Origin of the sequence: Pseudoalteromonas sp. SR41-8 (assembly GCF_014163915.1) — a bacterium.
GTDB lineage: Bacteria > Pseudomonadota > Gammaproteobacteria > Enterobacterales > Alteromonadaceae > Pseudoalteromonas > Pseudoalteromonas rhizosphaerae.
Genome location: NZ_JACJEE010000026.1, coordinates 1 through 57,671 on the forward strand (window position 1 = coordinate 1; position 57,671 = coordinate 57,671).

Below are 57,671 nucleotides of genomic sequence, written 5' to 3' on the forward strand. Positions count from 1 at the left end.
ACCTAGCACCTAGCACCTAGCACCTAGCACCTAGCACCTAGCACCGATTATTTAGTCAAATAATCCAGCACCACTTGATGATGGTCTTTGGTTTTAAATTTATCGAAAAAGTGCTTTATTGTTCCGTCTTGGCCGATCAAGAAGCTTAAACGGTGAATACCGTCGTACTCTTTACCCATAAACTTTTTGTAGCCCCATACGCCGAATGCTTCTGCAATCGCGTGATCTTCGTCTGAAAGTAGGTCAAAGTTTAATTCTTTTTTGGTTTCAAAGTTCTTTAATTTTTTTACCGGATCAGGGCTGATACCAACCACGCGGGTATTTAGCTGTGCTAACACGGCTTTTTCATCACGTAAGTTTTCAGCTTGCACGGTGCAACCAGGTGTTGATGCTTTTGGATAAAAGTACACTAATACTTGCTGCTCTTTTAATAGCTCTGCAAGGACGATTGTTTCGTCATCTTGATTTTGTAGGCTAAAAGCGGGTGCTTTGTCACCGGCTTGTAATGGATTAATTGTGTTCATGCTTTGCTCCTTAGCGAATGCGTCGAAATATGTAATCTACGTTTAGAGTACGCGACAGATCTTCAAATTGGACTTTAAACGTATCAATGTCAACCTCAACAGGAATGTTAAACTCCAGTTCACAGCGCATTTTTGTATCTTTTTCTTCGTCATAGGTATCTGACTTTAAAGAACAAATACTAATGTGGTTGTCGGCAAAAAAGCGGGTAACTTTACTTAACGTGCCTGGTGTGTCGATACCTGTATATTCGAGGGTGTAGCCGGCACAAAATTCACTTTGAGTATGACTGGCTGTCCGCTTCATCATAGTGAGTAAGCCCAGCTCCATGCCTTTGAGGGGCAGGGTGTGTTCAATGCGGCTGATTGCCGACATATCACCTGATAACAGCATAATAAATGTAAATTCATTGCCTAAGATGGCAATGCGACTATCAATAATATTACAGTGACAGTCACTGACTAATTGGGTTAATTCACTGACAATACCAGGGCGATCATCGCCAATAGCAGTTAAAACGATCTGATGATTTGAAAAAGCAGTCATGAATTCAAGTACCTAGGTTATATTATTAATAACAATCAGAGTAAGCTGAGCCGGCAATTACCACCACACGGCGGCGAAGTTTAACACAAAACAATCGCTAAACTACAGGCCGAGATAATTAAGCTGTTATTAAAGCACGGTGTTTCTTGTTTTTAGTGGCATGGGAAAGTACCATAGTTAAAATTTTGCATATAGACTGGCTTACATTTACGTTTAGCCGTGCCCTAAAGTAACGGGGTTTGCATAAAAACAAGATACGTAAAGTTAATATTGGCTTTACACTGAACCAAATCGGCATAACCCACTCATATATTTGTTAAAACAATTAAGGGTATGCTAAGGAGAATTATCTGTGCAGTATTGGATCCCAAAAGCGCTTGCTGTAAGCGTATTGGTTAGCTTGTCAGGATGTGGTGTGTTCACTGACGAAGCGCATCAAAAACGTAATTACCGTGCCAGTGAGCCGGTACAAGTGCCAGGACAATTGGCTCAGCCAGCTTTAGACCCCATTTATAAAATGGATGTGGCAGAATATAATAATGATCCGGATTCAACAAACTATCGTCCCCCAGCACAAGTATTAACTGTGGCAAAAGGCAGTTGGGTTGAAGAAGGTGATAAACAAGCACGCGTTTATTTTGATAAAAACGATGGTATTGCAAATTTAGATGAGTTTATTTGGGATTCAGTACACGCTGTGTTAACTGAGCATCAAACAAAGGCAATCAAACAAGATAAGTCATTAGGTTCGATTGAAACTGACTGGTATGCGATTATCAAACCCGAGGAAGGTTGGTTGTGGAATAGCGATACCGCTGTATCTGAGCAACGTTTTATTTTTACTATTGAAGAGAAGTCACATCAGCGTACTGCTTCGTTAAGCGCTAAGCTAGCGGAATACAATAGTAAAGATGTGCCATTGACGCCAATTTTGCAACAGCAACTAGAAGTGCGTGCACTAAATCAAGTTGTGGCTGAATTTGATTATCGTTATCGTCAACTTGAAGTTGAAATTCGCAAACAACAAGGCATTATTTCGTTGGAAATGGGCTTTGACAATAAAGGTAATGCGGCGCTGGTAACGGAACAGGATTACTCATTAATATTTGATCGTTTCTCAGGGTTCCTTGAGCGCTTGTCGTTTACGATTGTTGAAATTGACCAAGATCGTGGTTTGATCACAGCTGATTACAACAAACCTGAATCAAGTGTTTGGGATTCAATTTGGGGTGAAGAGCTTGCTGAATTACCGATTGAAAATGGCCAATATCAAATTTTAGTCAGTCGCACCAAAGAAGGTGGTACTAGCTTAACGTGGATGGACGATGAAGGCACAACGTTAGAGCCTGGTACGATGAATGACTTACAACAAGCGTTAGAAAGTGCTTTGCGTCAACGCGGTATTAAAATTTAATAATAAATAATAATAACACCACAAAAAGAGCTTTTGCTCTTTTTGTGGTTTTTACAGGTTGAAAACAATGTCTAATCTAACTTCCTCTCACCCGCAGTTTGACTTTAAGATATGGTTTAATTTTTTAGTTCCGTCTCTGATTGGGGTTCTCTTATTCATGACTCCAGTGCCAATGGACGGGGCAATGACTATTCCTATCGCTGTTATGGCAAAAGCGGTGCAAGCTCATATTACATCGTATGCCGATACGTTGATTACATTAATTATTTGTACTACAGGTGTTTTATCATTGATATTCAAGGTTTTTAAGCCTGCGGTATTAATGAAATCTACTATTTTAAAGCATCTTTTTGATGTGCATTGGCTTTGGCTAGTGATCCGTTTATTTGGTATGGCGTTTATTATCTTAACGGTTTTAAGCATTAATAATCCGGATTTTAAATCGACATTACCAGAGTTTTTAATTCCGCTTTTCGATGGTATTACATCAGGAAGTACCGGTGGCTTAGTGCTAAAAGATTTATTACCAGTGCTATTTTCGGTGTTTATTTTAGCGGGCTTATTACTGCCTTTATTGTTAAATTTTGGTTTGCTGGAGCTAGTAGGCACGTTATTAACTAGAGTAATGCGCCCGTTATTTGGCGTGCCAGGACGAAGTGCTGTTGATTGTGCAACCTCTTGGTTAGGCGATGGCAGTGTGGGTATTTTAATGACCGCGCGCCAATATGAAGAAAAGCATTACACTCAGCGTGAAGCTGCGATTATCGGTACTACATTCTCTGCGGTATCAATTACGTTTTGTTTGGTGGTATTAGGCCAAGTAGGACTAGAAAAATTATTTGCCCCATTTTATTTAACGGTTTGTTTAGCGGGAGTTGTTGCTGCGCTGATCGTGCCACGCATACCGCCATTGAGCTTTAAGAAAGATATATATATTGATGGTAGTCAGCCTGATCAGCACAAAGAGCGCGTGCCGCATGGCAAAAATGTGTTTAAACATGCCCTACATGTCGCGCTGCACAAAGCTAAAAACTCACCGGGCTTTGCAGGTACAATGAAAGAAGGCATTCACAACGCATTGGATATGGTGTTTGCAGTATTACCTGTAGTGATGGCTGTGGGCACATTCGCATTAATTATTGCTGAATATACGCCGATATTTGCTTATTTAGGTAAACCGTTCATCCCATTTTTAGAGTTATTACAAATACCAGAAGCAGAAGCTGCCGCGCAAACGATCATGGTTGGCTTTGCGGATATGTTTATTCCATCAATCTTAGCTGCTGGCACGATTGAAAGTGATGTTACTCGCTTTATTATTGCGGCAATGAGTGTAACCCAGTTAATTTACATGTCAGAAGTGGGCGCGCTTTTATTGGGTAGTAAAATCCCGGTAAATATATTTGAATTGTTTGTAATATTTATTCTCAGAACCTTGATCACGTTACCCGTTATTGCTCTGATGGCACATTGGTTGGTTGGCTGATTCTGCCTGTTTTTTATTTGCAAGAAGCCCTGATTAATCAGGGCTTTTTTATGGTTGTTTTAAAGTGGTTTATCAATCAATAAAATTGCTTGAGCGGCGGGCAGGGGTTTGGCTTTTAAGAAGCCTTGGCCAAAATCACATTGAGTTTTTTGCAATATGGCGAGTTGCTCTTGCGTTTCAATTCCTTCGGCTACAACATCTAACTTAAGTGATGATGCCAATGACAAAATGGCATCAACTAATGGCGTGGCGGTGTCTTTAAGACGGTCAATAAAGCTCTTATCAATTTTTAGCACATGAATTGGCAGTTGGTGTAAGTAACCCAAAGAAGAGTATCCGGTGCCAAAATCATCTAAACATAACTTTACTTTTAATGGCGCTAACCCTTCAATTATCTTGGTTGCTAATTCTAAGTTTTCGATCAAACCTGATTCGGTGATCTCTAAACATAAGGAGCCTAATGCTAGCTCATATTTATTATAAATAGCATGAATTTGCGAGATAAAGTCTACACTTGCAAAGTGTCGTGAGGAAACATTCACCGTCACACGCAAGAAACGTTTACCTTGTTGTTGCCAAGCAGCTATTTGTTTTCCTGCCAGATCTAATAAATGCAGGTCGAGATTAATTATTTGCCCAGTGTTTTCTGCTATTGAAATAAAATCATTAGGTGAAACAAAGCCTTTGCGTGGGTGGTGCCAACGAACGAGTGCTTCAAAACCTACAACGTTACATTGCTGTATAGCAAAGATCGGCTGATAATATAACTCAAATTCATGATGCTCAATGCCATGTTGTAGATCATTTTCTATATCTGCGTGACTTTTAAGCTTTTTACGCATGGTGTTATTAAAAAATCTGACTTGGCCACGGCCTGTTGATTTAGCTTCGTACATTGCAGCATCTGCATGCTGTAATAACTGATAGGCTTTATCATTTTCGTTTTCGCAAAATGCAACGCCAATACTAGTAGAAGCTTGCAGTAAATGGCCATCAATATTAAGTGGTTTAGCGAGTACTTTTTTAATCCGCTTTAATGCATCATTAACTTGGTTTTTATGAGTGATGTTTTCCATAAAAATAGCAAACTCGTCACCACCGAGTCGTGCGAATGTATCGGTATTTCGAATTGTGCCTTTAATTAACTTACAAATGGCGATTAAAAAGTGATCGCCCACTTCATGCCCTAAAGAGTCATTGATGCTTTTGAAGCGGTCGAAATCTAGATACAGCAACGCATGATATCGCCCTTTGGGTGTTCGAGTTAGCCGTAAGATGCCGTGCTTAATGCGGTCAATCAGTAAAGAGCGATTAGCAAGCCCAGTTAATTCATCATGCAAAGCGCGATGTTCAAGTGCTTGGCGAGATAGTTGTCTGTCGATAGCCATACTAATTTGGCGGCTGACATACGTCAGTAGAGCGAGGTCATGATCATTATAATGGTGAGTTTTATCGTAACTTTGTACTACGATCACACCACTTATATGTTCGCTTACTTTAAATGGAACACCAAGCCAAGATTCTGACTGGCGGCCTACCATTTTAAAATGGCCATCATTTATATGTTGTTGATATTCTTTTTTATTTAATAGTAATGGCTGTTCGGAATTTAAAAGGTAATAGGATGCGGTATGTTTTAGTTGCTCTTTTGATATTTTTTTATGAGCATTTGAACGTACTCCTTCCTCGACAATGTAAACAATATCGAGAATATCGATATTTTTGTTGTATAGCCCTACCAAAAAGTTATCAGCGCGTAGCAAGTTGGTCATAATGCCATGCAATGCTTCTAAAAAAGTATCTAAGTCATTGGCTTGATAGGTTAAATTTGCTATTTGTAAGAGCGTTCCTTCTAGCTTTTGTGCAGCATTTAATTTACTCACCGTTTGTTGCAAGTTCTCAACAGTATTGACCTGATTTATTTTGGCACTGAGTAAATGCGCAACGGTGGTTAAAATTTCAAGATGGGCATCACTAAAATAGTTACGTACCGGGTGCTCGCAGTCTATAACTCCTAAAACCTGCTGCTTATAAACTAATGGTACACATAGTTCAGACATTGCAGGGCGTACATCTGCGATATAACGGCTATCAGTACTGACATCACCAATGATAACAGCGCGACTTGTAGAAGCAACATAACCAGTAATGCCTTGATTAAATGCGATAGTTTTTCGTTCTACGGCATAGTTACTATCTGCAGGTGACACTCCCATTGATGCGACTTCATGTAAGGTTGTAGCACTTTCATCGGCAATATAAATAACACAATCGACAAAGCCTAACCGCTTAACTACTTCAGTGGTCACGTAGTCGAATAATTCATCGAGTTTATCTAACTGTAATAAGCTTGAAGAAAACTGATTAATAATACTCAGTTGCTCGGTTTTTGCATCAAGCGCTGAAGATAAGTCTACTTTATTCTGCATATGCCACGCGTGAATATACCGTTTTGTGTCATTGATATACTTATAGATTAACGGAATGTTAACGTTTAGACAAAGAATAAATAAAATTAACGAGGTATGTTTGTAAAGGTAAACGCACGCCAAACGATTGATGAACCAGTGTTTTCATTCTATCTGTTGATAAAAAGCATCAGGAAAAACCGCAATAAAATCTTTACTCAGATAGGGCATATGCATATGATCAACTAAATTCAGCCGAGGAAACAAGTAATGACAAAGCAAGCCTTCGACACTCAGTCAACGTTAACTATCACTCGTCCAGATGACTGGCATGTTCATTTACGTGATGGGGATCAACTAAAAGATACAGTGCGTGATATTAGCCGCTATATGGGACGCGCTATTATTATGCCAAACTTAGTTCCTCCGGCAACCTGTACTGAAACTGCTTTAGCGTATCGCGACCGTATTATGGCGGCCGGGCCACAAGGAAATTTTGAGCCATTAATGGTGCTTTATCTAACAGATAATACGAGCGCGGATGAGATTAAAAAAGCACATGCAACTGGTAAAATTGTTGCTGCTAAAGTGTATCCAGCAGGTGCGACAACAAATTCTGATTCTGGTGTAACATCAATTAAAAAGATTTACCCAGCATTAAAAGCCATGCAAGAAGTCGGTATGTTATTGCTGATCCATGGTGAAGTGACAGATTCATCGATTGATATATTTGATCGTGAAAAAGTATTCTTAGAAACTATTTTAGTGGATGTTGTACAAGACTTCCCAGATTTAAAAATTGTGCTTGAACACATCACCACTAAAGATGCCGTTGATTTTGTAAATAATGCCTCTGATAATGTGGCTGCAACCATTACTGCACATCATTTATTGTATAACCGTAATCATATGTTAGCGGGAGGGATCCGCCCACATTACTACTGTTTACCAATATTAAAGCGTAATACACACCAACAAGCACTTATTAGTGCTGCGATCAGTGGCAGTGCTAAGTTTTTCTTAGGTACAGATTCGGCGCCGCATTATAAAGATAAAAAAGAAGCCGCATGTGGATGTGCCGGTGCATACACCGCTCATGCTGCACTTGAGTTATACGCTGAAGCATTTGAGGAGGCCGGAGCGCTTGATAAGCTTGAAGGCTTTGCAAGTCATTTTGGTCCAGACTTTTATGGTTTAGCACGTAATGCAGATACTGTTACCCTTATAAAGCAACCATGGACAGTGCCAGCAAGTTACCCATTAGGAAATGATCACGTGGTGCCAATTAAAGCCGAAAGTACAATTGATTGGCTGATCAAATAACCATAGAGTAAGTAAAGCACAGCTGAGAAAGGTGTGCTTTTTGTATTAAAATTAATCACTTGAACAGTTTTATTGAGTTGATGTTAAAAGCATTAAAATAATTCTGAATTAATAGAGCTAAAACAATTATATTGTGTTAACCTTAACTTGCTTTGAGTTTTTGCGTATTGAATTTTTTGGTTAATGTGCGGCGTGTAAGGTTTCCGGTTAATGGTTATTACTTCTTCCTGTACTTTATCCCAGCGATTTATTGGGCATTCACTCAGGGAGGATATAGCCAATCTGGCTGAATTTTAATTATTGACTTACAGGAAAATTTGGTATGTCAAACACGGTTACTGGTAAAGTTAAGTTCTTCAACGAAGCTAAAGGTTTCGGTTTTATTGAACAAGAAAATGGTCCTGACGTATTCGTACATTTCAGCGCTATTACAGGCTCAGGTTTTCGCACTCTAAGCGAAGGCCAACAAGTGTCTTTCGGCATCAAGCAAGGCCAAAAAGGCCCTGAAGCTGAGAACGTAGAATTAGCATAATTTTTATTATGTGAACCTAGGTTCAACTTGGTGAAACAGGACTCTGTTTCACCATAATTTCCCCCTCATCAAATTCTTTTTTAAAATAAACTTTCTACCGCTACTTTTTAAATTCAATAAATATACACTAAATTCTGAATGCTATTTCACTAGACCAAATGCTGCTCAATACAAGCGGTGTACATCCTTGCGTCCCTCAATAAACTTTTTATACCAACTGTATACAGTTAGTCAGCTACTCAACACCAATAACGATGATGTTTTTAATTAATACCAATCGACTTAAATATTTAACCATTCTAGCGAGCTAAATAAAGCGCTAACTGCGTTATAATTTTTTCAAGTAGAACAACTACATGTCAAAAGTTACGCCTTGTTATCACTGTATTTATATGTCGCTATAAATGGTCAGTAACTTAACACGATTGGTATAAATTAGTATTTAATTAGATAATGCTATTTTACCTCTGATTGTTCATAGACAAGTTTGGCACGGTTAGTAATCGGTATAAAAGAAATTGGGTATATAGCGTTATTATTTCGAATATATTGGTAACATTTACAGTGCGCCTTTAAGTCTTGTAGATAAAAAACAAATATAACTTCTGTTTGTAAAATTGCGGCTACGTTTTCTTTTAAAGGTCGGGTGCTTGTTTTTTGTACGAAACACCTAGGTTATTGCTGCATAAAAAGGCTTTTTTACTGAATGATTACGCTTATTCGAAATTATTATGAACTTTTTTTAACCCTGCTTGATTACACATAAAATGTTACATTAATGTTTTCTCTTTCATTAAGGGAGGTAAAACTGTTGTTAGTAAGCGGCTTTCATCCTATATGAAAATCCACCTCTGTTACATTTATGTTAATCCTTTGTTTTTTGTGTTTTAGTTTGCAATGATTGAATTAATTTATTTATGGTTAATTCCAAACATCAAGTTGACAGCGTGCATTGCATTTAGCATTATTGGAGGGTTGATATCTATTAAAAGATATCAGGGTTGTCTCCTTCGGGAGGTAATTAAATTATAAAAGTAACATTACTTAATTGGTTGGGAACTATGTCTGTTAAAATCAGAAAGAGTCTTGTAGCAACTGCGTTGGTTGGCGCTTTTGCATTCGCAAGCAGCAATGTGATTGCAGATCCTTTGAATGACGTGCAAAAAGCAGGTCTACAAATTCAAACGGCTGCGGTTAAGTCTCAAACTAAAATTGACAATGTATATGGTCAAACTCAAGAGCTATTAGCTGAGTACCGTAGCGTTGTTGATGAATCTGAGCTATTAAAAGTATACAACGATCACGTTGCCCGTTTGGTCGCTGACCAAAACGCGTCAATTGAATCGTTTGACCGTCAAATCGCTACGATCGACAACACAAAACAAAACGTTGTGCCTTTGATGTATCGCATGATCGATACGCTCGAGCAATTCATCAAAGCGGACGTTCCGTTTAACAGTGACAATCGTTTGGCGCGTGTTGAAAGATTACGTGAAACAATGGTTTCTTCTTCTGTTACTACTTCAGAGAAGTTCCGTCAAGTGTTAGAAGCGTACACTATCGAAGCTGCATATAGCTCTTTAGTAGCTGCTTCACAAGGTACTTTAGAAGTTGATGGCAAGAGCATTAACGTTGATTTCGGCCAACTTGGTCGTATCACTTACGTTGCTCAATCGTTTGACTTAAAGCACGCATGGGTATGGGATAACAATACTAAACAGTGGAAAGAATTAGGTGATGAATACCTAAAACCTGTTAAAGAAGTTATTCGTATGGCGCGTAAGCAAGCGACATTAGAACTTGTTAAACTACCAATCTTTGGCGCGGAGTAATCAATAATGAAGAAACTATTTAAAGGTTTTGCTGTTGCAGCAGTACTATCTGTTTCTGCAGGTACCGCGCTTAATGCACATGCAAATACCACTGCTTTAGATAAAATTCTTGAGCAAGTAAAGCAAGAGCGTATATCTGAAGGCAAAATCAATAAGCAACGTGAGCAAGAATTCTTATCAGATCGTGCTGATAAGCAAGCGTTACTTAATAAAGCAAAAAGCCAATTAGCTGCTGAAAAAGCTCGTGGCGATCGTTTAACTAAAGAATATGCACAAAACGAAAATACTTTAGCTGAGAAAGAGGCTGCTCTTCAAAGCGCACAAGGTACGTTGGGTGAAATGTTTGGTGTTGTACGTCGTGCTGCGCAAGATGCAATTGGTTCAATCGAAGCATCACTTGTTTCTGCTGAAAAACCTGGCCGTGCTGAAATCTTACGTTCATTAGCTGCTGCTAAAGAACTACCAACAGTTCGTGAACTTGAAGAGCTTTGGATTTCACTACAAACTGAAATGACTGAGTCAGCTAAAGTTTCAACATTCGAAACTGAAGTTGCAGGTCTTGACGGTAACGCGACAGTTAAGAAAGTAACACGTATCGGTAACTTCAACTTAGTAACAGACGATGGCTACTTAATCTATTCGCCTGAAACTAAATCAATTCAGCCTTTAGGTAAACAGCCTGATGGTTACATCCTTGCTGGTATTAAAGACTTAGAAAATACGTCTTCTGATAACTATGCTGGTGTATACGTGGATCCGACTCGTGGTGCTATCTTACGTATCAATACACAAAAAGCGACACTTGATGAATACTTCCACCAAGGTGGCGTAGTTGGTTACATCATTACTGCGTTATTAGGTTTAGGTATCTTAATCACACTAGTACGCTTTATTGACCTTACACTTACTCGTAGTAAGATTAATAGCCAGCTTAAAAACGTGTCTACACCGAATACAAATAACCCACTGGGTCGTATTCTTAAAGTGTATCATGACAATAAATCGCAAGATGTTGAAAACCTTGAGCTTAAACTTGATGAAGCGATTCTTCGTGAAACGCCACGCATTGAAGCTGGTATCAATATCATTAAAATCCTTGCTGCAATCGCCCCGTTACTTGGTCTACTAGGTACGGTAATCGGTATGATCTTAACGTTCCAAACAATCACATTGTTCGGTACAGGTGATCCGAAGATCATGGCAGGTAACATCTCTCTAGCACTTGTAACTACTGCGCTAGGTCTAATTGCTGCACTACCACTTATTCTTCTTCACGCTGTTGTTGCGGGTCGTAGTAAGTCGGTATTACACATCCTTGATGAGCAAAGCGCAGGTATTATTGCTACTCACGCGGAGAAGGAGAAAGCCTAATGCTAGTCCTGATGGAGATCTGGGAATCTATCAGGGATTTTGTTGGCACAGGCGGCCAGGTTTTATACGTGGTCGCGATAGCACTCTTTCTTATGTGGGTTTTAATGATTGAGCGCTATTGGTTCTTACTTGCAGAATTTCCTCGTTTATCGTCGGAAATTGTAGCAAAGTGGGATGCCCGCCAAGACACTACGTCTTGGTACGCACACAGAATCCGTGAAGCATGGATTTCTGAAGCGTCTGAAAAATTAGATCAGCGTATGTTGTTGATTAAAACATTAGTAGCTGTTTGTCCTTTAATTGGCTTACTTGGTACAGTAACAGGCATGATCGCGGTTTTTGAAACCATGGCAAGCCAAGGTACAGGTAATGCACGTTTAATGGCATCAGGTATTTCAATGGCAACAATCCCAACAATGGCTGGAATGGTTGCGGCATTATCTGGAGTATTCTTTAGCTCACGCCTTGAGGCAAGAGCGAGAATGGTGAAAGCCAAGCTTGTTGATAGTATGCCTCATCACTAGAGAGAGAATTAAATATGGCACGTAAACAACGTTTTCGTGAAGAAGAAGATGCAACGGTAGATATGACACCGATGCTTGACATCGTATTTATCATGCTTATTTTCTTTATCGTAACTACATCGTTCGTTAAAGAGGCTGGTATCGAGGTCAATAAACCAAAAGCGGCCCAAGCTACGAAGCAAAAAAATGCTAACATTTTTATTGCAATTCGTGACAACGGCGAAATCTGGATTGATAAACAGCAAGTTGATGTTGAACGTGTTTCAGCAAAAATTGAAAGTTTATTAGCAGAACAACCTACTGAAGTTGTAATTTTGCAAGCTGACAAAGATGCAAAACACGGCGTAGTGGTTAAAGTTATGGACCAGATCAAAGCGACGGGCGACAACCTGAGAATTTCAATAGCTGGAGATCAGTAATGATTCGTTTTCTGTTTTCACTGATTGCAGGTGGGGCAGTTACTTTCGGCTTGTTCTACTTCATGGCCTTCCTCATCTCTGGTGGGGCTGACCGTAATACGGAACAAAAAGAGCAGATCATAGTCGAAATTATGACGAATCCGCCTGAATCTAAGGTGCAGGAACGGAAGCGAGTACCGCCTCCGCCGCCTCCACCGCCAAAGCAGCCGCCTAAACCGCAGCCGCCACAGCCGGAAAACAACAACCCAAATCCAGGTGCTATGTCATTTAACATGCCAAGCATTAATGTGGGAAGTTCGGCAGGTGGTCTAAGTGGTCCAGGGGCATTCGGACGAGACGGTGATGCGACACCAATCGTTCGTATTGAACCAAAATATCCAACACAAGCAGCACGTGATGGCAAAGAAGGTTGGGTACAACTTTCATTCTCAATCGATGAATTGGGTGGGGTTACTGATGTTGAAGTAATCGACGCAGACCCTAAACGTATTTTCGATAGAGAAGCTAAACGCGCCTTGAGCAAGTGGAAATACCGTCCTAAAATTATTGACGGTAAGCCACAAAAGCAAGTTGGCTTACAAGTTCAGCTAGACTTTAAAATTAACCAAGGCAATTAAGGAGGCAAGTAATGAGAAATTTATCTAAAGTAACAGCACTTGCGGTACTTATGTCTTTCTCGGGTGCAGTATTTACTGCACCGGTTCTAGCAGCGCCAGATCCCGCGAAAATTGAAGCGCGGAAGAAAGCAAAAACTAGAATCATGGGTGAGCGCACTGGTAAAAAAGTTATAAAAGCGTTTGACTTATATAACGAAGAAAAGCTAGACGAAGCAATTGCTTTACTTAAAGAAATTGATGCATCAGATGATTTCGATAAAGCAACAGTTAATCGCTATTTAGGTAGCATGTATGCACAGAAAGAGCAGTACAAGACTGCGATTAGTTACTTACAATTAGCTGTTGCCCCTGATGTTTTGAACTTTGCAGATCAAGAACAAAGTTTAAAAACATTAGGCGATATGTATGCTGGTACTGAGCAGTATGAAAAAGCCAAAAATGCTTATGTTGCATGGATGGACTTTACTGGTGAAGAAGATGCAACGGTTTATACTCGTATAGCCCAAGCTAATTACCAGTTACAAAAGTTCAAAGATGTTTTTGCACCTGCAGATAAAGCAATTAAACTTCAAAAAGAGCCTAACAAAGGCCCTTACCAATTAAAATTAGGTTCTTATTTTGAACTTAAAGACTATAAAAATATGGTTAAAATTGGTGAAGAAATTGTTCGTATTTGGCCAGATGATAAAAAAGCATGGGTAAGTTTAGGTAAATACTACCTTCAGACGGAAGACTACAAAACTGGTCTTGCGACGATGGAAGTAGCTTACAAAAACGGTTATTTTGAAACTGAAGTTGATTATAAAGTTTTGTCTAACTTCTATTCATTGAATGAGATCCCTTATAAAGCCGCTAAGGTTTTAGAGAAGTCTATCGATGATAAGATTGTGAAGCGTAATAAACAAAATATCAGTGCAGTGGCAAGTAACTACCATCGCTCAAAAGATATTGCAAAAGCAGCTAAGTACTATGAAGAAGCGGCAAAATTTGATGACGATGCTGAGCTTTATCGCAAAGCAGGTTCATTACTTTTACAATCGCAAAATTATAGTGCTGCCGTTGTTCGTCTGAACAAGGCGCTTGAATTTGGTTCTGATAAGAAAGGAACTATTTATTCAGATTTAGCGGAAGCTTATTACTATCAAGAAAAGTATAAGCAAGCTTATGCTGCAATTACTAAAGCAATGGATGACCCTCGCACGCGTAAGTTTGCGAAAGGTTGGTCTGTATTTATTAAAGATAAAGCCGCTCGCAACGGTGTTAAGATTTAACTTTAATTCGCTATAGCAATTTATAAAAAGCCCCTATGGGGCTTTTTTTATTGGATTAACTCATGATAAAACACCTAATATGGATATGCTTCTTAGCGCTTTTCTTGAGCGCATGTGGTGATACGAATAATCAGTATCAAAGTAAAGAGCAAGCTCAGCAAGCGTTGCAAACACTAAATCAATTTTTAAGACCAACAGGTGAAATTAAACCAGTTAACAAGCAACAGTTTCCATTCAGTGATGCGTATTTAAAAGAGCGCCACAGCATATATCAAGCAATGCAAACCCTTGAATTAACTCCTGTCGCTCAGCGCACATTGGATTACCTCATTATTGCAGAGCGTTTTCCGCAGCGTTACTTTACGTGGCCGGTGTATATTCCTGTGCTCGATAACATGCTTGCCTATAACCAGCAACACGATATTACTGCAAACATAAACAATTGGCTTAGTTTTACCCAGCAGCAGTTAATACTTGCTAAAGAGAGCAAACTTAGACTCAACTCAATCGAGCTTAATGCCTTACAAGCGCAGGTAACTAAAAATCTTGCTCGCGTTGATCTTCCAGAAAATCTTAAACACACTCTAACTGAATTTAATGATTATTTAGCTCTCTATGCACCCCGAGGTAGTGTTGGTTTACATGGCATATCAAATGGTGGGTCTTGGTATCAAAGTAAGTTAAATTACTTCTCAGGCGTCACTAAAGCACCAATAAATTGGCTAGTAGCAGTACAATCTCAGTTGAAGGAAATGCAGCAAGAAGCATATTCTATCCATGTAGCAGTTGATCATCGCTATTCCGTGCTTGCACAGCGTTTTGCATTGTCTAATAAAAAGCTTGTTGGCTTTGATTGGGCACAAGATTATCAGAGTCTGATAGGTTATGCTGGGCAAGCTGCAACAGGACTAAGTAATGAAGAGCGTACTTTTTGGTTAGCTATGATGGAAACCGATCTTGGCATACATTACCATGCTTGGACTGTCCAACAAGCGAAAGTTAATTTGCTTAAACGGCTGAAAATGACGCCACAACAAGTCGATTATTTAGTGGCTGATATCATTTTTTATCCGGCGCAAAGTTTTGCGTTTGCAACACTTTTAACAACTTCGTAAGTCCGCTTGCTGATTTTTATAGCCTTGGCTCGCAGTTGCCACAGCGCTGCGCTGTTGGATCGGCATTCAGCCGTTGCGAGTCAATTTTTTCTTCACAGTCACAGCAATAACCATATTGGCCGATATCGATTTGGCAGACCGCCGCTTCAAGTTGTTCTAAGCGTACTATGATATCTTTATATTCAGTGCCAAGTTGCTTTTGCGTAAGCTCTAACCATTGTTCAGGGTTATTTTTGTGCAAGGTTTCAGCTAGCGAGTGATGCGATTTGTTACTTGAGCTTGATAGTGTCGTAAGCAAGCACTGCCTTACTTGCTCTAACTCTGTATTAAGTCTTAGAAGGTGATGTTGAGCATTGATCATTGTCATTGTCCTCGTTGAGCAATGCTGCAGTATTCATTAATTTAAAAAAGCCGACTATGATGTGTGTCAAATTAAGGTGCGATAGCATATTTTTTCAAAACACCTGCAACATCTTCTTTTGTTTTAAGGCGCCTGATCTCATCGAATAAAGTATCGGCCTGGCTATATTGGCGCTTTAAATAGCCTAGCCACTGTTTAGTACGAGAAGCAAAATACTTTTCATCTTTCGCTGGGTCATGATGTATGGCTGAATGGATCAGATGATAGAGAATATGCTCCCACTGCAGGCCATCATAGTGCTCATCATTAAAGTGTGCTTTTATTTTACGTGCTAAATCAGGATGCGATAATGCACCGCGACCAAGCATTAAGTCTGTGCAACCACTACGTTGCTGGCAAAGTAGTGCATCTTCTACTTGCCAAATTTCACCATTTGCGACCACGGCGATGTTTTTATCTTTGATCAGTGGTGGAATCTTCTCCCAGTAAGCGGGCGGGTTATAACCGTCTCGCTTTGTACGGGCATGTATGGCAATACTATTGGCACCGGCACTGACAACGGCATCAACAATTTCTTGACTGTTACTGTCATCATCAAAACCTAAACGAATTTTAGCGCTTACTTGATGCTCGCTTGGCACGGCATCACGGACTGCTTTAATGATTTCATACATGTGTTCAGGATCTTTTAGTAGTACGGCGCCGCCTTTACTGCGATTGACTGTTTTAGCAGGGCAACCAAAATTAAGATCAACGCCGTGAGAGCCAAGCTCTATTACCTTGATTGCGTTTTCAGCCAATGCGTGTGCAACTTGGCCAAGTAATTGGATACGCACAGGAGTGCCTGAACGAGTGAAACCGTTATTATTTAGCTCTGGGCAATAGCGATGAAATACTTTATCAGGCAGGCAGGCATCAATAACACGAACAAATTCAGTGACGCATAAATCAAAACCGCCAATTTCGGTGAGTAGTTGACGCATTTTAAAATCGACAACCCCTTCCATAGGCGCTAAAACTAATTTCATGATAGGGGCACTTTGACTTTACATAAGGAGGCGTATTTTACCTGTAACATTGATAAATGCCAATTTTACTCCCATAGTTAACTCCAGTTTTGTACTCCTTTGTAGCGTTATCATCAATAATAAATAAAAATATGTGATTAAATGAAATATTATTTTTGTAGCAAGGTCTACTTAGTACAACCTTTGTATGTTTAGAGAGAGTCATAAAATGAATACACTTAAAAAAAATTCAATCGCGTTAACATTAGGCGCTGTAGTAGTAGGTAGCACAAGTTTTATTTCTGCAGATGTTCAAGCGAATCCGTTTGAATTTCAACAAATGGTAACGGGCTACCAAGTCGACGCGACAGAAGGAAAATGTGGCGAAGGTAAATGCGGTGGAGATGCTAAAACTAAAGACGACAAAGCTAAAAAAGAAGGTAAGTGCGGCGAAGGCAAATGTGGTGGCGATGCCAAACACGACAAAGCTAAAAAAGAAGGCAAGTGCGGCGAAGGCAAATGCGGTGGCGATGCTAAACATGACAAAGCTAAAAAAGAAGGCAAGTGCGGCGAAGGTAAATGCGGTGGCGATGCTAAACATGACAAAGCTAAAAAAGAAGGAAAGTGCGGCGAAGGCAAATGCGGCGGCGATGCTAAACACGATAAAGCAAAAAAAGAAGGTAAGTGCGGCGAAGGAAAATGTGGCGGCGACGCTAAACACGATAAAGCTAACAAAGAAGGTAAGTGCGGCGGCGATGCTAAAGCTAAAAAAGAAGGCAAATGCGGTAGCCATTAATTAGATAAGTTAAGTAACCTGCACTTTAGCTAAGTAGTATGTTTATAAAAGGGCCGCATTGTGGCCCTTTTAAATGAAGGAGTTGATATGACTGTATCTAGTAACAGTGAATTTGGCATGGTAGGGCTTGGGCTGCGTAGAGAAATGCTCGATGAATTGCTGATGCAGATACCAAAGCAAATTGATTTTATGGAAGTGGCGCCTGAGAACTGGTTAAAACTCGGTGGTCGCTTTGCTAAGCAGTTTAAGTCACTGACCGATACAAATAATTTTGTTTGTCATGGCTTGTCATTATCCATCGGCTCTCCTGAACCGTTAGATATTGAATTTGTTAAAGCATTAAAAGTCTTTTTCAAAGCACATAATGTTAAGCTTTTTAGTGAGCACCTTAGTTATTGTTCCGGCAGCGGCCACATGTATGATCTGATGCCGATCCCATTTACTGAAGCTGCGATTGCCCATGTTGTTGGGCGGATAAAACAGGTGCAAGATATTCTCGAGCAGCAAATAGCTATCGAAAATGTGTCTTATTATGCCGCACCTGGTCAGCAAATGAGCGAGTTAGAATTTACCACTGAAATATTACAGCAAGCTGATTGTAAGTTATTACTCGATGTAAATAATATTTATGTGAATTCGATAAATCATGGTTATGATGCAGAACATTTTCTAGCTAGCTTGCCATCGCAACGTATAGCGTATGGTCATGTCGCAGGGCATTTCAATGAGGCGGATGATTTACTTATTGATACTCACGGCGCTGACGTGATTGACCCTGTTTGGCAATTACTTGATCGTGCTTATCAACATCATGGAGTGTTTGCGACTTTATTGGAACGTGATTTTAATATTCCAGCTATCGCTGAGCTTACCAAAGAGCTGGATATAATTCATCAACTACAAGCCAAGCACGCAATAATACAGCGTAAAGAAAGTGCCTGATATGAATTTTATTGAAACCCAACAAGCGTTTATGGCGCATATTCGAGCGCCAGATACACAACCAAAGCCCGATGACATTGAAGAGCGTCGTATGGCGATCTACCGTGATTTATTTTTCAATAATATCAATGGCTTTATTTCCTCAGCATTTCCGGTTCTGAAAACACTCTACAGCGATAACAATTGGTTAAGATTAGTTCGCCAATTTTTTGCTGAACACGATTGTCAATCACCTTATTTTTTGGATATTGCTAGTGAGTTTATTGCGTATTTAAGTAGTGATTACCAATTGCAAGAAATTGATCCCCCCTTTATGCTTGAACTTGCTCATTATGAATGGATTGAGCTTGATGTCTCGGTTGCGCATGCGGATCCAACTGATTGCATCATTAATGCACCGCTGAGTAATGTGCCTCTTTATATGAGTAGTTGCGCGCGAAATTTAAGTTATCAGTTTGCTGTACAGCATATCAGTGTTGATTTTCAACCACAGCAGCCTAGTGAACAGCCTCATTATTTTGTGGTGTATCGCGATACCGATGACGAAGTACAATTTCTTGCTACCAATGCAATGACCGCATTATTACTGGCAATTATAGACACAACACCGAGTATCAAATTAGCTTCGTTGGTGGAGCAAGTTGCTTTACAAGCGCCGCAATTTACTACAGAACAGCTTGTTCAAGGTGCTACAGTAACATTACATGCAATGGCGGAACGTGGCGTTATCGTGACAAAAAATCCCCCTTAAAGTCTTTATTGATTATTTTACATCGTCTATTATGTGCGCCTTAATTCGTCGCGCTTAATAAAAGGTAGTACCTATGTCAGAAGATAAAGATTTTAAAGATCCGTTTAATGCAATGTATTTTCTTGCGTTCTTAGCTGTGTTTGCAGGAATCGGCTGTTTAAATGCAATCCTAGGCTGGATCACCACAGTCTCTTAATTTAGCACTGCTAAATTATAATAAGGCTGTATATAATACAGTCTTATTACTTAATTATTTAACTTCTTACCGACAACTCATTTTTGTGATGTTATAATTGTCTGCTTTGTAATATTACAGATAAAACAGTTTAAATTATGACTCAAGTAACTCCATCTATCATTAAAGATAGCATAACTACTATTGCAGATTACCCTAAAGCAGGCATTATGTTCCGTGATGTAACTACGCTAATGGCTAATCCCGCTGCATTTCAAGCAACAATTAATGCATTTATTTCAGCTTATAAAGATCAAGGTTTTACCAAGATTATAGGTACTGAATCACGTGGTTTTATCTTCGGTGCGCCGCTTTCATATGCATTAGGTATTCCTTTTATTCCAGTGCGTAAACCGGGCAAACTGCCACGTGCAGTGATCTCTCAAGATTACCAGCTAGAATATGGTGAAGATGTATTAGAGCTGCATATAGATGCCATTGTCCCAGGTGACAAAGTGCTTTTAGTCGATGACTTATTAGCAACCGGCGGTACCATTGAAGCGACCGCTAAATTAGTCAATAAGCTGGGTGGTCATGCGACAGATGCAGCATTTGTAGTCTCTTTACCAGAACTTGGTGGCGAGCAACGCATTGCAAAAATGGGGATTAAAATCCTAAAATTGGTTGAATTCGAAGGCGAATAATTAATGAGTTATCAAGTCCTAGCGAGAAAATGGCGTCCACAGACCTTTCATGAATTGGTCGGTCAGTCCCATGTGAAACAAGCGCTTATTAATGCTTTAACACAAAACAGACTGCATCACGCTTATTTGTTCACTGGGACTCGCGGGGTGGGTAAAACCACCATCGCACGTATTTTTGCAAAAAGCTTAAATTGTGATGAAGGCATTTCGGCGCAACCGTGTGGCAAGTGTAGCAGCTGTATAGATATCGAAACTGGTCGTTATATTGACTTACTTGAAATAGATGCAGCATCGCGCACTAAAGTTGAAGATACCCGTGAGATATTGGATAACGTGCAGTACGCGCCAACTCGCGGTCGCTACAAAGTGTACCTGATCGATGAAGTACACATGCTTTCAAAGCATAGTTTCAATGCATTATTAAAAACCTTGGAAGAGCCGCCTGAGCACGTTAAGTTTTTATTAGCGACTACGGATCCACAGAAACTGCCTGTCACCATTTTATCGCGTTGTTTGCAGTTTAATCTTAATGCGTTATCGCAACCTGAAATACTCCAACAACTTGAATATGTGTTAGGCGAAGAAAAATTAAGTTTTGAAACTCAAGCCCTGCAAATTATCGCCAAAGCGGCTGATGGCAGTATGCGTGATGCATTGAGTTTAACTGATCAAGCGATTGCTCAAACGAATGGTGATATTAAGCATCAAGCGGTGCAAGCAATGCTAGGGTTGATGGACAACCATTATAGCCAGCACTTGCTGGTTGCATTATTAGCCCAAGACGGCCATGCATTGATGGCGCAAATCGAGCAAGTTGCTACCCAAAACCCAAATTATATTGCTTTGTTAGATGATCTAATTGGCCTTACACATTTAGCACAATTAACCCAATTAGTGCCCGATGCCGCCAAGTTAGATGAATATAATCGCGAGTTTATTAATGAAGTAGCAAAGAGCTGCGATTCACAACAAATCCAAATTTATTATCAATTACTGCTTAATGGCAAAAAAGACTTACAATGGGCGCCAGAGCCTCGTTTAGGTTTTGAAATGGTTATGCTGCGCTTACTGGCATTTCAACCAGTTGATAGCCAAATGCTTGCAAGTACTGCGGCGCAGGCTCCAGCGGCCGATAACAACCGGTCTCGCTCAGCAGCATTGAGAGATATTCTCAATAAAAATAAGCCTGCAACACCACAGCCTGTTGATAACCAAGTATCATTGCCTCAAGCTGCACCGCTACAAACGACCGTGAGTGCGCCTGAACAAGCCGTTGCAACAACTGAACACTCTGTAACCAGTGAGCAAATTGCACCTGTCGATACGCAGCCAACTGTGACCACAGCACCACATACAAATTCGGGAATTATGCACGAAGCCGCGCATGGTAATGAGCATGATTCAGATGCTGAGCTTGAGCAACAATTAGTATCCCAATATGATGAGGTAATGAATAACGCAGTGGAGCAGGGCTTTCATAGTGGCTTTGAGCATGCGCCAGAACAATCTTTACCTGAGCATCAATATAGCGCAGAGCAAACCGCTCCAGCACAAAATAACAGCTCATTCTCTGACTATTCAGATACCACAGATATTAGCCAAAAAGAAGCACAAGCGCAGTCCGCAATTGCACGTATTTTACGAGATAGAAATATTTCTGGTGCAGGTACGCTCTCTGGTGGTAAAACATCTGTGGCGCCATCAACGAATAAACCAGCTGCGGTTGAGCGCGGTACTGCGGTAAAAAAGTCACAGCCCCAGATAACGGGGGCAAGTAGTCAGCCTGAGACTGATGGTTACACGCCGAATATCGCCCCAAATAAGCGTGTGAAACCTGACTTTAAAGAAAAACATCAGACTATTACTGAGAATTTAGCACCGGAATTGCTAGAGCAAATTAATCCACAAAAAGTAGTTGCTGCACCTGAGCCTGAAATAAATATTCAAATACCGGATGATTTTCAAAGCCCGATCAGCGATATTCGTTTTGCACATCAACAAGATGAGTGGGCATACTTAATTAAGCGGATGGGACTTGGCGGGCGGATGCGTCAATTTGCTTTGCATTCAATTTATTCAAAGCAACAACAACAGCTGCACTTAGAAGTGGATGAATCGCAAAAACATCTCGATACCCCTATGTTAAGACAAAAGCTTAGTGCGGCGCTGGCCAGTATTTACGGGTATAATGTTGAGCTGACAATCAATTTTGCCCCTGGGGTGATAGATTCGCCTTACTTAATTCAGCAAAAGATTGATGCAGGGCGCCATCAGCAAGCAATTGATGTGATCAACGGTGATGAAAATATCGTACAGTTACAGCAGCTATTTTCTGCAATTATCGATGAAAACAGTATTCAGGCATTGTAATTCACTGCAATAGCCCTTATCTTCATGGCAATTAGAAATAGAAAGAGAGAAAGTTATGTTTAAAGGTGGAATGGGTAACATGATGAAGCAAGCGCAGCAAATGCAAGAGCGCATGCAAAAAGCCCAAGACGAAATTGCTAGCTTAGAAGTGGTTGGTGAAGCAGGTGCTGGTTTAGTTAAAGTAACCATGCTTGGAAACCATAATGTTCGACGTGTTGAACTTGATGAAAGTTTAATGGAAGACGAAAAAGATCTTATTGAAGACTTACTTGCCGCTGCGTGTAATGACGCAGTTCGCCGTGTAGCAGAAGAAACACAAGAGCGCATGGGTAAAGTAACTGGCGGTATGCAATTACCACCAGGTATGAAAATGCCATTTTAAGATAAAATATGCAGCTTTCAGAGAGTTTAAACCAGCTAATTGAAGCATTGCGCTGTCAGCCGGGCATAGGCCCAAAGTCAGCACAGCGCATCGCGTTCCATTTGCTTGAGCGTGACCGTAAGGGGGGCACTCAGCTTGGTAATGCACTTACCAAAGCGATGACTGCTATTGGACACTGTCAATCGTGTCGTACTTTTGCAGAGCAGCCGCAGTGTGAAATCTGTTTAAGCCCCAAACGTCAAGATAGCGGAATTTTATGTGTGGTTGAATCACCTACCGATGTGTTGGCGATTGAACAAACTGGCCAGTATAAAGGTTTGTACTTTGTATTGATGGGACATTTATCACCTATCGATGGTATTGGTCCAAATGAAATTGGCCTTGATATTCTTGAAAGTAAGTTGCAACAAGGTGGGATAAACGAGGTTATATTAGCGACCAACCCTACAGTTGAAGGGGAAACTACAGCGCATTATATTGCCCAGCTTTGTCACCGTTATAAAGTTGATGCATCGCGGATAGCCCATGGTATTCCGGTCGGTGGCGAACTTGATTTGCTCGATGGCATGACATTAATGCATGCATTTAGTGGCCGACGAGTGGTTAGTCAAAATTAGCTTTGCAGTTAAGTAAATAAATTCTTTGAAAGCGAAAAGCCTGCATTTGCAGGCTTTTTTATAGTCGCTCTAAAATAAAGCGACTCAGCTAAGCGCTAACCATACTCCAACGCCAACCATCAAACTGCCAGCGATGCGGTTCATCCACTTGATATTGTCACCTTGGTTTAAAAACAGCCGTAAACTTTTACCGCCAGTGGCATAGAGCATCATGCAAGTGAACTCGCTGAGCATAATGATGGCGACTAACATACTCAATTGTGGCGCAATCGCGTAGTCAATATTTATAAACGGCGGTAGCAGGGAAATCATAAACGCCCAGCCTTTAGGGTTGGCAATCGCGGTGATAAACCCTTGTGAGAATAGCGCTTGGCGAGATACTTTTAATTTACTGTCTGCGCCTAATTTGATGGTTGCTTTTGCTCGCCACATTGCAACCCCAATATAGACTAAATAACCTGCACCGAGCCATTTTAATACGCTAAAAAGTGTCGGGTAGTTGAGCATGATACTTGCCACCCCTGCGACTGCTGCAACAGCCACAATAGCAACGCCAAGTAATTCGCCAATCATCATCCACATAGTTCTGCGCACGCCAATACTCATTCCTAAGGTCATGGCTAAAGTCATACACATCCCAGGTGTAATAGAGACAAAAAAGAAGGTGGGTATAAATACCCCCAGGACTGCGAAGTCGAGCATGTAAGCATCCGTTAGTTGCTGTAATAGAATGCGCAATGGTAATTGTTTTTGAAAGGGTTAGAAACCAATTTGGGATGGTTAAGCACAATTAAGAGATTGTTAGCACTGGCGATAAAGCATAAACTGATTACTAATACGCAAGCTAATTTAGATCTTTGAGGAGCATGTAGCAGGAAGCTTCTATGCACTGATCACAAGCACTTATTTGTAAGTGGGTTTTAACAAATATATTTTTGCTTTGTTGGGTGCTTTGAATTAGGATCAAAACAGTTTAAAACCAAGAACTAATGCCCTGTGTCTAGATTATTTATTGCTATTATCATCATTTTCCTAAGTTTTACTGCGACTGCGGTTGAAGTTACTGATCTATATCAGGACGTATTAAAAGTATCTGACAAATCTCGTGATGCTCGACTCAGCGCCAGCCGAGAGGCGTTGCTCAATGTACTGGTTAAGGTTAGTGGCGATCCGAATGCGGATCAAAATCCAATCGCTCAGCAACGTAGTAAAGATATATCAGATTACATGCTCAAATTTGAATACGACGAAAAAGCCAATGGTCAACTTAATCTCGTGGTTAAATTTGAAGCAAATAAAATTAATGCACTCGTCAAAGAGCTTAATTTACCATTGTGGGGTACGCGTCGCCCGCTGGTGGCTATTTGGCTTGCCATTGAAGATAACTGGCGTCGTGAACTTGTTACCCAAGAAAGTTATCCGCAGCTAGAGCAACTAATTTATAGCACCGCAGCGCGACGTGGCTTGCCAGTCGTGGTACCGTTGCTTGATTTACAAGACCGTGCATTAGTGGGAATACCTGAGGTGTGGGGTAATTTCTCCTCGCCAGTCGAACAGGCATCAAGCCGTTATAGTGCAGAACGCAGTATTACCGCGCGTTTATACAAACAACCTGACAGCGAGATTTGGTTGTTGGATTGGCGCTTTACTAATGATGAGCTGTTTGAAGCAAATAGAGTAAGCGGTGATAAACAACAAGCCATAGCCTTAATGATCGACAGCTTAGCAGCTGGCTTGGCCAATGAATATGCGGTTGATCCAAATTCTACAACGCAGCTTGCCCAAGCGGTATTTAAATTAAAAGGCACCACTAACTTTGTCGATATTGAGTTGGCTAAACGTCAGCTTCAGAGCTTAAGCGTAGTTACCCAAGTGACAATTCGTTCTCGTACTGCTGATGTAGTTAGTTTTGCGATCAATCACACTGGTAGTATGCATGATTTACAAAAAGCCTTAGAGCTCGACCGTGCTTTTCAACCATTTGTTGATCCTCGTGCGTTTTATCCCGTAATAGCGCAAGACGATTTAGAATATCAATGGGTTGGTTTGTAATGCAGACAATTGAGCCGGTGCAAATGGCATTACCGGTAACGTTGCCGGATGATGAAACCTTTGCATCTTATTTTGGTGGTGAAAATTCACTGGAAGTGAGTCATTTAAAAAATGCTTTTAAAAGTTTAGCAACCACTTTTCAATATACATATTTATGTGGCTTAGGAGATTCGGGTAAATCACATTTACTGTATGCAACCTGTATTCATGCTCAAGAGCATGGCCTATCGACTATGCTGCTATCAATGCGCGAAGTGATTGATTTTGGCCCTATGGTGCTCGATGGCTTAGACGCGCTTGATGTGTTGTGTATTGATGATGTGCACTTAGTAGCTGGTAACGATGCGTGGGAAAAAGCGTTGTTTAATTTTTTTAACCGTTTTAACGAACCGGGTAAATGCTTGGTAGTGACAGCGGATCTGTTACCAGACATGCTTAACATTAACTTGCCGGATCTTGAGTCACGATTAAAATGGGGTACGACATTTCAAATCCGTTCTATGAGTGATGATGATAAAGCCGAAGCCTTAGTAAAGCGCGCCAATATGCGCGGTTTAGAGCTTAGTGATGAATGTGCGCGCTTTTTATTAACGCGTTTGAGTCGTGATATGCGAGCGTTACTTGATGTGCTTGATAAACTTGACCATGCCTCGATGGCTGCACAACGTAAATTGACAATTCCTTTCATAAAATCCACTCTAAAACTCTAGGGTCTGTTGGCCTTTGCGGATTAATATTTGTTCAAACTAGGGGCAATTTAATCGCGGCGCGAGGTTTGTAACCTAGTGGGCTAAGTAAAAGCCGAGCAAAGCTTCCGCGTCCTGCTCACGCCCCTTACTTACATCCATGTAAGTAACAAAGAGTTAATTGCCCCTAGGCAGAACCCTTCGGGCAGCGCCTGTTTGGCATTGATGCTGCGTTATCGCCTATTTATGGGGAATAACCACACCACATAGGCTCTGCCTTGCCTAAATACCAAACAGACTGCTGCAAATTTAACCTTGAAAGATCAACAGACCCTAGTTTTCTCTACAAAATCGTCTAACTTCCCATTTTGCTTAACCAGAATGGGAAAGAATTCAATAAGATTGGTATAAGGTCTGGAATCTAGCCATTGCTTTCAGTTATCATTAGCTATTACTTAAATCACCTTCTGTGACAGATCAGGTATCGAATGAACTTAGAAAATATATTAGCGCAAGCACTTGAGGCGGTCGCCAGTGCCAGTGAAATCGCGCAGCTTGAAGATATCAGGGTTAACTACCTTGGTAAAAAAGGCGAAATCACGAATCTATTAAAAACCCTTGGTAAAATTGCCCCTGAAGAACGCAAAGAAGCAGGCCAAGTAATTAACCAAGCTAAGCAAGATGTACAAGTTGCGATTAACGACAAGCGCGAATTACTAGCAAGCAAGGCCCTTGAAGAGAAATTAGCCGCTGAAACAATCGATGTAACATTGCCCGGTCGCGTTATGCCAACAGGTGGTTTACACCCAGTGACGCGTACCATTGAGCGGATTGAGAGCTTTTTTGGCGAATTAGGTTTTGCGGTTAAATCTGGCCCAGAAGTAGAAGATGATTTTCATAACTTCGACGCGCTAAATATTCCTGAGCATCACCCAGCGCGTGCTGATCACGATACTTTTTACTTTAATCCAAAACTGGTGTTGCGTACGCAAACCAGTGGTGTGCAAATTCGCACCATGGAAGCTGAGCAACCGCCGCTGCGTATTATTTCTCCAGGGCGTGTATACCGCAACGATTACGACCAAACACATACGCCGATGTTCCATCAGGTTGAAGGGTTGATGGTTGATACTGATGTAAGCTTTACTGAGCTTAAAGGTATTTTGCACGATTTCTTGCGTAACTTTTTTGAAGAAGATATGGAAATTCGTTTCCGTCCTTCATTTTTCCCATTTACAGAGCCTTCAGCGGAAGTTGATGTGATGGGTAAAGACGGAAAATGGTTAGAAGTATTAGGTTGCGGAATGGTGCACCCTAACGTGCTTAAATCAGTGGGAATTGATCCAGAAAAATACACTGGTTTTGCCTTTGGTATGGGTGTAGAGCGTTTAACCATGCTGCGTTATGGGGTAAATGACTTACGTGCGTTTTTCGAAAACGATTTGAAATTCCTTAATCAGTTCCGTTAAGAGTGAAGAAATAACATGAAATTTAGTGAAAAGTGGTTAAGAGAGTGGGTTAATCCTGCAATTGACACGCAGGCTCTTTCGGAACAGTTATCGATGGCCGGCCTTGAGGTAGATGGCGTAGAGCCCGCTGCGGCAGAATTCTCTGGCGTTGTTGTCGGTGAAGTAGTTGAATGTGGTCAGCATCCTGATGCAGATAAACTACGTGTAACTAAAATCAATGTCGGTGGCGATGAGCTATTAGATATTGTATGTGGTGCGCCAAATTGCCGTTTAGGTATCAAAGTTGCAGTAGCTATGGTTGGCGCTGTATTACCGGGCGATTTTAAAATTAAAAAAGCCAAACTACGTGGTCAACCGTCTCACGGCATGCTGTGTGCATTCGTGGAGTTGGGTATTAGCGAAGAAGGCGACGGTATCATGGAGTTGCCACTTGATGCACCTGTTGGCACAGACTTACGTGAATACTTAAGCCTTGATGACAACATTATTGATGTTGATTTAACCCCGAATCGTGGTGACTGTTTAGGTATTAAAGGCATCGCTCGTGAAGTGGGCGTACTTAACAGTATTGATGTTAAAGCCCTAGAAATACCAGCGGTTGCAGCAACTATTGATGATAAAGTATCAATTGAACTAGTAAACGATGAAGCCTGCCCTCGTTATTTAGGGCGTGTGATCAAAGGCATCAACCTTGACGCCACAACACCACTTTGGATGGTTGAGAAGCTTCGTCGTAGTGGCGTGCGCGCAATTGACCCTGTGGTTGATGTAACTAACTATGTGTTACTTGAACTTGGCCATCCAATGCATGCTTTTGATTTAAATGCGATTGAAGGCGGTATCAAAGTACGTAGCGCCCATGCTGGTGAAGAGCTGGTCTTACTAGATGGTAATACTGCTAAGTTGAATGAATCTACCTTAGTAATAGCCGACCATAACAAAGCGCTGGCGATTGCCGGTATCTTTGGCGGTGAGCAATCAGGCGTTACCGAGCAAACAACGGATATTCTATTAGAAAGTGCGTTTTTTAATCCAGTTGCTATCGCAGGGCAAGCTCGTAGCTATGGTTTACACACAGATGCATCGCATCGTTATGAACGCGGTGTGGATTTTGCGCTGCAACATGATGCAATAGAACGTGCAACTGCGTTGTTACTTGAGATTGTAGGCGGTCAAGCAGGCCCTGTAGTTGAAGCTGTTGCAAAAGATAAGCTTCCTAAGGTCACTGAAGTGCGTCTTCGTCGTGCGCGTTTAGACCGTGTTATTGGTCATCATATTGAAGATGCGAAAGTAACCGACATTTTAACCCGTTTAGGGCTTGATGTGAAAATTGTCGATGGTGTGTGGAGTGCAGATGTACCAAGCTACCGTTTTGATATTCGTATCGAAGAAGATCTAATTGAAGAAGTTGCTCGCGTATATGGTTACAACAGTATTCCAAACGTAGCACCGACTGCTAAATTAAAAATGACCACTCATAACGAAGCCAATATTGCAGTGAGCAAATTTCGCAATACGCTAGTGACTCGTGGTTATCAAGAAGCGATCACATACAGCTTTGTTGACCCTAAAGCACAAGCTATTTTACACCCAGACAGTGACGCGCTGGTTTTGCCACATCCAATTTCGATTGAAATGTCGGCAATGCGTGTGAGCCTTATGCCAGGTTTACTGGCATCAGTAATGTATAATCAAAACCGCCAGCAGCCACGTATTCGTTTATTTGAGCATGGCCTTAAATTTCTACGTGATGAAAACGCAGAGAATGGCGTAAACCAAGTTGCAGTTATTGGTGGGGCTATTACTGGTCTGGCACATGGTGAACATTGGGTTGAAGAAAAGCGCACCGTTGATTTTTATGATTTAAAAGGTGACGTTGAAGCATTACTTTCATTAACCAATGATATAACGCGTTTTGAAATCAAAGCAGAGCAATCAGATGGCTTACATCCGGGCCAATCTGCGGTGATTTATGTTGAAGGTAAAAAGGTCGGTTTCTTTGGTGCTATTCATCCTCAAGTACAAAAATCGTTAGATATCAATAATGCGACTTATGTGTTTGAAATTGAAATGTCAGCCATTGAAAAAAGAAATTTACCAGAGGCTGTAGGGGTTTCGAAGTTCCCTTCAAACCGCCGCGACATCGCTATTTTAGTGGAAGATCAGGTGAAATCTGGCGACATTTTATCAGTGATAGAAAAAGTTGGCGGAAATCAATTGGTTGACCTAAACTTATTCGATGTGTATAAGGGCAAAGGTATTGAGCCAAATTATAAGAGTTTGGCGATTGCTCTAACACTGCAAGCGGTTGATAGAACACTCGAAGAGAAAGATATCAATCTAGTAGTTGATAACGTGGTGGCCGCACTGGCCGAACAGTTTAATGCATCGTTGAGGGACTAGATATGGCGCTTACTAAAGCCGACATAGCTGAACACCTATTTGAAAAATTGGGGATCAATAAAAAGGATGCCAAAGATTTAGTTGAAGCGTTTTTTGAAGAAATCCGCTCAGCGCTTGAAAAAGGCGAGCAGGTTAAGCTCTCTGGATTTGGTAACTTTGATCTTCGTGACAAGAAAGAAAGGCCTGGCCGTAATCCGAAAACTGGGGAAGATATCCCTATTTCGGCACGACGCGTCGTCACCTTTCGACCTGGTCAAAAGCTCAAAACTCGTGTTGAAGTTGGTACGAGCAAATAAATTAAAAAAGGCAGCGTCAGCTGCCTTTTTCTTTTCTATAAACTAAGTTTGAACACGATTAAAAATCCCGTGGTGAAACAAACTGCCCAGCTTGAATACTGTCGTAGGTTTGCTGTGCGAGGGTATCTAATCCGCTGAGACTTTTTCCTGTTGCTGTGAGTTGCTGCTCAATCGGGAATATTTCAACATTGGTTATCCCAGAAAGCTGTGCAATTTTTGCAAAAGTATAGGCATGCTTATATTTTTCCTGTTTATAAAATAAACTGATCAATGAGGTGTAAATCTCGGGGTTTGGAGTTTGTTCAGCTTTGTTTAGCTCTAACGTTTTATACAGTAAGTCTATGGTCTTATCTTCATCAAACTTAATATAATAACTGGCTAAGAAAAACTGGATTTCAGCGTCCTCAGTGACACTAGGATCGTTTTCAAGCGCAAGTAATTTAGTCAGGGCTGATTGGTCATTATTGCGAGACCAATGATAATACAACAACCCAGGGTGGTTAGTATTTTTGGTATCTTGAAATAACCGCGTCATTTCCTTGATACTGGTTAAATGTGCTTCAACGCGGGAGGTGGTTTTTTCTTTTAATTTGATATGTTCAATTTTTGCCGCCAGCGATACGCATTGATCGTATTTTTCAAAACCTTTTAATAATAAATATTTGTTATTATCAGTCGGTTGTTTGTATTCATGGTAACGCGCCATGATCACATCAGCACGTTGGGCTTTACAGTGACTATCTTTATTTAAATCATTACATAAACCTGGGGTTTCTTTACACACCTGTGCAAGTGTCAACGGTTCTTCACACCCAGTTAATGCCAACAAACTCAGTAAAACACTTGCTCTTAGTAACATCCCTTAACCTCACCTTAATAATTACCTTGTTATTCTAGCGTAATGAATTGCTCTCTAACAGTGGAGAATAAAGTTAGTTTAAATTAGAATAGCGAAGCCCACTGAGGCGTGTTGCTCTCAAAACTCAATACGTCTTATGGCTATCCGTTCAAAAATTGTTTAATTAGGTAAATAAAATGACCTCATCTCACGAGTTAGAATACACAAATAGTTGGCAAGAACGCCAAGATTACGCAGAAAGCATGCAACCTATCATTGGAAAGCTTTATCGTAATCGTGGTATTGAAATCGCGGTATATGGCCGTCCTCTCGTCAATGCCAGTACAATTGATATCATCAAATCTCACAAAACAGTGGCGCAGTTTGAAGGCACTAAACTTCGTTTACGTGAAAGCTTTCCGTTTTTAGAAGCTATTAGCAAAATGGATTTAAACTCTGCACGTATCGATATTGGTAAACTGGCTTATGGTTATTTATTTAACGATGTTGCAAATGGTCGTTCTATCGAAGAGTATTTAAACGACGAGTTAGCTGAAATTGTAAACTCACAAGCCAAAGAGCCACGCGATGTGGTGTTATATGGTTTTGGTCGTATCGGTCGTTTACTAGCGCGTTTGTTAATTGAAAAATCAGGTCCTTATGCGGATTTACGCTTACGTGCAATCGTTGTTCGTGGTGGTAAAGACGGCGACCTTGAAAAGCGTGCTAGCCTATTACGTCGTGATTCAATTCATGGTCCTTTTAATGGTTCAATCACCATTGATAAAGAACGTAATGCAATAAAAGCCAATGGTAGCTACATTCAGGTGATCTATGCTAACTCTCCAGATGAAATTGACTACACAGCATATGGTATTGAAAACGCATTGATCGTTGATAATACGGGGATCTGGAAAGATGAAGCTGGCCTTGGCTTACATTTAAAATCAAAAGGCGCTGCAAAAGTACTATTAACAGCACCGGCGAAAGGCAATATCAAAAACATCGTATATGGTGTTAATAACCACGATATCAAACCGGAAGATAAAATTGTTTGTGCAGCAAGCTGTACTACCAACGCAATCACACCAACATTAAAAGCACTTAATGATAAGTTTGGTATTAACAATGGTCACGTTGAAACAGTTCACTCGTACACTAATGACCAAAATTTGATTGATAACTACCACAAAGCAGATCGTCGTGGCCGTGCCGCAGCACTTAATATGGTGATCACTGAGACTGGCGCAGCTAAAGCCGTTTCAAAAGCATTACCAGAACTTGAAGGCAAATTAACGGGTAACGCAATCCGTGTACCTACACCGAATGTGTCTCTGGCTATTTTGAACTTAAACCTTGCGACCAGCACCACGGTTGAGGAGTTAAACTCGTTCTTACGCCATGCTGCTCTGCATTCAGAGTTACGCGACCAAATTGATTACACGGCCTCTACTGAGATTGTGTCTACCGATTTAGTCGGCAGTCGTTATGCGGGTGTGGTTGATTCAACCGCCACTATCGTTGATGACAACCGTATTGTACTTTATGTTTGGTATGATAATGAGTTTGGTTACAGCTGCCAAGTTGTGCGTTGTATGCGCGATATGGCCGAGGTTTCATTCCCAAGCTTGCCACGTTAATTGGTAATAGCTTAAAAATCTTTACAAAAAGCCAGCATTCGCTGGCTTTTTTAGTCATGAATGTTTTTTCAAAACCCAAGCCATGTGGTAGGCTGTCTCCAGTTTGCTACATTTTAATAACAATGCGCCCATTATAGTGGGCGTTATTTAATTTCTAACTAACAAGCGATAAGTTAGCGATTAATTTTTCATATATAGGTTTAATAAAATGAAAATCACCAGTAATTTTGACAGTGGCAATATCAAGGTCATTGCCGCGACCGATCCACTTAATATTCAGCTTGAGATCAATAAAGATCATTTATCTGATTTTTTTCAGTGGTTCCATTTCCGTTTAGAAACAACACCTTTTCAAAGCCATAAATTACATATCAATAACCTTGAAAATTCAGCTTACCCTGACGGCTGGGAAGGTTATCAGGCTGTTGCATCGTATGATCGCCAAACCTGGTTTCGTGTTCCTTCAAACTATGCTGATGGCACGTTATCATTTGAGATTGAGCCAGAATGTGGCTGTGTTTATTTTGCTTACTTTGCGCCATATAGCTACGAGCGTCACTTAGATCTAATCACATGGGCACAAAGCCAAGAAGCCTGTCAGCTTGAAACCTTAGGTGAAACACTTGATGGCCGTGATATGAGCGTACTGCGTATTGGTGGCGAAAGTGATGAAAATAAGAAAACAATTTGGATAACAGCCCGTCAACATCCAGGCGAAACGATGGCCGAATGGTTTGTTGAAGGTGTATTACATAAGTTATTAGATGATGAAGATCCACATGCAGCAGCATTGTTATCAAAAGCGGTATTTTATATTGTACCCAATATGAATCCTGATGGTAGTGCTCGTGGGCATTTACGTACTAACGCAAAAGGAGTTAACTTAAATCGTGAATGGCAAACTCCAAGCATGGAAAATAGCCCTGAAGTATATTTAGTGCTAAATAAAATGCGTGAGACCGGTGTTGATATGCACCTTGATATTCACGGAGATGAAGCGATTCCATATAACTTTGTAGCCGGTAGTGAAGGTATCCCAAGCTATGATGCGCGCTTAAAAGACTTAGAAGACAGTTTTAAAGCGGCATTGCACATAGTGACTCCTGAGTTTCAAGATATCCACGGTTACCCGAAAGATGAGCCAGGTCAAGCCAATCTAACGGTGGGGTCATCAGCTGTTGCAGAAGAATTTAAAGCGCTTGCTTACACGGTTGAAATGCCATTTAAAGATAACGATGGTTTACCAGATCCTGATTATGGCTGGTCAGATCGCCGTTCATATCAATTTGGCCAAGACACCTTGGCTGCGATTGTTAACGTAGTAGATAAATTAAGATAACGTGTTTGTTACTAAGGGCATCATTCATATCGATGCCCTTAGTTTTTTTTATCGCGATGAATGGCATTAGCGACGCTAATAAAGCGATGATATTTGCTTAATGTGTTACTTAAATCTTTTCCAAGCTCTGTTCGAGCCGTATCTTTAAGTTACCTACATAAAACCATGTAGGGTTAATTAAATTTTAAAAGTAGTTATTTTGAAAATTAAGTGTTAACAAACTTAGAACGTTTAAGTTAATATTCAAAAAGTTGCAGGGGAGGTAGTAATGTTGTTACCTTATTTCCCATAGCCATATGTCGCGCATTCTGATTAGCTACAGCAGAGTATCGTAACTAGAAAATAATAAATATAACTATAGAGGATATCCATGGAAGCTTTTGTAAGCGCTGTTAATGATGTTGTTTGGAGTAACGCACTCATCTATTTATGCCTAGGCGCAGGCTTGTTCTATTCTGTATTAACCCGATTTGCTCAAGTTAGACATTTTAAAGAAATGTGCAAATTACTATTTAGCCCTAACACCTCAGATAAAGGGATCTCATCTTTTCAAGCATTGGCTGTGTCGTTATCTGGACGAGTAGGGGTTGGTAATATAGCCGGTGTAGCGGCAGCTATTGGTTTTGGTGGCCCAGGTGCTATTTTTTGGATGTGGGTTGTGGCTTTTTTAGGAGCAAGTACAGCGTACGCCGAATCAACATTAGGGCAAATTTATAAAACAGAAGAAGATGGCCAATATCGCGGCGGCCCAGCATATTATTTTGATCGCTGTTTAGAACAAAAATGGCTGGCGATTTTATTTGCCGTGTCGGCAATTATTGCATGTGGTGTTTTTCTGCCGGGCGTGCAAGCCAATGCTGTTGGCAACGCGTTTACCCAAGTGTTTGGTGATGGCACTATGGTCTCAACGAGTTTTGGTGAAGTCGGTAGCTTTAAATTGGTTGCTTTGGCAATTATTCTTATTGTTTTAGCGTTTATTATCTTCGGTGGTATTAAGCGTATTGCTAACTTTACTCAAATTGTGGTGCCATTTATGGCGTTAGGCTACATAGTATTAGCTTTAATCGTGGTATTTTTAAATATCGATAAAGTACCTGATATCTTCTCTTTAATCATAACAGATGCGTTTACCGCACAGGCCGGTTTTGGTGCCGCTATTGGTTGGGGTGTAAAACGTGGTATTTATTCTAACGAAGCTGGTCAAGGTACCGGACCGCATGCAGCTGCAGCGGCCGAAGTTGATCACCCAGCCCAACAAGGTTTAGTGCAAGCTTTTTCTGTTTATGTTGATACTATTTTTGTTTGTACTGCGACAGCATTAATGATTTTAATTACACAGCAATACAATGTAGTGGGTGAATTACCAGCAGGGCAATTTATTGTACAAAACGTTGATGCTGCAACTGAAGTTGGTTCAGCTGCTTTCACGCAAATGGCTTTATTCAGCGTGTTTGGTGGTTTTGGTGAAGCATTTGTTGGTATTGCATTGTTCTTCTTCGCTTTTACTACAATACTTGCTTATTACTATATTGCTGAAACCAATATTGCATATTTAAATCGTTATTTTAAAGGCACTATTCCGCTTGTGATGGTGAAATTTGTGATTATGTTTATGGTGTCATATGGCATGGTAAACAGCTCTGGTTATATCTGGAGTATTGGTGACATTGGTGTGGGTTTAATGGCTTGGATAAATATATTGGGCATTTTATCAATATTCTTTGTGGCTAGACCTGCGCTATTATGTTTGCGCGATTACGAAGATCAGAAGAAAAAAGGTGGGGATATCACATTTGACCCTGTTAAGTTAGGGATCAAAAACGCTACTTTTTGGGAAAAGCGTCTCGCAAAACAATCAAAAAACTCTCAGTTATAGGATTGAGTGGCGTAATCAGACATGTTTTGGTTATTGTAAAAATTAGATACTCGTTGTTTTTCGGATCTCAGCTATTGGCTGCAATTGAAAAAAGACAACGACAAATAAAACACGTACAATAAAGGGCGCCGCAAGGCGCCTTTTTTATGCGTAGATTTTTATGCGAAGTATGGAGAAAGATATGGCAATTGTTCGTTGTCCTAGTTGTAATAAGTCAATATCCGATAAACACCAACAGTGCCCTCACTGTGAGAATAATGTAGCGCAGCTTGATGATGAACAACGTCAACAGCTAGCGCGCGAAAAACGCATTCAAAAACAACAAATGTTTATGAATCATTCTTTTTTTGCTCTACTGATATTTTTAGGTGGTTTCTTTAGTTTATACTTTTTACATCCAGAACCTGAAACTCCATCGTGGTACGCATGCACCGCAGCCATTGCAATCGGTTGTATTTGGTATTTAATAAACCGCGTTATTTTAGTGACTTTAAAAAAGAAAAAATGACATGAACATCGATAATCTCGTAAAAACAATTACCCCAGAATTATTCGAACGCCTTCAGTATGGTGCAGCAACAGGTAAGTGGCCTGATGGCACGGTACTCAGTGACGAGCAAAAGCAGCAGACAGTGCAATTAGTTATGCTTTACCAAGCAAAAGTAGCGCAAACAAATGAGCAATTCACCATAGGTTCTAATGGTGAAATGGTGCAAAAAACCAAAGCACAATTGCAAAAAGAATTTACCGCAGACAACGAAATAGCAAGGTTTAGTGAAAATGATCTTTAAACACCTTTTTACCCCGAAGTGGAAGCACCCAAAGCAACAAGTACGTTTAGAGGCAATTGAAAAGCTAGATGTAGAGCGTGATGCGACGATTTTAAATGCATTAGCTCTGGAAGATAGTTCAGCAGAGATCCGTAAAAAAGCGCTTAATAAAGTCAATGATTTAGTGCTGTGGTGGCAGGCGTATAAACAAGATCAAAGTTTAAAAGAATTAGCAGAGCAGCATATATCAAATGCCGTACTGAGTGATGAAAGTAACTTATCTAGCCAAATTAAAAACGAATACATAGAGCGTTTTGCTCCGGTAAAAACGCTTGAAAAACTTGCATTTGCAGAAAAAGAACTGCAAGTACGAGCGAAGCTATTAAAACGTTTGGCTAATCCTAAGTTAGTTGAAAAGGCGTTCAAAGAAGGTTCAAGCGAACTACAAGTGCACCTTGTTGAGCAAGTGATCACCCATCAATTAGTGAAAAGCTTAGTTAAGCATGCACATGATGAGGCAAAATTAGCCCTTGAGACGCATATAGAAAATGAGCGTTTAGCAATTGAAATGCCATTAAAAGTACAAAATGATACTCGTGTTATTTTGGCAAAACTTAATGCATTACGTGAAAAACAAGACTATGCGCTTGTTACTCAACAATATGGTGAGTTAACCCAGCAATGGCAGGCACTTGATCTAACTTGGTTAAATCCAGAACAACGCGAGACGGTTGCAAATAAATACACCGTACTAACCGAAAAATTAAATGAGTTAGTTAGTCAATTACAAGCTGTGCATGAGCAACAACAACAACGGTTAGCTCAGCAGCAACGACAATTATTGGCGTTGGCAAATTTAGAAGCGTTAAGTGATGAAATTGAAAATGCGCTACAAGTTGGTTTAGAAACACCAGAGCAAATACAACAAGATTGGTTGGAAGCTAAAGTTGCGCAAGCACAGGAAACACTGACACAAAGCGAACTGCAAGACGGCGGGCAAAAAAACCAAGTGACTGGCAGATTAACAAGTTTGTTTAAGCAAGTAGCTAAATTGCCAGAGCTTAGTGAAGCGATCAGGGTTTTTAAAACTTTATTAAAAGACTTGAGCAGTATCAACACTGACGATATTGACCAAGCAAATTATGATGAGGCTAATCGCCAATTTAAGCAGACGTATAAAGCGGCGAATTCATCTTTAGCTCAGTTACCTAAGCCGTTACAAGGGCCTTTTAAAGCACAATTAAATGAGCAACAACAACGCTGGAATAAAGCTGTTGCACCTATTAGTGATACATTAACAAAAAATCAGCAACAAGCTACTCGCAAAGGACGCGATGTTCAGCGCCTTATTGAACAAGGCCGTTTTAATGTTGCATTTGGTGTGTTTAAAGGCTTTATTGAGCTGTATGAAACGTTAACTCCAGTTAGTCAGCAAAGTCTTGAAAAAGTCAAAGCAGATCTTGAGCAGCAGTTAGAAAATGCTCGTGATTGGCAAAAGTATGCGTCTGCCCCTAAGCGTGAAGAGCTACTAACTGAAATTACCAGTTTGCTCAATCAACCTTGCACAGATCCCAAGGCGCGTGCAAACGAAGTGAAAACATTACGTCGTCGTTGGAATGAGCTTGGGCGTTTAGATACCGAGCAAGAGCAGGCGCAAGGTAAAGAGTTTGATGACAAGATAGAGCTATTATTTGTACCATGTCGTGAACATTTTGCGCAACTAGAACAACAGCGCGAAACGACGAAACTTGAACGCGAAGCGATTATCACTCAGATGAAATCATTGGCTGATACTGATACGACGAGTGATGAGTTTGATTGGAAAGAGTTTGAAAGCCAATACAATCGTATCAATAAAGTATGGCGTAATGCTGGTAATGTAGAGCCAAAAGTATACCGTGCTTTGCAAACACAATATAAAGCGCAGCAACAGCAAGTATTCAATGCGTTGAATGCGTTTCATAAAAGCAACGCGGCAGCAAAAAATGCACTAGTTGAACAAGCACAGCAATTATCAGTAAGTGAAGACTTAGCTGATGCTTGTCAGCAGCTCAAAGAGCTGCAACAGCAGTGGCAGGGAATAGGCTTTGCGGGTGTAAAAGCTGAAAATGCATTATGGCAAAAATTCCGTCAATGCAACGATGTGACATTTGCTAAACGCAGTGAAGAGTTTGCTCAGCATAAGCAGCAACAAGCCGCCGACAACGCAGTTATCGCAGCACAACTGAGTGAACTTGAAGACGCATTACCAGCGGTTAATCAAAAAGCACAATTACTTGATTTACGCACTAAGCTAATTGCGCTTGAAGGGAGCAAAGAACTAAATAACCGCATGCAAAAGCTATTAGCTAACATTGATGGTAAATTAGCCGTGCTGACAGAGCAAGCAGCACAGGCTGATTTTAGCGCTTTATTTAGTGCGCTTGAAAACCAGCAAGCAATCCCTGCACAATGGCAAGGGGGTGCTGATACGCATTTAACCATTACACAACTGATGCTAAGAATGGAAATTCTAGCTAATGTTGCCAGTCCTGAGGGAGCACCGCGTATGGCTGAGCAGGTTGCAATGCTTGACGATAAGCATCGCGGTGAACAAGCTGATCTACATTATTACTTAAAACAGTTATTGGCTCTGGGTCAAGGTTCAGTTGATGCTGACACACTAGGACGTTTAAAAGCGGTATTTAGCATTTAAATAATCTAGGGCGCTGTAGATTAAATAAAAGCCGCCGTTGTGCGGCTTTTGTTTTTATTTGGTTTTTGACGATAATATTATAGTAAAGGAAAAACAATGAAGTATATTTTATTAATTAGTTGCTTATTACTCTCTGCTTGTAACACCACGAACGGCGTATCGGTTTATTCATTTACTAGCAGTGAAATTGAAACAGCACTTAACCAGCAATTACCAAAACTTAGTGAAAAAGTCAGCTTGATGGGATTACCTGTACAGTTTAATGTGAATGATTTGAGCGTGAATGTCGGCCCTGATAATCGTGATGTAATCTTATTAGGTGCAGATTCGAGTGCTGTTATAAATGCTTTCGCACTTAAATACCCAGTGCGTTTAAAGCTGCAAATAGAAGGTGCGCCATTTTATGATAGTGAGAAAAAGGCGGTATTTTTACGGAATGTAAAATTGCTTGATTCAACTATCGACGCAGGCGGTTTTAAGGGAAACCTAGCGGTACTTGATGATGAAGCAATGAAAGTTATTAACGGATTTTTAGCTGTAAACCCAGTTTATAAACTAAATATGAATGACCCTAAGGTTGCGCTATTAAGTAAATTACCTTTAGATATGAAAGTAGAGCAGGGCGCAATTAAATTAGTACCTAGCATTTAAACTAATATTATTCAGATGGTTGAAGCCCTGCACGTACAGGGCTTTTTTGTATCTATAAGGTTATTATTAAATATTAGCACTATTACTGCGGCTTAATTTACAAGAGGAGGCACACGCTGTAAGGGCTGCTGTTTATAACCGGTCATCGAGATATAAATCAAAATAATAATTTTATTATATAGGTACAAGTTGTGTATTTAATCGACTATACTGATTGTTAGTTAATCACCATTAATTGCCTTCTTTATGGATAAAGAGCCTATTATGAAAAAATGTAACGTGATCTTCAATGCAACTCTAATAGCTGTATTCTCGGTTGTAGCTTTTGCTAATGAGCCCGATTTAAATTCTAATCCTTTTCTTGCAGAACATTCAACACAACAGCAGGGCGCTCAGGTGTTTTCTTTTACAGAAACGCCAATTGAACTGCACGAAAATGATAAAATTAATACAGCCCAAGATACAGGCTATTTACGGCTTGCTTTAGAGACTAAAAGCAATGGTTTTGCGTTAGTGGACACATCTCAGATCAAAGATATTGAAAAAGTGATTGCAGAGCACAAAAATGGCCATGAACTATTTCTGCGTAGTTTAAAACCTGAAATTATGGCGGCGCAATCAATCGCAGACCAAACTAATTTGTCGCAGCAATTTGCAGGCGATACAGTTAGCTTAGACAGTATCTTGTTACAGCAAGAGTTTATTACCTTTAGTAGAATGGTCGGTGGAAATTTTATTGCCGGTAGCGGCTGGGATCAGTTAACTCAGGTTGTCAAAAATGATACGTTTGGTACTGTGATTATAAAAATGTTTAGTTTTAGTCAAAGCAGTGGTGTATATATCGATGCGGACGCGGTGAATTATTATGTAAATAGCAATCCAGGGATCCTTTATGTACTTAAAGATAATAGCGATAATGTGTACACTAGTTTATCTTGGGCTGACGAAAATCAATCCTATTTCATTGGTATTGAAAAAAATATTAATGATATTGGTTTAAAATGGCGATTTGAAACGCTAATAACGTCGATGTAGTTGTATTATAAAGTGATCAAATGATTTTATGTAATTGCGAAAATATTAAACTGAACGTTCGTTTTTAAATAGAAGGATTGCATACTCTTTAGGTTAATTAAGCATGTTAAGTATATTTTTCAGCGCTGATAAAGTGAATAATAAACTACTTAACCTTAATAAATGACTATACTAATCTTATTGATTAATCCTCGTTTAAATAAAATCCTTAAAAACTGATTAATCAGCTTGGCCTATTTTAAAGAATAGGCTTATAATTTAGTTGAATCATATCTAATTTATAACTTTACAACTTAGTGAGTAAAAAATGAAAGAAGTTAAAGCTTTTATTAAATCAGCGAGTCTATCAGACTTAGAAAAAGCACAGGCATTACTTGGTGATGCGATTGCAAAATATACGCAGCAGCAGCAAGCTAAACAGGAAGTACTTGATCTGTTGAAAGAAAAAGGTCTTACTCTTGATGATCTTCAAGACGGTGCCAACGATAAACGCACAAAAGTAATGCCTAAATACCGTATTGAGTTTGAGGGTGAAATTGTTGAATGGACTGGCCGTGGTAAACGCCCTAAAGCATTCCAAGGTGTTGAACTTACCGACCACTTAGCTTAATACTGTAGGGGGTGTATACCCCCTCTTTATTTACAAAATAGTTTATTACTCCATTATTTTTTTGACCCCTTCGAAGTTGCTACTATGACGTATGTACTACGACCCTATCAACAAGAAGCGGTTGATCGCACAGTCGCTCATTTTCGTAAAACTTCAGATCCTGCTTTAATTGTATTACCTACGGGTGCAGGTAAAAGCTTGGTGATCGCTGAGTTAGCGCGAATTGCCAGAAAGAAAATTTTAGTACTTGCCCATGTCAAAGAGCTTGTTGAGCAAAATGCTGAAAAATATAAAAGCTTTGGTCTTCAGGCGAGTATTTTTTCTGCGGGTTTAAAACAAAAGTCATTGCTACATCAAGTAACGTTTGCCAGTATCCAATCGCTGTCACGCAATCTTGAGCAACTTAACGAACATTATTCGTTAGTGATCATAGATGAATGTCACCGTGTCAGTGGTGAGCAAGATAGCCAGTACCAAAAAGTGATCGTTGCGCTAAAAGCATATAATCCGCAGTTAAAAGTACTTGGACTTACCGCTACGCCTTATCGTATGGGAATGGGCTGGGTTTATTATCGTCATTATCATGGTTTTGTTCGAGGCGATAAAGCGAGTCCATTTCGAGAATGTATTTTTGAACTACCACTGCGTTATATGATCAAGCATCATTATTTGACTGCACCAAAGGAAGTGGATGCGGCGATCAGTCATTATGATTTTTCTTCTTTACAAAGTGATTCATTCGGACGCTATACAGCCGATGATATGAACCAGTTACTAGAAAAGCATAGCAGAGCAACCAAAGCTATTATGCAGCAAGTTATTCAGTACAGCGAGCAACGCCAAGGGATCATGATTTTTGCTGCGACCGTACTGCATGCAAAAGAAGTCTATGGTTATTTGCCTGAACAACAAACGGCTTTGATCACCGGGGATACTCCTAACGCTGAACGTGACCGTATTATTATGGAATTTAAGCAGCGCCGACTAAAGTATTTAGTCAATGTATCTGTGCTCACCACCGGGTTTGATGCGCCTCATGTTGATTTTATTGCTATTTTACGCCCGACAGAGTCGGTTAGTTTATACCAACAAATTGTTGGTCGAGGCCTGCGTTTAAGCGAAGGGAAAACCGAGTGTTTGGTAATTGATTATGCAGGTAATGGCTTTGACTTATTTTACCCCGAAGTAGGAAGTAAAAAAGGCGATAGTGATAACGAGCCTGTACAAGTACTTTGCCCTGGTTGTGGTTTTGCCAATATATTTTGGGGAAAAACCGATACACAAGGTAAAGTGATTGAGCATTTTGGCCGTCGCTGCCAAGGTTTACTCGAAGATGATGATGGCTCAAAAGAGCAATGTGATTACCGTTTTCGCTTTAAAGAATGTGAAGCGTGTGGTGCGCAAAATGATATTGCCGCACGTCAGTGCCAGTCTTGCCATGAGGTAATGGCTGATCCTGATGATAAACTACGTGCTGCATTAAATTTAAAAGATGCATTGGTATTACGTTGCAGTGGTTTAAGTGTTGTTAGCCTCGCAAATAACGAACATATTATTAAAGTTACTTATTATGATGAAGATGGTGCTAGTTGCGATGAAATTTATGATTTCTCAAAGTCCGGCGCCCGTTATGCGTTTAATAAACAATTTTCTCAGCGTACTGCTAATGGTCAAACACCCACAGAATATAAGTCAGCTGGACAAGTTATTGCTGGACAGATGCAGCTTGTTGCACCGGATTTTGTTATTGCTAGAAAGAGTAAAAAATATGGCTGGAAGGTTGCCGATAAACTATTTGATTATCAAGGTAACTTTAGAAAGGCAAATCAGCTAAGCTATTAATAAGCTTAACTGATTTTAGATTTAGGCGTCGTCGCCATCCATTAATCCCCAGCCATCACCATAACCGTTATAGCCATTTGCAATACTTTCTAAATATTGCTCTGTTTGGCCAAGTAAAGTGTGATCTGGCACCATCTCGACCTGAGTTACCACTTCCCAAATACCCGTGTCTGTGCATTGCACTAATTCGGTGGCAGGGGAGAGTTCATCTTCGGCTATCGCGGTGGCAAACTTTTCGGCATCTACTTTTTGCTCAAATAAAATATAGAAATCAATTTTGTGCATCTGCGCCAAATCTATACCCGCAGCGGCGATTTCAGCTAAAAGTTGGCCATTGTCATCATCAGGAAAGTGCATTTAAAAACTCAATAAAATTATTTCAAATTAGTATCGACTATTGTAACCAAAATAAAGCACATAAGCGTACTAATTTTCACATTTGAGTTACTGCGTGAAGTCACTTCAATATGGTACTATTTCAATCATTATCGGTAAATTTTTTTAAGTAAGGAAATTACTTGCCTAGTTGGATATTAACTCGCTTTGCGGTTGGTTTATTTTTGTTGTTTTCATTTCATGTATTTGCAGCTTCGCAAGTGGTAACTAGTTATGAAATTAATGGTATAAAGGGCGATCTTGAAAAAAACGTTGCGCTGTACTTAAAACAACTAGATGGTGAAAAAGTAACCAGCACTTTGTTAAGTCATGCAAAAAAACAAGTGGCGATTAGCTTAAAAGCACTCGGTTATTATAAACCGACCATTAAGTTAAAATATAATAATGAAACACAAACCTTAGTCGCTACCATTGAGCGCGGACCTGTAACACGAATTGCAGATGTACGTATCACTGTTCAAGGTGATGGTAAAGATGACCCTCTTCTCAAGCAAAGCATCAATAGTATTAATTTAAAGCAAGGAGATATTTTAAATCACAGCAATTATGACGCGGCGCGTAAAAAAATTGAAGGACAATTGCTTGAGTTAGGATATTTTGATGTTAAATGGCAAGCACATCAACTCGCAATTTCATTAAAGAATAACAGTGCTGAAGTGATTTTAACGATCGACACCGGTATTCGCTACCAATTTGGTGAGTTAGTTTTAGGTGAAGAAACCCGAGCAGAGAAATACATTCGTTCAATTGCAAAATTTAAGCAAGGTGAAGCTTATAAAGCAACCTTGGTTTCTGAGTATAACTTAGCACTTTCAACCACACCTTATTTTGCCAGTGTGCGTGTTTACGCTGATATTGCTAATCGTGCGAATAAGCAAGTACCTATTAGGGTTGACGTACTACATCGACCTGCCAACAGTTATGAAATAGGTGGCGGTTACAGTACAGATCTTGGTCCAAAAGTGCGTTTTAAATGGTCCAAACCTTGGCTCACTGAAAATGGCCACTACCTTGAAAGCAACTTAAATGTGTCGCAGCGCCAACAAGATATTTCACTTGGTTACACAGTTCCTGTTGATGATCCAAATGATGATTTATGGCGTTTTTCTGTCGGTTACAAGTTAGAAGATGAGTTAACTAACGACGTTTACAGTAAAATCCTTACTGGACAACTACAACGCCAATGGTTGACTGATGATAATTGGGTTCGTACTGCCTTTTTACGCCGCGATCGAGAAACATACCGAATTGGTGATGCAGAGCAAAGCTCAAAAATGTTAATGCCCGGGCTCAGTTACGCAAAAAAAGTCACAGAGGGAGGCACAACGCCATTATCAGGATATCAATGGTTATTGTCGGCAGAGTTTGGCTTAAAGGACATGTTTTCAACCACAAATATCGTCAGAATGCAGATACAAAATGCTTGGTTGCAAACATACCTTGACCGACATCTGATTTTTTTAAAAGCAAATATTGGTGCAATGCTAGTCGATGATATTGATAACGTACCATTTTCACTGCGTTTTTATGCTGGTGGTGATCAAAGCGTACGTGGTTTTGCATATCAATCAATATCACCTGAAGATGAAGCCGGTCGTTTGATTGGTGGTAAATATCTAATTACAGGTACTGTTGAATATAATTATCAATTTGCAGAGAGTTGGCGAGCAGCCTTATTTGTAGACAGCGGTACAGCGACCAATGACTTTACTGATCGTGTCGAAGTGGGAGCTGGGTTGGGTATTCGTTATTTAACACCAGTAGGCCCTGTGAGAATTGATCACGCGTGGGGACTCACTAAAGAAAGTAAAAGTACACGATTAAGTATTACCATAGGGCCTGAAATTTAATGTCAAGAATGAAAAAAATCATCACTGTACTCACAGTGTTTCTCGCCTCGGTATTCGTGCTGGTATTTTGTTTATTATTTACAGCACCAGGTAATCAGCTGATTGCCTATACTGCAAATAAACTAGTCGATGGCTTACACATAGATATTAACAATGGCCGTTTTTTATATAACGATTCATTTGATGTGCAGTTTCAACAAGATGGCTTAGATTTTAATGCTAAAAACCTAAAACTCGAGCTATATTGGTGGGGATGTGAAGGTATTTGCATCGAAAATATTAGTGCGCAGAGTATGGCACTGATATTGCCCGATATTTCACAAAATTTAGCTGATGATGAAGCGACTGTTCCAGAGCAGCCAGTTGCCAGTAGTACTGATGAGATCAGTTTACCGATAGCAATTTCGATTAAACGTATCGCAATTGCATCGTTTAAGCTTGCTCATCCCAGCGCTGATGTCACAGTGACAAAATTTGCGCTGTCAGCCTCGGCAGAGCAATCCCTTGTGACGTTAAACTCACTCTCAATTGCTCAAGTTGATGTGCTGCTCAAAGAGACTCAATCACCTCCTAGCGAACCACTAACTGCACTTGCGGCGTTACCTGACATCCATTTTAGCTCGCCGCTTGCAGCAACACTTGAGCAATTATTGGTATCGAAAGTAACGATTGTACAAGGTGAGCAAAGTCATGAAATTACAGATATTAAAGGTGCTTTCTCAATTGCAAAAAGCCAACTGATATTACCTTCATTCAGTGCTGATTATTTGCAATGGCATTTGAGTAGCCAATTGAAAGCAACCTTAGTTGATGATACGCCTGTTACGGCAAAAATAACTCTTAACAATCCAGAGCATCAGCTCAGTTTGGCTGTGGATGGTGATTTACACGATTTGCAACTAGATGTAATCACCCAAGGGCAATATCCGCTAAGTGCAAAAATAAACGCAGATTTAAAAACGATAAACTTTCCTTTTTCAGTCAATGCAAATATTACTCAGTGGCAGCTTGAAGTAGATAACAACGCTTTAGAGATTAGTGATGTGCAGTTAACTGGCAAAGGTAATGCTGATGATTATAAGTTACAGCTAATAGCACAAAGTCAGTTGGCGGCATACCCTAAGGTACAGTTAAAGTCCTCTCTTAAAGGTGGCCTAACCCAGATCCACGTCGATGACTTGTCATTGTTAGCGAACGAGAGTAAAGCCACTATTACAGCGTCTGCGCGTTGGGATGAAGGTATCCATAGTGAGTTTTCAGGGCAATTAACTCATTTGAAAGCCCAGTACCTAACAGATGCGCTAACAAGTGATCTTTCAGGACAATTTAACGGTGTTTTCAGTGCTGAGCAGCAGCAATGGCAGCTGAAAATGACCAATACTCAGCTAGCTGGTACGCTGAACGATATACCATTTAGCTTAGCCTCAGACTTTGATTTAAATAACTCACTGTATGCAAGCATTGACAAGTTTGAGCTTGCCAGTGGTGAGAATAAACTTACATTATCTGGTGATATTACTAAGCAGTGGAATATTAAAGGGCTGTTACATTTAAATAAAGCGCAGCAAAATGAACTCGAATTTACCGGTGTTGGTGAAGGTAAGCTTGCTATAACTGGGCAACGGTTGGAGCCGATAGTCAATCTAGATGTTGGCATCAGTCATTTAAGCTTTGCTGATATTGCGATTGAACATCTAGCGCTCAAGACCGACTTTAATTATGCCGCTGATTGGCAAACCAATGTGAGTTTAAAGCTCACAGATGCGAGTGTATCTGGTCGTCATATCAACAGTTTTACTATTGCAGCAGCAGGCGATAAAGCTGATCATCAATTGCAATTTAATTTAGATGCCGCTGACGGAGAAGCTCAATTTGAAGTTGCTGGTAAATTTACTAATCAATTATGGCAAGGCCATGTCAGTGATGTAATGCTTACTGATAATGTTATTCGCGTTAGCGCACAACCGGCGGTTGCAATTGAATTTAACATCGACAATGGTGATTTTTCGGTGCAGCAACATTGCTGGCAAAGTGACAATAGCAAACTTTGCGTTGAGCAGCTTAGCCAAACTAACCAACAAGGCCAGTTTAAAGCGCAACTGGATAATTTTGATCTAGCTGAGATAAAACATTTATTACCTGAGAATATTATTACCGAAGGGGGCTTGAACGGCCAACTAAATGCGAATTGGCAAAACACTCAATTACAAACTTTAACAGCAGTAATCAGCTCACATGATTTAGCGACCACGCTTATAAATGAAGATAAACGCTATCGTTTACCAATAGAAACATTTTCGCTTAACGCCACCGCGGATCAACAAAATGCACAATTGCAGGCTCGTCTAAGCTCTAGTGTGATTGGTGATATCAGTGCTGACCTCAATACTGAAGATTTAACTGGTCAGCAATTGCTTCGTGGTCAACTTATGATTGATAAGATTTTATTAACCGATTTACAGCCTTTTATGGGTACTTTAGAGCAATTAAAAGGCAGTATTAGCGGGCAAATTGCGTTAGCTGGCACGCTCAGTGCGCCATTGTTAAATGGTGAACTTGAGATTTCCGACGTGAATTTACAAGGCGAGCAACTTCCAGTCGCGATTGTGGATTCAAATATTAGTATCGCATTTGATAAAACTAAAGCCACCTTGGAAGGAAAGTTAAAAGATGCTGAAGGCGGTGAATTAGCACTGACCGGTGATATTGATTGGCAAGGAACTCAGCCTGCGGTTAACTTAGCGGTACTTGGTGAGCAGTTTTACGTGCGTGCGCAGCAAGGAGTGATTTTTAAGATCTCCCCAGACCTAAAAATAAGTTTAGTTGATAATGCTTTTAAACTAGCAGGGCAAGTGGTTGTCCCGTATGGTCGAATAGAAATAGAAGAGTTACCAGAAGGCGCTGTGCGAGTCAGTGATGATGAGATTATTATTGATAAGCAGACCAAGCAAACGCAAGCTGTGCCTTTTGATTACGATATAAACTTAAAGCTAATTGTTGAAAACGATGTGCGTATAAAATCTTTTGGTCTGGAGTCAAAAATTGAAGGTGATTTAGCGATTAAAATGGATCAACAAACGCCAATGATCACCACCGGTGAATTGAACTTACGACAAGGTACATATCGTTCATTTGGTCAAGATTTGATAATTCGTACCGGGCAAATTGGTTTTAGTGGCCCAATTGATAAGCCGTACTTAAATATTAAAGCGATCCGTAATCCAGACAATACTGCTAATGATGTTATTGCCGGGATCACTTTAACAGGCAATATCGATCAGCCTGTATTCAAAGTGTTCTCTGAACCAGCAATGGATCAAGCACAATCACTCGCTTACTTGTTAAATGGTCAACCACTAGGTGAAGGTGATAGCTCAACAGATGCGATGTTAACTCAGTTGTTGCTAGCACAAGGGGTGAGCCGTAGTGAAGGAATGGTTTCTAAAGTTGGTGAAACGTTTGGTTTATCTGATGTGAGTTTGAGCTCTAAGGGGAGCGGCGAAGAGACCAAAGTTGAAATTTCGGGTTACGTTGCGCCAGGCATTCAAGTGAAATACAGTGTGGGGATTTTTGACTCCCTCAGTGAAGTGGCAGTACGCTATCAGTTACTGTCGCAGTTATACATTGAAATCACCAGTGGCCTGTATCAAAATGTTGATATTCTTTATAAATTCGATTTAGATTAGTGGTAATGATACGTTGAGAAAACTAATGTTAGTTTACTTATTGTGTTCTTTTAGTGGGTACGCTAATACGCAATTAAGTGTACGTTACTCGGCAGGAAGCCATCCTTATTCTGCTGAGTTACTCGCACTGGTATTAAGTAAGTCTGCTATCACTATTGTGCCAGTTGAAGTACCTAGTATTCCATCGCAAACCAGAGCAATACGCTTGTTAGGCGATAAAAATGGTATTGATGTGTTTTGGGGGGTAACAAGCGCGAAATGGGAAAAACAAGCTAAAGCCATTTTGATCCCCATAGATAAAGGTTTACTGGGTTATCGTATTCCTTTAGTGCATGTTAGTAACAAAAATATGTTTGCAGAAGTTACGCATTCAGGACAGTTGCGTTCATTTCTATTTGGGTTAAGGCAAGATTGGCCTGACTCAGCTATTTTCGAACGCAATGAGTTATCTACGCTGAGGTATGGCATGGGGGCTAAGCCAATAGAAATGCTTCGTACTGGGCATATTGATGCACTTGCGTACGATATATTTGATGTGTCGAAAAATTACGGCAATGATGTTATTCACGATCAGCATATTGCTATTCGTTACCCATCCGCAGTGTACTTTTTTGTCGCAAATAATAATGAAACATTACATAAACTCCTTCAAGATGGACTATTGGCTGCGATCGCTGATGGATCTTTTGATGCGTTATTTTATCAGTATTTTGCCGCAGCTATTGCGCAAGCTAATTTAAAAAATCGTCGAATTATTGAGCTCATTAATCCCTTGTTGCCGCGCAGTGCGCCGATTCAGCAACAACAATTTTGGCTTGATAAAAAAACCTTAACCCAATAATGTAGCACCACTAATAATAAAAAAAGTTGTGGGATATGTTGAAAAAATCATACTTAGCTGCGGTTGCGTTAATCTTGAGTCAAACAAGCGTGGCAAACACGGTTGAACAACCAACAGTCAGTGGCGTAATGAGTAATGTAAGCGCATCAGAATGGCGAATGGTAGACACTGATAATATCATTAAAATTACTCTACCTTCGGGCGCGGCGTATATTGAACTTAATCCATTACTTGCACCAAAACACACACAGAATATAAAAAAACTTGCTCGTGAAGGCTTTTATAGAGGTTTGAGTGTTTACCGTTTTGTGGAAGGTTTTGTAGCCCAAGGCGGTGATGCCAGTGGTAAAAAAGTAATTAACACTGCAAGTAAAGCAGTACCTGCTGAGTTTTATTTAGCGACTAAAACGGCACTTAAAATTACCGAACTGGATAGAGAAGATGGTTACGCTGCAATCACGGGGTTTTTAAATGGCTTTGCAGTGGCACAAAATGAAGCGCAAACCCAAACTTGGCAAGTACATTGTAACGGTATATTTGCGATGGCAAGGGATAATGATATTAACAGCGGTGGCACTGAGTTTTATGTCACATTAGGTCATGGACCTCGTTACTTAGATAGAAATATTACCGTATTTGGCCGGGTGCTAGAAGGCATGGCTCATTTTAATCTGCTCTCACGCATAGAAACAGCAGGAGAGAAATTTAATCCAATAACGGATCTGCAAGTTTTAGCTGATATAAGCAAAGAGGACCGCAGTCAATTTAAGGTGCTAAAAACAGATTCTAATAGTTTTAAAATGTTGATTAAAGCGCGTCAAAATCGCAGTGAAGCATGGTTTGTAGAAACGCCTAATTATGTTGATGTATGCGGTATGTCAATACCAACTAAAAGAGTTAGTGAGCTAGAAAGTTAGCGAGTTGAAAATTAACCCCGAGCGGGCTCGGGGTTCTATACAATAAAATGACTATTATTGGCGGTTTATTTTCACGTTAAATGGTATTGTATCGTGATCTGTGGATCGATATGGGTTGATATCAAGGCCACCACGTCGGGTGTAACGGGCATAAACTTCAAGCTTGGTAATCTTCAATTGCGTGATTAAGTCACAATAAATACGCTCAACACATTGCTCATGAAACTCATTATGAGTACGAAAAGAAATCAAATACCGCAATAAAGACTCTTTACATACTTGCTCACCGGTATAGCGAATAATAATACTCGCCCAGTCAGGTTGTGAGGTGATCAAGCAATTAGATTTTAATAAGTGACTGTGCAGTGTTTCAGTCACTGTATTTGTCGCGACCGCTTGTAAAGAGTTAGCATGTAAATGGTAGTTATCAATTTCAATGTCTAAGTCGTCAATGCACTCACCAGGCAACGGCGTACAGGGTAAACAGTTATAATCACTCGGGCTGTACAAAGTAACATTGACGGGCTTTGCTACTGCTGTCGATAGATCCGCAGTTAGAATAGCCTGTACGTCATCAATTGAATCAAAACGGCTTTGATTAAAGCTATTTAAATATAACTTAAAAGACTTTGATTCAATGATATGGCTACTTTGACAAGGAAATTCAAAGGTGGCCACGGCAACCACAGGTTTACCTTTTGCGTTTAACCACGATAGCTCATAGCCAGTCCAAAGATCTTGACCCTTAAAGGGTAAGGCACTTTCATCAATATTTAAATCATCGCGGTTAAGTTTACGTGCGATCGGAAACAATAAGCTCGGTGTGTAGGTATCTACATACTCGGTTGATTGGCCAAGTACGCTGCCTTTTAGTTCAGGTGAATTGCTGTAATCTGTCATGTTACGTCTTTTATAGTTACAATAGCGCCATTATACCTAAAGCTTATGAGTTTCACAGTATGAGTATTGCTACAGAATTAGAACAACTTCATCAACGATTTGCCCAGCGCCAGTTAGAGCAAACAGATTCATTACCATGTATTGAGCACGACAGTGATTGGTCAAGCCCTTGTGAGGTTGGCAGTGCGGATGCAAATGGTATGATCCAATGGCAGGCGACGCGTCGCAGTCCTACAGGCTCTTTAACTGATTTAGCAGCAGCCCTTGAGGTTGAGTTTCCACAAGCACTGAATGAGTATTATGGCGCGTTTTTCGCAGGAGCAATTACTGCCAAAATAAACCAACATAGCGTGGAGTTACTGCAAGCTTGGAATGAAGATGACTTTGATTTACTGCAGCAAAATATAACCGGGCATGTATTGATGAAGCGTAAGCTTAAGCAAGAGCCAACGGTATTTATAGGCTTAACGGATCAAGACGATTTATTAGTATCAGTATTAATTTCTTCAGGTGAAGTATGTTTGGAGTATGTCGGAAAGAAACCCCATCATACCTTAGCGGCTAATCTTGGAGAGTTTATTGCAGCACTTGAAATATAACAATGCTAAAAAAGGGAACTGCAGTTCCCTTTTGTTTTTATTACTGAAAATCCCACGATATATTAGACACTAAACCACATGGTTCACACCTAAAATCAAATAAGCCAAACCATGATTCAGGTAACTTCCAATCGTTATTACAGCCTGGGCATTTACGTTCAAGCTCAGATGCTTTGTCTTTGCCACCAACCCGATACAAATAATAATAAACTGGCTTTTTAGTTAAAAAGCTAACACGTTTGGCAATATCTTTACCGCGACGAGAAAGATCGCTATCAATGTTTGATATTTCATCTAATGCAGGAAATTCACAACGTGTTGCACCATTAATTTGAATTTGGTCGCAAGCTTGCCAGTCTTCTTGCCATTTTATTAAAGTTTTATAATCACCATTGGCAATAGCGGGTATTTTAAACAACGGAACGGGTAAAAAATCATCACCGCAATACAGCGGACTACATGTATGCACATAGGTTGTATATAAAATATAGCTGGACGGCTCATGACACTCATCTGCACCATTAGAGTGAATATCTTGGCCGATCACTTTTACTTTTGGTGCCAGCAATCCAGCGCTATGTAATTTATCAATGCTGTGTTTTACAAATGGACTGTTGTTGAGCGGGTGCATTGCATCATCAGTGGGACACATAACACGCGTTACAAAGTAGCCATCTTTTAATACTGTTGGGAATTCTTCTCCCATTATTTGCCCATTAAAGCGCAGTGCATTAACTAAGCGGTTTATCGCTTGTTCGGCATTTTCAAGGGTCGTGTCTTGGTAACAATCAAACGTTAAATCAACAACAAACATGATGGATCTCTAATTTATTATTTTTCAAGTAGTGCTAGTAAGCGGTCTAGTTTTGCTTCGATGCGATCAAGTTGACTAGAGTTATCTATAGTCTCACTTTTTTGCTGAGGTTGTTTTGCTAAATTATGGATAGAATCAGGGTTATTTTTATATTGGCTAACAGCAGCAATAATAACAGGCAATGGAATAGGTTGTGTCAGTTTACTTTTAGTTAAAGCTACAGTAGGAATTTTGCCTTCATCAAGAAGGGCTTTAATTGCATCAAAAACAACAGCATTCATTCGATTTTTAAACTCTTTAAAGTAAGGCATAGCACTAACATGTGCTGCGCCGGGTATAATAACAGGTGGTTGGCCGTAGCCAAATACTTTTACTGCTGACGTAAACGTACATCCAGTTCGTCAATCACTTCACTCCAATCACCATCTTCTGCTAATGATTCAGCAATAAAATGTTGTTGTGCTTGATCCCAAAAAGGGGCGTCTTGTAATAATGTTGTGGCGGGTAATGAATGAGCAGCAATGAAAGTGTCAATCTCAGCCTCTGAACTTGGTAAGCCGAGTTGTTTGAATAATGTATTGATATCGTGTTTAGTGGTATCCATGTCATGCTCCTTGATGGTAACGGTAAAACAGTTATAGAACTTTATGATGGGTTGTTAGAGTTTAACACCCGCTGAATTTGCCTTTTAACGCAGATAGGAATATACCTATAGTTGTTGATGTACAAAAAATCAAAATAATAAAAAGGACTAGCTATGACAGTTGAGACTGAAAATGAGACATTTCGAGTTCAATATATTGCTGCAGAAGACATTAGTATTGCTGCGAGCTTAATCTATCAAGCTTATCATGATGATCCGCTATTGCAACCAATGCTCAATTATAGTGAGGCGAATAAAGCCGTTTATGAAAAAAAATTACGTGCTCTGATCCGTGAAGAGCTCAGTACTTTTTGGCAAGAAAAACAGCCGCTGATTGGTTTATACAAAAATGATCGTTTAAAAGCGGTTGCGTGTGTATTCGAATCATCAAGTCAGCTGCAAGCACAGCGCTATTGGCACTGGCGTTTAAAGTTAATGCTTAGTGCTGGCTATTTGCAAACAAATCAATTAATTGAAAAAGAGCAAACGATCCGTAATGCGCTCGCAGCACAAGGAAACTACTATTTTTTAGCCTTTATTGCAGTTGATCCTCATTTTCATGGTGAAGGCCTCGGCCGTCATCTACTTCGTGGCTTGAATGATTTAGTTAGCGGTAATCCAGCTGCATCGGGTATGGCTGTATTTGTAACCCAAGATAAACATACCGCGTTTTTTGCCAGTGAAGGTTTTGTGCACTTACAACAACTGACTTTTAACAATGTACAAGGTGAACTGCTATTTAAATCAGCTCAATAGCATTGATTTAAGATAAAGCGCCATAATGGAAATGTCACTGTGAGAGATATCTTACATTATCGTGCGCTTAAGCCTTTTATATCGCTGTGATCATGATTGATTTCATCGTAACAAACTGTTTTATAGTAAAAAAATTGTTTTTGCAAATTTGTTACATGAAAATTATTATTATTTATGACTACCGCTGAGTCCACTTTGCTTTAAACTTTACTTTGTCAAGACGACACAGACTCAATGAATGAGCTGCTGCCAAGGAAACGGATTATGGCAATTAAGCAAGATGCTTAGCAGGAAGCAAATAGACAAGTTAACACGGATGCAAGGATGAGTTAGGACACTGCGAGGATGCAGTACATTAGCGGAGCTAATGATAAGGATAGCCCAAAGGATTATATTACAGGAAGTAATAGGAGCGTTTGGAAACGCAGGACGGCCAGGTAGGCAAAGAGGATAACACTAGGATGTGTAGGATATTGCATAGATGCAATGTGAGGGTGTATTTGGATATATACCCGTTCAGGGGATAGATAAAAATGGTAGCTTCGGCGTAGGTATGGATGCCTTATTATGGACGAAGTCAGATTGGGGCGTAACTATATGTTACGCCTTAGTTTTTTATAGTTAACGTAAAATGATTAAATATCAGTGTGCGCTGATAACTTTCTAACTCACTAACTCGTTAACTTTTTAACTCGCAAACTTTTTAACTCGCAAACTTGCTAACTCACTAACTCACTACTAAATCTTATGCGGCGGCACTAAAACGCTTTTCAGCATTTCATTTTCCATAAATAACACCCCTTGATAAACGCTTTCACCATCACTGGAAAATTCAAAAATAAACTCGCTTTTGATACCAGGTTTGCCGCTTTTTAGAAGGCCAAAGCGGCGTTTAGTGCAGGCGACACTCATTAATTGCACTTGTAGCTGGTCGCTTTGACGTTTTGCGTGTGCGTTGGCAGCTTCAGCAACTTTACGATTAAGCCAAAAAAGATAAATCACACCACCAATGATAATGAATGTCCATAAACTTGCCATTTACGAGAATAACCTTCCAATTGCTCGCGCGAGGGTTTCGCTGCGATTTTCTTTGCGAAGTAAACCTAATAGGTGTGGTCGAATACTCGGTATTGCAACTAAGTCAGCAAAAATACTTGGGAAAAGCTCTTCAATTTGCTGATGGTGGGCGCAATTGTCCATAAAAATATGTAACCGCTCGGGATCAGTGAGCAAGTTAAAACAACGTCCTGCAATGGTCAGTAAAACATCCGATTCTGTGGCGATTTCTGAATCTAAAAGAGTATCCACTAATTGTACCGTAAGTGTTTGCGCTTGTGCTTTTGACATTGCACGTAGGGCACAACACAGTGCTAAGGTATCTTTTTGCGCAATGGCTTGCTGGGCGTAGCTTAACAACTGTTGACTAAATACCGGCGGTATTTCAACATGTTCAAGCATTGCGCTGAGCGGTTGTAACACTTCAGCTGGCAGTTGCTCCCAGGCTTGTTGTAATGACGCTAGATTTTTATCGCTATCTAAGCGTAATGCAAAATCAGCAATCCCCTGTACTGCAACACTTTGCCAATTATCAAACCCTAGTTTGCCACTAAAATACAGTTGGGTGTACTCATAATATTGTGAGGCAGGTTGTTTTAATAACACTTTTAACTGTGCATTAAATGCAGCTAGTTTATTTGCGTTAGGTGTAAACACATATGGGTTATTATCAAGCTTCCCGTCGGCTTGCTCGCCGGTCAAATCATTGCCAAGTGCTTCTATCACCATATTGGCAAAGTGATCGCGACTGGCGCATACCAGTTTGCTTTGCTCATCAACTGGAAACTTTAAAAACCACACGTAGGGCTCGCTACTGGCTTTGCTATCCCAAAACTGAATAGCTAACCATGCATGGCCTGCGAGCGGGAAAGGATAGGGGATCTGTGCTTGCTCAATGGCTAAAAATTGCTTTTTATCTAGCTTGGTAATATGTCTGCCAATATCAAAAGCGCGCCAATTTGTACCTGCGCCATCAAGTAATTGCCCTAAGGTTGCGATCTGCTCGGTCATAATGATCCACTGATTTTTTACTGCAAAATTCGTTAAATTATACGCCATAGCAGGCCATGTGGGAACAGGGTATAATCAAGCAATGATAATCAACAAGGGTGGTTATGTACCAACAGACCCAAACTTACTTAACGCAACTCGAAGACTTATTAAAACAGCATCAACTTTGGCAAAATACTCCAATTGATCCGCAAGCGTTAAACTCAACAGTGCCATTTTGTCACGATACTATGGCGTTTGAGCAGTGGTTACAATTTGTATTTATTGAAAAAATGCAAATGTTAGTTGCTAAACAGCAGCCGTTACCGAGTAATTTTGCAATTGCACCGATGGCTGAGTTAATGCTTACTGAAAAGGCTGGAGGCGATGCCATCATCGCGTTACTCACAGAGTTTGATAATGTACTAGGAAGCAGCCATGAGTGAACGCCCTGAGCCAATTGAATTTGCTGAGCTTGAAATTTTATACCGTGATGAAAACTATATCGCAATTAATAAGCCTTCTGGTTTATTAGT

General features: G+C 40.2%; 56 protein-coding genes (1 of these 56 running past the window's edge). 42 read left to right on the forward strand and 14 right to left on the reverse strand.

What is annotated here, in order from left to right; all coding sequences use genetic code 11:
* Nucleotides 1–47: 47 nt before the first annotated feature.
* On the reverse strand, nucleotides 48–524 hold the full coding sequence (bcp, locus tag H5162_RS15665; protein WP_145241547.1) for a thioredoxin-dependent thiol peroxidase: 477 nt from the start codon (nucleotides 522–524) through the stop codon (nucleotides 48–50).
* 10 nt (nucleotides 525–534) lie between these two features.
* Entirely contained in the window at nucleotides 535–1,068 is a 534-nt protein-coding gene (locus H5162_RS15670) for a glycine cleavage system protein R (protein ID WP_145241549.1), read from the reverse strand.
* Nucleotides 1,069–1,420: 352 nt separating this feature from the next.
* Between H5162_RS15670 and bamC the strand changes: the two genes are divergently transcribed.
* Entirely contained in the window at nucleotides 1,421–2,482 is a 1,062-nt protein-coding gene (gene bamC / locus H5162_RS15675; protein ID WP_145241551.1) for an outer membrane protein assembly factor BamC, read from the forward strand.
* Between the two features lie 67 nt (nucleotides 2,483–2,549).
* Nucleotides 2,550–3,968 (forward strand): YjiH family protein, encoded by a 1,419-nt coding sequence (locus H5162_RS15680; RefSeq protein WP_182731893.1) that lies wholly within the window; start codon nucleotides 2,550–2,552, stop codon nucleotides 3,966–3,968.
* Between the two features lie 59 nt (nucleotides 3,969–4,027).
* Here the strand turns inward: H5162_RS15680 and H5162_RS15685 are convergent, their stop codons facing one another.
* A complete protein-coding gene (locus H5162_RS15685) occupies nucleotides 4,028–6,397 on the reverse strand; it encodes an EAL domain-containing protein (RefSeq protein ID WP_182778959.1) in 2,370 nt (789 codons plus the stop codon).
* Between the two features lie 249 nt (nucleotides 6,398–6,646).
* Here H5162_RS15685 and pyrC point away from each other — a divergent pair, with 249 nt between their 5' ends.
* The 9 genes from pyrC to H5162_RS15730 all read left to right on the forward strand — a co-directional run bounded on the left by pyrC (nucleotide 6,647) and on the right by H5162_RS15730 (nucleotide 15,380).
* Nucleotides 6,647–7,699, forward strand: coding sequence for a dihydroorotase (gene pyrC, locus H5162_RS15690; protein ID WP_182760475.1), 1,053 nt, complete (start codon nucleotides 6,647–6,649; stop codon nucleotides 7,697–7,699).
* Between the two features lie 322 nt (nucleotides 7,700–8,021).
* Complete coding sequence (locus tag H5162_RS15695; protein WP_145241558.1) at nucleotides 8,022–8,231, forward strand: cold-shock protein; 210 nt, start codon at nucleotides 8,022–8,024, stop codon at nucleotides 8,229–8,231.
* 1,061 nt (nucleotides 8,232–9,292) lie between these two features.
* Entirely contained in the window at nucleotides 9,293–10,063 is a 771-nt protein-coding gene (locus tag H5162_RS15700; RefSeq protein WP_145241560.1) for a DUF3450 domain-containing protein, read from the forward strand.
* Nucleotides 10,064–10,069: 6 nt separating this feature from the next.
* The gene (locus H5162_RS15705) at nucleotides 10,070–11,434 is read left to right on the forward strand and encodes a MotA/TolQ/ExbB proton channel family protein (RefSeq protein WP_145241562.1); all 1,365 of its coding nucleotides are present in this window, start codon (nucleotides 10,070–10,072) and stop codon (nucleotides 11,432–11,434) included.
* Entirely contained in the window at nucleotides 11,434–11,958 is a 525-nt protein-coding gene (locus H5162_RS15710; protein WP_145241564.1) for a MotA/TolQ/ExbB proton channel family protein, read from the forward strand. The genes H5162_RS15705 and H5162_RS15710 overlap by 1 nt, the downstream gene beginning before the upstream one ends.
* A gap of 14 nt (nucleotides 11,959–11,972) precedes the next feature.
* The gene (locus tag H5162_RS15715) at nucleotides 11,973–12,377 is read left to right on the forward strand and encodes a biopolymer transporter ExbD (RefSeq protein WP_054205753.1); all 405 of its coding nucleotides are present in this window, start codon (nucleotides 11,973–11,975) and stop codon (nucleotides 12,375–12,377) included.
* Nucleotides 12,377–12,994: an energy transducer TonB gene (locus tag H5162_RS15720; protein WP_145241566.1), complete on the forward strand. Its 618-nt coding sequence runs from the start codon at nucleotides 12,377–12,379 to the stop codon at nucleotides 12,992–12,994. The genes H5162_RS15715 and H5162_RS15720 overlap by 1 nt, the downstream gene beginning before the upstream one ends.
* An 11-nt stretch (nucleotides 12,995–13,005) precedes the next feature.
* Entirely contained in the window at nucleotides 13,006–14,265 is a 1,260-nt protein-coding gene (locus H5162_RS15725) for a hypothetical protein (protein ID WP_182735409.1), read from the forward strand.
* A gap of 62 nt (nucleotides 14,266–14,327) precedes the next feature.
* Nucleotides 14,328–15,380 (forward strand): hypothetical protein, encoded by a 1,053-nt coding sequence (locus H5162_RS15730; RefSeq protein ID WP_182735410.1) that lies wholly within the window; start codon nucleotides 14,328–14,330, stop codon nucleotides 15,378–15,380.
* Nucleotides 15,381–15,396: 16 nt separating this feature from the next.
* On the opposite strand, the gene H5162_RS15735 is transcribed toward H5162_RS15730, so the two are convergent.
* Together H5162_RS15735 and H5162_RS15740 are read right to left on the reverse strand one after the other, a co-directional pair.
* Nucleotides 15,397–15,741 (reverse strand): TraR/DksA C4-type zinc finger protein, encoded by a 345-nt coding sequence (locus H5162_RS15735; protein ID WP_145241572.1) that lies wholly within the window; start codon nucleotides 15,739–15,741, stop codon nucleotides 15,397–15,399.
* Nucleotides 15,742–15,812: 71 nt separating this feature from the next.
* Nucleotides 15,813–16,769 (reverse strand): tRNA-dihydrouridine synthase, encoded by a 957-nt coding sequence (locus tag H5162_RS15740; RefSeq protein WP_145241574.1) that lies wholly within the window; start codon nucleotides 16,767–16,769, stop codon nucleotides 15,813–15,815.
* A 208-nt stretch (nucleotides 16,770–16,977) separates the two neighbouring features.
* Between H5162_RS15740 and H5162_RS15745 the strand changes: the two genes are divergently transcribed.
* The 8 genes from H5162_RS15745 (at nucleotide 16,978) to recR (ending at nucleotide 23,485) form a co-directional block, all read left to right on the forward strand.
* A complete protein-coding gene (locus H5162_RS15745) occupies nucleotides 16,978–17,544 on the forward strand; it encodes a hypothetical protein (RefSeq protein ID WP_145241576.1) in 567 nt (188 codons plus the stop codon).
* A gap of 117 nt (nucleotides 17,545–17,661) precedes the next feature.
* Nucleotides 17,662–18,486 carry a DUF692 domain-containing protein gene (locus H5162_RS15750; RefSeq protein ID WP_145241663.1) on the forward strand — a complete coding sequence of 275 codons (825 nt, stop codon included), beginning with the start codon at nucleotides 17,662–17,664 and terminating at the stop codon, nucleotides 18,484–18,486.
* Nucleotide 18,487: 1 nt separating this feature from the next.
* Nucleotides 18,488–19,237: a DUF2063 domain-containing protein gene (locus H5162_RS15755; RefSeq protein WP_182778961.1), complete on the forward strand. Its 750-nt coding sequence runs from the start codon at nucleotides 18,488–18,490 to the stop codon at nucleotides 19,235–19,237.
* A 73-nt stretch (nucleotides 19,238–19,310) separates the two neighbouring features.
* Nucleotides 19,311–19,433, forward strand: coding sequence for a hypothetical protein (locus H5162_RS21425; protein WP_257325665.1), 123 nt, complete (start codon nucleotides 19,311–19,313; stop codon nucleotides 19,431–19,433).
* Between the two features lie 137 nt (nucleotides 19,434–19,570).
* Nucleotides 19,571–20,116 carry an adenine phosphoribosyltransferase gene (gene apt / locus H5162_RS15760; RefSeq protein WP_145241580.1) on the forward strand — a complete coding sequence of 182 codons (546 nt, stop codon included), beginning with the start codon at nucleotides 19,571–19,573 and terminating at the stop codon, nucleotides 20,114–20,116.
* A 3-nt stretch (nucleotides 20,117–20,119) separates the two neighbouring features.
* Entirely contained in the window at nucleotides 20,120–22,486 is a 2,367-nt protein-coding gene (dnaX, locus tag H5162_RS15765; protein WP_182735412.1) for a DNA polymerase III subunit gamma/tau, read from the forward strand.
* Between the two features lie 55 nt (nucleotides 22,487–22,541).
* On the forward strand, nucleotides 22,542–22,868 hold the full coding sequence (locus H5162_RS15770) for a YbaB/EbfC family nucleoid-associated protein (protein WP_145241584.1): 327 nt from the start codon (nucleotides 22,542–22,544) through the stop codon (nucleotides 22,866–22,868).
* An 8-nt stretch (nucleotides 22,869–22,876) separates the two neighbouring features.
* The gene (gene recR, locus H5162_RS15775; protein WP_145241586.1) at nucleotides 22,877–23,485 is read left to right on the forward strand and encodes a recombination mediator RecR; all 609 of its coding nucleotides are present in this window, start codon (nucleotides 22,877–22,879) and stop codon (nucleotides 23,483–23,485) included.
* Between the two features lie 84 nt (nucleotides 23,486–23,569).
* Here recR and H5162_RS15780 read toward each other — a convergent pair whose 3' ends face one another.
* The gene (locus H5162_RS15780) at nucleotides 23,570–24,187 is read right to left on the reverse strand and encodes a LysE family translocator (RefSeq protein WP_145241588.1); all 618 of its coding nucleotides are present in this window, start codon (nucleotides 24,185–24,187) and stop codon (nucleotides 23,570–23,572) included.
* 294 nt (nucleotides 24,188–24,481) lie between these two features.
* On the opposite strand from H5162_RS15780, the gene H5162_RS15785 reads away from it, so the two are divergent.
* From H5162_RS15785 to ihfA, 5 genes are all read left to right on the forward strand, one after another.
* On the forward strand, nucleotides 24,482–25,537 hold the full coding sequence (locus tag H5162_RS15785; protein WP_182778963.1) for a DUF2066 domain-containing protein: 1,056 nt from the start codon (nucleotides 24,482–24,484) through the stop codon (nucleotides 25,535–25,537).
* A complete protein-coding gene (gene hda, locus H5162_RS15790) occupies nucleotides 25,537–26,247 on the forward strand; it encodes a DnaA inactivator Hda (RefSeq protein WP_182731917.1) in 711 nt (236 codons plus the stop codon). Before H5162_RS15785 ends, hda begins: the two co-directional genes overlap by 1 nt.
* A gap of 464 nt (nucleotides 26,248–26,711) precedes the next feature.
* Nucleotides 26,712–27,692: a phenylalanine--tRNA ligase subunit alpha gene (pheS, locus tag H5162_RS15795; protein WP_145241591.1), complete on the forward strand. Its 981-nt coding sequence runs from the start codon at nucleotides 26,712–26,714 to the stop codon at nucleotides 27,690–27,692.
* 15 nt (nucleotides 27,693–27,707) lie between these two features.
* Nucleotides 27,708–30,095 (forward strand): phenylalanine--tRNA ligase subunit beta, encoded by a 2,388-nt coding sequence (gene pheT / locus H5162_RS15800; RefSeq protein ID WP_182731901.1) that lies wholly within the window; start codon nucleotides 27,708–27,710, stop codon nucleotides 30,093–30,095.
* 2 nt (nucleotides 30,096–30,097) lie between these two features.
* Nucleotides 30,098–30,391 (forward strand): integration host factor subunit alpha, encoded by a 294-nt coding sequence (gene ihfA, locus H5162_RS15805; protein WP_016707763.1) that lies wholly within the window; start codon nucleotides 30,098–30,100, stop codon nucleotides 30,389–30,391.
* A 58-nt stretch (nucleotides 30,392–30,449) separates the two neighbouring features.
* Here ihfA and H5162_RS15810 read toward each other — a convergent pair whose 3' ends face one another.
* A complete protein-coding gene (locus tag H5162_RS15810) occupies nucleotides 30,450–31,250 on the reverse strand; it encodes a DUF2989 domain-containing protein (protein ID WP_145241594.1) in 801 nt (266 codons plus the stop codon).
* A 176-nt stretch (nucleotides 31,251–31,426) separates the two neighbouring features.
* Between H5162_RS15810 and H5162_RS15815 the strand changes: the two genes are divergently transcribed.
* The 10 genes from H5162_RS15815 (at nucleotide 31,427) to H5162_RS15860 (ending at nucleotide 43,687) form a co-directional block, all read left to right on the forward strand.
* On the forward strand, nucleotides 31,427–32,869 hold the full coding sequence (locus tag H5162_RS15815; RefSeq protein WP_145241596.1) for a glyceraldehyde-3-phosphate dehydrogenase: 1,443 nt from the start codon (nucleotides 31,427–31,429) through the stop codon (nucleotides 32,867–32,869).
* A gap of 208 nt (nucleotides 32,870–33,077) precedes the next feature.
* A complete protein-coding gene (locus tag H5162_RS15820) occupies nucleotides 33,078–34,208 on the forward strand; it encodes a carboxypeptidase family protein (protein WP_182731902.1) in 1,131 nt (376 codons plus the stop codon).
* A 370-nt stretch (nucleotides 34,209–34,578) separates the two neighbouring features.
* Nucleotides 34,579–36,084, forward strand: coding sequence for a sodium:alanine symporter family protein (locus tag H5162_RS15825; RefSeq protein WP_182760433.1), 1,506 nt, complete (start codon nucleotides 34,579–34,581; stop codon nucleotides 36,082–36,084).
* A gap of 181 nt (nucleotides 36,085–36,265) precedes the next feature.
* Nucleotides 36,266–36,592 (forward strand): hypothetical protein, encoded by a 327-nt coding sequence (locus tag H5162_RS15830; RefSeq protein WP_145241601.1) that lies wholly within the window; start codon nucleotides 36,266–36,268, stop codon nucleotides 36,590–36,592.
* A 1-nt stretch (nucleotide 36,593) separates the two neighbouring features.
* Nucleotides 36,594–36,875, forward strand: a complete 282-nt coding sequence (locus H5162_RS15835) for a YeaC family protein (protein WP_182731903.1) — start codon at nucleotides 36,594–36,596, stop codon at nucleotides 36,873–36,875.
* Nucleotides 36,865–39,549, forward strand: coding sequence for a DUF349 domain-containing protein (locus H5162_RS15840; protein ID WP_182778965.1), 2,685 nt, complete (start codon nucleotides 36,865–36,867; stop codon nucleotides 39,547–39,549). Before H5162_RS15835 ends, H5162_RS15840 begins: the two co-directional genes overlap by 11 nt.
* Before the next feature lie 96 nt (nucleotides 39,550–39,645).
* Nucleotides 39,646–40,200 (forward strand): DUF1439 domain-containing protein, encoded by a 555-nt coding sequence (locus H5162_RS15845; RefSeq protein ID WP_182731905.1) that lies wholly within the window; start codon nucleotides 39,646–39,648, stop codon nucleotides 40,198–40,200.
* 264 nt (nucleotides 40,201–40,464) lie between these two features.
* Entirely contained in the window at nucleotides 40,465–41,235 is a 771-nt protein-coding gene (locus tag H5162_RS15850; RefSeq protein WP_182778968.1) for a hypothetical protein, read from the forward strand.
* A gap of 307 nt (nucleotides 41,236–41,542) precedes the next feature.
* Entirely contained in the window at nucleotides 41,543–41,845 is a 303-nt protein-coding gene (locus tag H5162_RS15855; RefSeq protein WP_145241611.1) for an H-NS family nucleoid-associated regulatory protein, read from the forward strand.
* An 84-nt stretch (nucleotides 41,846–41,929) separates the two neighbouring features.
* Entirely contained in the window at nucleotides 41,930–43,687 is a 1,758-nt protein-coding gene (locus tag H5162_RS15860) for a DEAD/DEAH box helicase (protein ID WP_182758680.1), read from the forward strand.
* Between the two features lie 21 nt (nucleotides 43,688–43,708).
* Here the strand turns inward: H5162_RS15860 and H5162_RS15865 are convergent, their stop codons facing one another.
* Nucleotides 43,709–44,044, reverse strand: coding sequence for a ribonuclease E inhibitor RraB (locus tag H5162_RS15865; protein WP_182731907.1), 336 nt, complete (start codon nucleotides 44,042–44,044; stop codon nucleotides 43,709–43,711).
* A 203-nt stretch (nucleotides 44,045–44,247) separates the two neighbouring features.
* Here H5162_RS15865 and H5162_RS15870 point away from each other — a divergent pair, with 203 nt between their 5' ends.
* The 4 genes from H5162_RS15870 to H5162_RS15885 are packed head-to-tail and all read left to right on the forward strand — an operon-like array spanning nucleotide 44,248 to nucleotide 51,377.
* Complete coding sequence (locus H5162_RS15870) at nucleotides 44,248–45,933, forward strand: autotransporter assembly complex family protein (protein ID WP_257326364.1); 1,686 nt, start codon at nucleotides 44,248–44,250, stop codon at nucleotides 45,931–45,933.
* A complete protein-coding gene (locus H5162_RS15875; RefSeq protein WP_182778970.1) occupies nucleotides 45,933–49,619 on the forward strand; it encodes a translocation/assembly module TamB domain-containing protein in 3,687 nt (1,228 codons plus the stop codon). The genes H5162_RS15870 and H5162_RS15875 overlap by 1 nt, the downstream gene beginning before the upstream one ends.
* Nucleotides 49,620–49,644: 25 nt before the next feature.
* Nucleotides 49,645–50,460 carry an amino acid ABC transporter substrate-binding protein gene (locus H5162_RS15880; protein ID WP_145241620.1) on the forward strand — a complete coding sequence of 272 codons (816 nt, stop codon included), beginning with the start codon at nucleotides 49,645–49,647 and terminating at the stop codon, nucleotides 50,458–50,460.
* A gap of 35 nt (nucleotides 50,461–50,495) precedes the next feature.
* Entirely contained in the window at nucleotides 50,496–51,377 is an 882-nt protein-coding gene (locus H5162_RS15885; RefSeq protein WP_182778972.1) for a peptidylprolyl isomerase, read from the forward strand.
* 54 nt (nucleotides 51,378–51,431) lie between these two features.
* Here the strand turns inward: H5162_RS15885 and queF are convergent, their stop codons facing one another.
* Entirely contained in the window at nucleotides 51,432–52,277 is an 846-nt protein-coding gene (queF, locus tag H5162_RS15890) for an NADPH-dependent 7-cyano-7-deazaguanine reductase QueF (protein WP_182717945.1), read from the reverse strand.
* Nucleotides 52,278–52,336: 59 nt separating this feature from the next.
* On the opposite strand from queF, the gene syd reads away from it, so the two are divergent.
* Nucleotides 52,337–52,876, forward strand: a complete 540-nt coding sequence (gene syd / locus H5162_RS15895) for a SecY-interacting protein (RefSeq protein WP_182731911.1) — start codon at nucleotides 52,337–52,339, stop codon at nucleotides 52,874–52,876.
* A gap of 40 nt (nucleotides 52,877–52,916) precedes the next feature.
* On the opposite strand, the gene H5162_RS15900 is transcribed toward syd, so the two are convergent.
* The 3 genes from H5162_RS15900 to H5162_RS15910 all read right to left on the reverse strand — a co-directional run bounded on the left by H5162_RS15900 (nucleotide 52,917) and on the right by H5162_RS15910 (nucleotide 54,294).
* Nucleotides 52,917–53,690, reverse strand: a complete 774-nt coding sequence (locus H5162_RS15900) for a Zn-ribbon-containing protein (protein WP_182731912.1) — start codon at nucleotides 53,688–53,690, stop codon at nucleotides 52,917–52,919.
* A gap of 17 nt (nucleotides 53,691–53,707) precedes the next feature.
* Entirely contained in the window at nucleotides 53,708–53,971 is a 264-nt protein-coding gene (locus tag H5162_RS15905; protein ID WP_145241630.1) for a hypothetical protein, read from the reverse strand.
* An 89-nt stretch (nucleotides 53,972–54,060) separates the two neighbouring features.
* Nucleotides 54,061–54,294: a DUF2789 domain-containing protein gene (locus tag H5162_RS15910; RefSeq protein ID WP_145241632.1), complete on the reverse strand. Its 234-nt coding sequence runs from the start codon at nucleotides 54,292–54,294 to the stop codon at nucleotides 54,061–54,063.
* Nucleotides 54,295–54,447: 153 nt separating this feature from the next.
* On the opposite strand from H5162_RS15910, the gene H5162_RS15915 reads away from it, so the two are divergent.
* A complete protein-coding gene (locus H5162_RS15915; protein ID WP_182717947.1) occupies nucleotides 54,448–55,089 on the forward strand; it encodes a GNAT family N-acetyltransferase in 642 nt (213 codons plus the stop codon).
* Between the two features lie 738 nt (nucleotides 55,090–55,827).
* On the opposite strand, the gene H5162_RS15920 is transcribed toward H5162_RS15915, so the two are convergent.
* Nucleotides 55,828–56,127, reverse strand: a complete 300-nt coding sequence (locus H5162_RS15920; protein WP_145241637.1) for a DUF3301 domain-containing protein — start codon at nucleotides 56,125–56,127, stop codon at nucleotides 55,828–55,830.
* Nucleotides 56,128–57,156, reverse strand: a complete 1,029-nt coding sequence (locus H5162_RS15925) for a DUF3549 family protein (protein ID WP_145241667.1) — start codon at nucleotides 57,154–57,156, stop codon at nucleotides 56,128–56,130.
* A 104-nt stretch (nucleotides 57,157–57,260) separates the two neighbouring features.
* Here H5162_RS15925 and H5162_RS15930 point away from each other — a divergent pair, with 104 nt between their 5' ends.
* Together H5162_RS15930 and truC are read left to right on the forward strand one after the other, a co-directional pair.
* Complete coding sequence (locus H5162_RS15930; RefSeq protein WP_182731913.1) at nucleotides 57,261–57,581, forward strand: YqcC family protein; 321 nt, start codon at nucleotides 57,261–57,263, stop codon at nucleotides 57,579–57,581.
* Nucleotides 57,574–57,671, forward strand: the beginning of a protein-coding gene (gene truC, locus H5162_RS15935) for a tRNA pseudouridine(65) synthase TruC (RefSeq protein WP_145241641.1). Its footprint extends 667 nt past the window's final position; 98 of the gene's 765 nt are visible here — the first part of the coding sequence; the start codon lies at nucleotides 57,574–57,576; the stop codon falls past the right edge of the window. The genes H5162_RS15930 and truC overlap by 8 nt, the downstream gene beginning before the upstream one ends.

Coding starts and splice junctions, on each gene's coding strand:
- H5162_RS15715 (WP_054205753.1), top strand. CDS start 11,973: ATGGCACGTAAACAACGTTTTCGTGAAGAAGAAGATGCAACGGTAGAT.
- H5162_RS15670 (WP_145241549.1), bottom strand. CDS start 1,068: ATGACTGCTTTTTCAAATCATCAGATCGTTTTAACTGCTATTGGCGAT.
- H5162_RS15865 (WP_182731907.1), bottom strand. CDS start 44,044: ATGCACTTTCCTGATGATGACAATGGCCAACTTTTAGCTGAAATCGCC.
- dnaX (WP_182735412.1), top strand. CDS start 20,120: ATGAGTTATCAAGTCCTAGCGAGAAAATGGCGTCCACAGACCTTTCAT.
- H5162_RS15730 (WP_182735410.1), top strand. CDS start 14,328: ATGATAAAACACCTAATATGGATATGCTTCTTAGCGCTTTTCTTGAGC.
- H5162_RS15780 (WP_145241588.1), bottom strand. CDS start 24,187: ATGCTCGACTTCGCAGTCCTGGGGGTATTTATACCCACCTTCTTTTTT.
- H5162_RS15855 (WP_145241611.1), top strand. CDS start 41,543: ATGAAAGAAGTTAAAGCTTTTATTAAATCAGCGAGTCTATCAGACTTA.
- H5162_RS15925 (WP_145241667.1), bottom strand. CDS start 57,156: ATGACCGAGCAGATCGCAACCTTAGGGCAATTACTTGATGGCGCAGGT.
- H5162_RS15880 (WP_145241620.1), top strand. CDS start 49,645: ATGTTAGTTTACTTATTGTGTTCTTTTAGTGGGTACGCTAATACGCAA.
- H5162_RS21425 (WP_257325665.1), top strand. CDS start 19,311: ATGTCAGAAGATAAAGATTTTAAAGATCCGTTTAATGCAATGTATTTT.
- syd (WP_182731911.1), top strand. CDS start 52,337: ATGAGTATTGCTACAGAATTAGAACAACTTCATCAACGATTTGCCCAG.
- H5162_RS15830 (WP_145241601.1), top strand. CDS start 36,266: ATGGCAATTGTTCGTTGTCCTAGTTGTAATAAGTCAATATCCGATAAA.
- H5162_RS15770 (WP_145241584.1), top strand. CDS start 22,542: ATGTTTAAAGGTGGAATGGGTAACATGATGAAGCAAGCGCAGCAAATG.
- H5162_RS15820 (WP_182731902.1), top strand. CDS start 33,078: ATGAAAATCACCAGTAATTTTGACAGTGGCAATATCAAGGTCATTGCC.
- H5162_RS15860 (WP_182758680.1), top strand. CDS start 41,930: ATGACGTATGTACTACGACCCTATCAACAAGAAGCGGTTGATCGCACA.
- H5162_RS15840 (WP_182778965.1), top strand. CDS start 36,865: ATGATCTTTAAACACCTTTTTACCCCGAAGTGGAAGCACCCAAAGCAA.
- queF (WP_182717945.1), bottom strand. CDS start 52,277: ATGACAGATTACAGCAATTCACCTGAACTAAAAGGCAGCGTACTTGGC.
- H5162_RS15725 (WP_182735409.1), top strand. CDS start 13,006: ATGAGAAATTTATCTAAAGTAACAGCACTTGCGGTACTTATGTCTTTC.
- bcp (WP_145241547.1), bottom strand. CDS start 524: ATGAACACAATTAATCCATTACAAGCCGGTGACAAAGCACCCGCTTTT.
- H5162_RS15750 (WP_145241663.1), top strand. CDS start 17,662: ATGGTAGGGCTTGGGCTGCGTAGAGAAATGCTCGATGAATTGCTGATG.
- H5162_RS15850 (WP_182778968.1), top strand. CDS start 40,465: ATGAAAAAATGTAACGTGATCTTCAATGCAACTCTAATAGCTGTATTC.
- pheS (WP_145241591.1), top strand. CDS start 26,712: ATGAACTTAGAAAATATATTAGCGCAAGCACTTGAGGCGGTCGCCAGT.
- H5162_RS15745 (WP_145241576.1), top strand. CDS start 16,978: ATGAATACACTTAAAAAAAATTCAATCGCGTTAACATTAGGCGCTGTA.
- H5162_RS15920 (WP_145241637.1), bottom strand. CDS start 56,127: ATGGCAAGTTTATGGACATTCATTATCATTGGTGGTGTGATTTATCTT.
- H5162_RS15835 (WP_182731903.1), top strand. CDS start 36,594: ATGAACATCGATAATCTCGTAAAAACAATTACCCCAGAATTATTCGAA.
- H5162_RS15700 (WP_145241560.1), top strand. CDS start 9,293: ATGTCTGTTAAAATCAGAAAGAGTCTTGTAGCAACTGCGTTGGTTGGC.
- H5162_RS15695 (WP_145241558.1), top strand. CDS start 8,022: ATGTCAAACACGGTTACTGGTAAAGTTAAGTTCTTCAACGAAGCTAAA.
- H5162_RS15915 (WP_182717947.1), top strand. CDS start 54,448: ATGACAGTTGAGACTGAAAATGAGACATTTCGAGTTCAATATATTGCT.
- H5162_RS15815 (WP_145241596.1), top strand. CDS start 31,427: ATGACCTCATCTCACGAGTTAGAATACACAAATAGTTGGCAAGAACGC.
- H5162_RS15905 (WP_145241630.1), bottom strand. CDS start 53,971: ATGAATGCTGTTGTTTTTGATGCAATTAAAGCCCTTCTTGATGAAGGC.
- H5162_RS15825 (WP_182760433.1), top strand. CDS start 34,579: ATGGAAGCTTTTGTAAGCGCTGTTAATGATGTTGTTTGGAGTAACGCA.
- H5162_RS15910 (WP_145241632.1), bottom strand. CDS start 54,294: ATGGATACCACTAAACACGATATCAATACATTATTCAAACAACTCGGC.
- H5162_RS15680 (WP_182731893.1), top strand. CDS start 2,550: ATGTCTAATCTAACTTCCTCTCACCCGCAGTTTGACTTTAAGATATGG.
- pyrC (WP_182760475.1), top strand. CDS start 6,647: ATGACAAAGCAAGCCTTCGACACTCAGTCAACGTTAACTATCACTCGT.
- pheT (WP_182731901.1), top strand. CDS start 27,708: ATGAAATTTAGTGAAAAGTGGTTAAGAGAGTGGGTTAATCCTGCAATT.
- H5162_RS15875 (WP_182778970.1), top strand. CDS start 45,933: ATGTCAAGAATGAAAAAAATCATCACTGTACTCACAGTGTTTCTCGCC.
- H5162_RS15900 (WP_182731912.1), bottom strand. CDS start 53,690: ATGTTTGTTGTTGATTTAACGTTTGATTGTTACCAAGACACGACCCTT.
- apt (WP_145241580.1), top strand. CDS start 19,571: ATGACTCAAGTAACTCCATCTATCATTAAAGATAGCATAACTACTATT.
- hda (WP_182731917.1), top strand. CDS start 25,537: ATGCAGACAATTGAGCCGGTGCAAATGGCATTACCGGTAACGTTGCCG.
- ihfA (WP_016707763.1), top strand. CDS start 30,098: ATGGCGCTTACTAAAGCCGACATAGCTGAACACCTATTTGAAAAATTG.
- recR (WP_145241586.1), top strand. CDS start 22,877: ATGCAGCTTTCAGAGAGTTTAAACCAGCTAATTGAAGCATTGCGCTGT.
- H5162_RS15720 (WP_145241566.1), top strand. CDS start 12,377: ATGATTCGTTTTCTGTTTTCACTGATTGCAGGTGGGGCAGTTACTTTC.
- H5162_RS15845 (WP_182731905.1), top strand. CDS start 39,646: ATGAAGTATATTTTATTAATTAGTTGCTTATTACTCTCTGCTTGTAAC.
- H5162_RS15755 (WP_182778961.1), top strand. CDS start 18,488: ATGAATTTTATTGAAACCCAACAAGCGTTTATGGCGCATATTCGAGCG.
- H5162_RS15885 (WP_182778972.1), top strand. CDS start 50,496: ATGTTGAAAAAATCATACTTAGCTGCGGTTGCGTTAATCTTGAGTCAA.
- H5162_RS15735 (WP_145241572.1), bottom strand. CDS start 15,741: ATGATCAATGCTCAACATCACCTTCTAAGACTTAATACAGAGTTAGAG.
- H5162_RS15810 (WP_145241594.1), bottom strand. CDS start 31,250: ATGTTACTAAGAGCAAGTGTTTTACTGAGTTTGTTGGCATTAACTGGG.
- H5162_RS15710 (WP_145241564.1), top strand. CDS start 11,434: ATGCTAGTCCTGATGGAGATCTGGGAATCTATCAGGGATTTTGTTGGC.
- H5162_RS15930 (WP_182731913.1), top strand. CDS start 57,261: ATGTACCAACAGACCCAAACTTACTTAACGCAACTCGAAGACTTATTA.
- H5162_RS15740 (WP_145241574.1), bottom strand. CDS start 16,769: ATGAAATTAGTTTTAGCGCCTATGGAAGGGGTTGTCGATTTTAAAATG.
- H5162_RS15685 (WP_182778959.1), bottom strand. CDS start 6,397: ATGCAGAATAAAGTAGACTTATCTTCAGCGCTTGATGCAAAAACCGAG.
- H5162_RS15705 (WP_145241562.1), top strand. CDS start 10,070: ATGAAGAAACTATTTAAAGGTTTTGCTGTTGCAGCAGTACTATCTGTT.